The organism is Streptomyces sp. NPDC002446, assembly GCF_053595675.1.
Genome location: NZ_JBSFYC010000025.1, coordinates 55,559 through 99,622 on the forward strand (window position 1 = coordinate 55,559; position 44,064 = coordinate 99,622).

36 protein-coding genes and 1 rRNA gene (1 of these 37 running past the window's edge) are annotated in these 44,064 nt (G+C 72.7%); 13 read left to right on the forward strand and 24 right to left on the reverse strand.

Annotated elements, in window-relative coordinates:
• The 9 genes from ACWD6P_RS16675 to ACWD6P_RS16715 all read right to left on the reverse strand — a co-directional run.
• Positions 1-765, reverse strand: the 5' portion of a protein-coding gene (locus ACWD6P_RS16675) for a pseudouridine synthase (RefSeq protein ID WP_451444820.1). Its footprint begins 366 nt before the window's first position; 765 of the gene's 1,131 nt are visible here — the first part of the coding sequence; its start codon is at positions 763-765; the stop codon falls past the left edge of the window.
• On the reverse strand, positions 765-1,466 hold the full coding sequence (gene scpB, locus ACWD6P_RS16680) for an SMC-Scp complex subunit ScpB (protein ID WP_451444821.1): 702 nt from the start codon (positions 1,464-1,466) through the stop codon (positions 765-767). Before scpB ends, ACWD6P_RS16675 begins: the two co-directional genes overlap by 1 nt.
• The gene (locus ACWD6P_RS16685) at positions 1,463-2,545 is read right to left on the reverse strand and encodes a segregation/condensation protein A (RefSeq protein ID WP_451444822.1); all 1,083 of its coding nucleotides are present in this window, start codon (positions 2,543-2,545) and stop codon (positions 1,463-1,465) included. Before ACWD6P_RS16685 ends, scpB begins: the two co-directional genes overlap by 4 nt.
• Before the next feature lie 165 nt (positions 2,546-2,710).
• Positions 2,711-3,358 (reverse strand): hypothetical protein, encoded by a 648-nt coding sequence (locus ACWD6P_RS16690; protein ID WP_451444850.1) that lies wholly within the window; start codon positions 3,356-3,358, stop codon positions 2,711-2,713.
• A complete protein-coding gene (locus ACWD6P_RS16695) occupies positions 3,355-4,371 on the reverse strand; it encodes a ParA family protein (RefSeq protein ID WP_393494890.1) in 1,017 nt (338 codons plus the stop codon). Before ACWD6P_RS16695 ends, ACWD6P_RS16690 begins: the two co-directional genes overlap by 4 nt.
• 489 nt (positions 4,372-4,860) lie before the next feature.
• Positions 4,861-5,976: an alanine dehydrogenase gene (ald, locus tag ACWD6P_RS16700; RefSeq protein ID WP_451444851.1), complete on the reverse strand. Its 1,116-nt coding sequence runs from the start codon at positions 5,974-5,976 to the stop codon at positions 4,861-4,863.
• 168 nt (positions 5,977-6,144) lie between these two features.
• On the reverse strand, positions 6,145-8,289 hold the full coding sequence (locus ACWD6P_RS16705; RefSeq protein WP_451444823.1) for a tetratricopeptide repeat protein: 2,145 nt from the start codon (positions 8,287-8,289) through the stop codon (positions 6,145-6,147).
• Positions 8,290-8,449: 160 nt separating this feature from the next.
• Positions 8,450-9,076 carry an NUDIX domain-containing protein gene (locus ACWD6P_RS16710; RefSeq protein WP_451444824.1) on the reverse strand — a complete coding sequence of 209 codons (627 nt, stop codon included), beginning with the start codon at positions 9,074-9,076 and terminating at the stop codon, positions 8,450-8,452.
• Positions 9,077-9,174: 98 nt separating this feature from the next.
• Positions 9,175-10,830: a CTP synthase gene (locus tag ACWD6P_RS16715; RefSeq protein ID WP_451444825.1), complete on the reverse strand. Its 1,656-nt coding sequence runs from the start codon at positions 10,828-10,830 to the stop codon at positions 9,175-9,177.
• A gap of 410 nt (positions 10,831-11,240) precedes the next feature.
• Between ACWD6P_RS16715 and ACWD6P_RS16720 the strand changes: the two genes are divergently transcribed.
• Positions 11,241-13,043, forward strand: coding sequence for a glycoside hydrolase family 15 protein (locus ACWD6P_RS16720; RefSeq protein WP_451444852.1), 1,803 nt, complete (start codon positions 11,241-11,243; stop codon positions 13,041-13,043).
• A gap of 63 nt (positions 13,044-13,106) precedes the next feature.
• On the opposite strand, the gene ACWD6P_RS16725 is transcribed toward ACWD6P_RS16720, so the two are convergent.
• Positions 13,107-14,294 (reverse strand): beta-1,3-glucanase family protein, encoded by a 1,188-nt coding sequence (locus ACWD6P_RS16725; protein WP_451444826.1) that lies wholly within the window; start codon positions 14,292-14,294, stop codon positions 13,107-13,109.
• The gene (locus ACWD6P_RS16730; protein ID WP_451444827.1) at positions 14,291-15,355 is read right to left on the reverse strand and encodes a glycoside hydrolase family 16 protein; all 1,065 of its coding nucleotides are present in this window, start codon (positions 15,353-15,355) and stop codon (positions 14,291-14,293) included. Before ACWD6P_RS16730 ends, ACWD6P_RS16725 begins: the two co-directional genes overlap by 4 nt.
• A gap of 163 nt (positions 15,356-15,518) precedes the next feature.
• On the opposite strand from ACWD6P_RS16730, the gene ACWD6P_RS16735 reads away from it, so the two are divergent.
• Together ACWD6P_RS16735 and ACWD6P_RS16740 are read left to right on the forward strand one after the other, a co-directional pair.
• Entirely contained in the window at positions 15,519-16,616 is a 1,098-nt protein-coding gene (locus tag ACWD6P_RS16735; protein ID WP_451444828.1) for a LacI family DNA-binding transcriptional regulator, read from the forward strand.
• A 75-nt stretch (positions 16,617-16,691) separates the two neighbouring features.
• Entirely contained in the window at positions 16,692-18,332 is a 1,641-nt protein-coding gene (locus ACWD6P_RS16740; protein WP_451444829.1) for a PucR family transcriptional regulator, read from the forward strand.
• 115 nt (positions 18,333-18,447) lie between these two features.
• Here ACWD6P_RS16740 and ACWD6P_RS16745 read toward each other — a convergent pair whose 3' ends face one another.
• The 3 genes from ACWD6P_RS16745 to recN form a co-directional block, all read right to left on the reverse strand.
• The gene (locus ACWD6P_RS16745; RefSeq protein ID WP_451444830.1) at positions 18,448-19,611 is read right to left on the reverse strand and encodes a glycosyltransferase family 4 protein; all 1,164 of its coding nucleotides are present in this window, start codon (positions 19,609-19,611) and stop codon (positions 18,448-18,450) included.
• Positions 19,612-20,115: 504 nt separating this feature from the next.
• Positions 20,116-20,904 (reverse strand): hypothetical protein, encoded by a 789-nt coding sequence (locus ACWD6P_RS16750; RefSeq protein WP_451444831.1) that lies wholly within the window; start codon positions 20,902-20,904, stop codon positions 20,116-20,118.
• Positions 20,905-21,011: 107 nt separating this feature from the next.
• Complete coding sequence (gene recN, locus ACWD6P_RS16755; RefSeq protein WP_451444853.1) at positions 21,012-22,739, reverse strand: DNA repair protein RecN; 1,728 nt, start codon at positions 22,737-22,739, stop codon at positions 21,012-21,014.
• Positions 22,740-22,914: 175 nt separating this feature from the next.
• Here recN and ACWD6P_RS16760 point away from each other — a divergent pair, with 175 nt between their 5' ends.
• The gene (locus ACWD6P_RS16760) at positions 22,915-24,264 is read left to right on the forward strand and encodes an FtsX-like permease family protein (RefSeq protein WP_451444832.1); all 1,350 of its coding nucleotides are present in this window, start codon (positions 22,915-22,917) and stop codon (positions 24,262-24,264) included.
• A gap of 39 nt (positions 24,265-24,303) precedes the next feature.
• The gene (locus ACWD6P_RS16765) at positions 24,304-25,917 is read left to right on the forward strand and encodes a S41 family peptidase (RefSeq protein WP_451444833.1); all 1,614 of its coding nucleotides are present in this window, start codon (positions 24,304-24,306) and stop codon (positions 25,915-25,917) included.
• Here ACWD6P_RS16765 and ACWD6P_RS16770 read toward each other — a convergent pair.
• The 3 genes from ACWD6P_RS16770 to ACWD6P_RS16780 are packed head-to-tail and all read right to left on the reverse strand — an operon-like array spanning position 25,914 to position 27,908.
• Positions 25,914-26,855 carry an NAD kinase gene (locus ACWD6P_RS16770; protein WP_451444834.1) on the reverse strand — a complete coding sequence of 314 codons (942 nt, stop codon included), beginning with the start codon at positions 26,853-26,855 and terminating at the stop codon, positions 25,914-25,916. The genes ACWD6P_RS16765 and ACWD6P_RS16770 overlap by 4 nt on opposite strands.
• Positions 26,852-27,667: a TlyA family RNA methyltransferase gene (locus ACWD6P_RS16775; RefSeq protein ID WP_451444835.1), complete on the reverse strand. Its 816-nt coding sequence runs from the start codon at positions 27,665-27,667 to the stop codon at positions 26,852-26,854. Before ACWD6P_RS16775 ends, ACWD6P_RS16770 begins: the two co-directional genes overlap by 4 nt.
• 7 nt (positions 27,668-27,674) lie before the next feature.
• Positions 27,675-27,908: a hypothetical protein gene (locus ACWD6P_RS16780; RefSeq protein WP_451444836.1), complete on the reverse strand. Its 234-nt coding sequence runs from the start codon at positions 27,906-27,908 to the stop codon at positions 27,675-27,677.
• A gap of 275 nt (positions 27,909-28,183) precedes the next feature.
• Between ACWD6P_RS16780 and ACWD6P_RS16785 the strand changes: the two genes are divergently transcribed.
• On the forward strand, positions 28,184-28,531 hold the full coding sequence (locus ACWD6P_RS16785) for a sterol-binding protein (protein ID WP_451444837.1): 348 nt from the start codon (positions 28,184-28,186) through the stop codon (positions 28,529-28,531).
• Positions 28,532-28,556: 25 nt separating this feature from the next.
• On the opposite strand, the gene ACWD6P_RS16790 is transcribed toward ACWD6P_RS16785, so the two are convergent.
• The 3 genes from ACWD6P_RS16790 to ACWD6P_RS16800 form a co-directional block, all read right to left on the reverse strand.
• The gene (locus ACWD6P_RS16790; RefSeq protein ID WP_451444838.1) at positions 28,557-29,423 is read right to left on the reverse strand and encodes an ABC transporter ATP-binding protein; all 867 of its coding nucleotides are present in this window, start codon (positions 29,421-29,423) and stop codon (positions 28,557-28,559) included.
• Between the two features lie 117 nt (positions 29,424-29,540).
• A complete protein-coding gene (locus ACWD6P_RS16795; protein WP_451444839.1) occupies positions 29,541-30,650 on the reverse strand; it encodes a FecCD family ABC transporter permease in 1,110 nt (369 codons plus the stop codon).
• A complete protein-coding gene (locus ACWD6P_RS16800; RefSeq protein ID WP_451444840.1) occupies positions 30,647-31,696 on the reverse strand; it encodes a FecCD family ABC transporter permease in 1,050 nt (349 codons plus the stop codon). Before ACWD6P_RS16800 ends, ACWD6P_RS16795 begins: the two co-directional genes overlap by 4 nt.
• Before the next feature lie 86 nt (positions 31,697-31,782).
• Here ACWD6P_RS16800 and ACWD6P_RS16805 point away from each other — a divergent pair, with 86 nt between their 5' ends.
• Both ACWD6P_RS16805 and ACWD6P_RS16810 read left to right on the forward strand, forming a co-directional pair.
• A complete protein-coding gene (locus ACWD6P_RS16805) occupies positions 31,783-32,811 on the forward strand; it encodes an ABC transporter substrate-binding protein (RefSeq protein ID WP_451444841.1) in 1,029 nt (342 codons plus the stop codon).
• 88 nt (positions 32,812-32,899) lie between these two features.
• Positions 32,900-33,790 carry a siderophore-interacting protein gene (locus ACWD6P_RS16810; RefSeq protein ID WP_451444842.1) on the forward strand — a complete coding sequence of 297 codons (891 nt, stop codon included), beginning with the start codon at positions 32,900-32,902 and terminating at the stop codon, positions 33,788-33,790.
• Positions 33,791-33,956: 166 nt separating this feature from the next.
• On the opposite strand, the gene ACWD6P_RS16815 is transcribed toward ACWD6P_RS16810, so the two are convergent.
• Positions 33,957-35,006, reverse strand: a complete 1,050-nt coding sequence (locus tag ACWD6P_RS16815) for an HAD-IIA family hydrolase (protein ID WP_451444843.1) — start codon at positions 35,004-35,006, stop codon at positions 33,957-33,959.
• A gap of 174 nt (positions 35,007-35,180) precedes the next feature.
• Here ACWD6P_RS16815 and ACWD6P_RS16820 point away from each other — a divergent pair, with 174 nt between their 5' ends.
• The 5 genes from ACWD6P_RS16820 to ACWD6P_RS16840 all read left to right on the forward strand — a co-directional run bounded on the left by ACWD6P_RS16820 (position 35,181) and on the right by ACWD6P_RS16840 (position 41,845).
• Positions 35,181-36,446: a DUF1015 family protein gene (locus ACWD6P_RS16820; protein WP_451444844.1), complete on the forward strand. Its 1,266-nt coding sequence runs from the start codon at positions 35,181-35,183 to the stop codon at positions 36,444-36,446.
• 158 nt (positions 36,447-36,604) lie between these two features.
• Entirely contained in the window at positions 36,605-38,137 is a 1,533-nt protein-coding gene (locus ACWD6P_RS16825; RefSeq protein ID WP_451444845.1) for a pyridoxal phosphate-dependent decarboxylase family protein, read from the forward strand.
• 32 nt (positions 38,138-38,169) lie between these two features.
• Entirely contained in the window at positions 38,170-39,483 is a 1,314-nt protein-coding gene (locus tag ACWD6P_RS16830) for a lysine N(6)-hydroxylase/L-ornithine N(5)-oxygenase family protein (protein ID WP_451444846.1), read from the forward strand.
• Positions 39,480-40,049 (forward strand): GNAT family N-acetyltransferase, encoded by a 570-nt coding sequence (locus ACWD6P_RS16835; protein ID WP_451444847.1) that lies wholly within the window; start codon positions 39,480-39,482, stop codon positions 40,047-40,049. Before ACWD6P_RS16830 ends, ACWD6P_RS16835 begins: the two co-directional genes overlap by 4 nt.
• On the forward strand, positions 40,046-41,845 hold the full coding sequence (locus ACWD6P_RS16840) for an IucA/IucC family protein (RefSeq protein WP_451444848.1): 1,800 nt from the start codon (positions 40,046-40,048) through the stop codon (positions 41,843-41,845). The genes ACWD6P_RS16835 and ACWD6P_RS16840 overlap by 4 nt, the downstream gene beginning before the upstream one ends.
• A 73-nt stretch (positions 41,846-41,918) precedes the next feature.
• Here the strand turns inward: ACWD6P_RS16840 and ACWD6P_RS16845 are convergent, their stop codons facing one another.
• From ACWD6P_RS16845 to rrf, 3 genes are all read right to left on the reverse strand, one after another.
• Complete coding sequence (locus tag ACWD6P_RS16845; RefSeq protein ID WP_451444854.1) at positions 41,919-42,665, reverse strand: hypothetical protein; 747 nt, start codon at positions 42,663-42,665, stop codon at positions 41,919-41,921.
• Complete coding sequence (locus ACWD6P_RS16850; RefSeq protein ID WP_451444855.1) at positions 42,602-43,699, reverse strand: hypothetical protein; 1,098 nt, start codon at positions 43,697-43,699, stop codon at positions 42,602-42,604. The genes ACWD6P_RS16845 and ACWD6P_RS16850 overlap by 64 nt, the downstream gene beginning before the upstream one ends.
• A 272-nt stretch (positions 43,700-43,971) precedes the next feature.
• Positions 43,972-44,064, reverse strand: a 5S ribosomal RNA gene (rrf, locus tag ACWD6P_RS16855); the annotation flags it as partial.

Genomic DNA, 44,064 nt, shown 5'->3' on the forward strand with positions numbered 1-44,064 from the left:
CTCGCCGTGGTTGGTGAGCAGAATGATGCCCTCGGTCTCGGTGTCCAGCCGGCCCACGTGGAACAGCCGCGTCTCGCGGTTGGTGACGTAGTCGCCCAGGCACTGGCGGCCGTCCGGGTCCTCCATCGTGGAGACGACCCCGGCCGGCTTGTTCAGCGCGAAGAAGAGGTACGACTGGGTGGCGACCGTCAGGCCGTCGACCTTGATCTCGTCCTTCTCGGGGTCGACCCGGACGCCCTGCTCCATGACGATCCGGCCGTTGACCTCGACACGCGCCTGGTCGATCAGCTCCTCGCAGGCCCGCCGCGAGCCCATACCGGCCCTGGCCAGCACCTTCTGCAGCCGCTCGCCCTCTTGATCCCCGAACGTCTTGGGGGTCTTGACCTGCGGCTTGCTGTGCCGGGCGCGGTTGCGCTCCTCGACCTGGGCGTCGTACTCACGCGGACGCGCGGGTGCCTGGCCGCGGCCGCGCTGCGGACCGCCGCCCTTGCCACCGGTCCGGGGCGCCTTGGAGCCGGCACCCGTACGGGGACCGCCCTTGGCACCGCCGCGGGCCGCCGCGCCCCGGCTGCCGCCGCTCTTGGCGCCGCCGCCGCGCTCGTCCTTGCGGTCCTGGGAACCGCCGCCGCCGGATCCGCCCACGTCGTAGCGGCGCTCCTCAGGACGGGGGCGGCCGGCGCGCTGCTGCTTGTCGTCCCTCTTGTTGCCAGCCCCGCGGAAGTTGCCCCGCCCGCTGTCCCTGTTGTTCCTGCCGCTGCTTCGCATCAATGATCCGTCTGAGAGTCGCCGCTGTCGTCTACGTCGAACGACGGGATACCTTCCGCGGAGTCGCCCTCGACCGCTTCCGCCTCCGGGAGGAACGGTGCGAGCTCAGGGAGCTCGTCCAGGCCGCGCAGGCCCATCCGCTCCAGAAAGTAATTCGTCGTCCTGTACAGGATCGCACCTGTTTCAGGTTCCGTTCCCGCCTCCTCCACCAGACCGCGCTGGAGGAGCGTGCGCATCACGCCGTCACAGTTCACACCGCGAACGGCCGAGACACGGGAACGGCTGACCGGCTGACGGTACGCGACCACGGCCAGAGTCTCCAATGCGGCCTGGGTGAGCCGGGCCTGCTGGCCGTCCAGGACGAAGCCCTCCACCGCGTCCGCGTACTCGGCGCGGGAGGAGAAACGCCAGCCGCCGGCCACCAGACGGAGATCGAAACCACGGCCCTGGCGGGTGTAGTCGTCGGACAGCTCGCGCAGCGCGAGCGCGACCGCCCGCCGGGGCCGCTGCAGCACCCTGGCCAGGTGTTCCTCGGTCGCCGGCTCGTCGACGACCATCAGGACGGCCTCCAGCGCGGGCTTCAGCTCCAGCTCGGCGACGCCCAGCGCGCCTGCGGGCGCCTCGGGGCCCGCTCCGGGGCCACCGCCGTCCGCGCCGGCCTCCGTGATGTCGTACGCCTCACCGCCGGCCGCGCCGTTCATGCCCGCTCCTCTTCCGCTCGCTCGCTCTGCTCCGCCTCGGCGGCACGCCGCCCCGGTTCCTGGTCGAACTCGTCCGTGACCACCGGCACGGCCCCCTCCGCGGCCGTCCAGCGGACCGTCAGCGCCCCCAGAGCCTCCTCCTGGTCCAGCATCACCACACGCTCCCGGTAGAGCTCCAGCAGGGCCAGGAAGCGCGCCACGACGGTGAGGGTGTCCGGTGCGTCGGCGACCAGCTCCTGGAAGCAGATCTCGCCCGCCTCCCGCAGCCGCGCCATCACCACCTCGGCCTGCTCCCGGACGCTCACCAGCGGGGCGTGGATGTGATCGACGTAGACCTGCGGCTTGGCCTTGGGCTGCATCGCCTTGACCGCGAGCCGGGCGAAGCCCTCGGCCCCGATGCTGATGACGACCTCGGGCAGCAGCTCGGCGTGGTGCGGCTCCAGCCCGACGGTACGGGGGTGGCGCCGTGCCTCGTCCGCCAGCCGGCCGCTGAAGATGTCCGCGATGCGCTTGTACGCGCGGTACTGCAGCAGCCGGGCGAAGAGCAGATCGCGGGCCTCCAGGAGCGCGAGGTCCGCCTCGTCCTCCACCTCTGCCGCGGGCAGCAGCCGGGCGGCCTTCAGGTCCAGCAGCGTCGCCGCGACGACCAGGAACTCGGTGGTCTGGTCCAGGTCCCAGTCCGGCCCCATGGCCCGGATGTGCGCCATGAACTCGTCGGTCACCTTGGACAGCGCGACCTCGGTGACGTCCAGCTTGTGCTTGGAGATCAGCTGGAGGAGGAGGTCGAAGGGGCCCTCGAAGTTGTCCAGACGCAGGGTGAACGTTCCGTCGCCGCCCTCAGGGGAAGCGGGGCGAGCCTCGCCGGAATCGGCCGCCACCGGGGGCTCGCCGTCCGCCTCGGGCACCACCGGCGTCTCGTCCGCCACGGGCGCCTCGTCCGGTGCCGGTGCCTCCACAGGGCCCGCCGCTACCGGATCCGCCGCCTCCACCGGATCCGCCGCCACCGGATCCGCACCCGGCCCGCGCCCGAGTCGTCTACGGGCGCGGGGCGCGGGGGCATCGTCGTTGGTCGTCGGCATCGCGGTCCATGGTGCTGCGGGGCTGGTCACGGGCGGGAGAACCCGCGGAGAAGGCAGGCTATCCCGCCTCACCCGCGAGAGGGCCGCCGACCGGTCCCGACGCGGCCGGACTCCGCCCGGCGAGACGTTTCAGCACCGGGGGCGGCCGCCGCCGGGCACCGGGCCTCAGCGCCCGCGCAGCCGCCGTACGAGGATGCTGGCGTCGCCCCGCGACTCCAGGTCGGCGAGGACGACGGCGACCGCCTCGCGGACGATCCGGCCGCGGTCGACGGCCAGGCCGTGTTCGCCGCGCAGCACCAGGCGCGCGTGCTCCAGGTCCATGAGCTCCTCGGCGGAGACATAGACGGTGATCTTCTCGTCGTGCCGTTCCCGGCCGCTGGGGCGGCGGTTGGCGCCGCGGCCGCCTCCGCGACGGCGGCCCTGGCCACCGGCCTGTACGGCGGCCGCCGCGGCGTCCGGACCGGACTGGCCCGCCTGGGCGCGGTGGCCCTTGGCGCCGTCGCCGTCCGTCTCGCGGCCGCCGTGCTCGGCCGGCGGCGCGACCGCGGGCACCCGGGGCGGGTTGGCCGGTCCGCCGTCCTCGGCCGTCGCCGGGGTGTCCGAGCCGCCCTTTCCGGACCGCCGCCGGCGGGCGGCGGTGGCCGCCTCCGGCGTATCCGCTGCCGGCTCGGGCTCGCCACCCGGCGCGGGCACCCGGGGCCCCTCGCCGTTGGCCGCGGCCGACGAGCCGTTCGCCGTGCGACGGGGGCTGGAGGGCTGCAGCCCCACTCCCCCGGTGGTGCGGAAGAGTTCGTCGGCTCCCGGCAGACTCACTCGGCGTGACACCGGGCGAGCACCTCCCTGGCGAGCTGACGATAGGCGGCGGCACCGACGGAGTTGGAGGCGTACGTGGTGATCGGCTCGCCCGCGACGGTGGTCTCGGGGAAGCGGACCGTACGGCCGATGACGGTGTGGTAGACGTGGTCGTCGAAGGCCTCGACGACGCGCGCCAGCACCTCACGGCTGTGCACCGTACGGGAGTCGTACATCGTCGCCAGGATGCCGTCCAGCTCCAGCTCGGGGTTGAGCCGCTCCTGGACCTTCTCGATCGTCTCGGTGAGCAGCGCGACACCGCGCAGCGCGAAGAACTCGCACTCCAGCGGCACGATGACCTTGTGAGCCGCCGTCAGGGCGTTCACGGTGAGCAGACCGAGGGAGGGCTGGCAGTCGATGACGATGTAGTCGTAGTCGGCCAGCAGCGGCTTCAGGGCGCGCTGCAGGGTCGACTCGCGCGCGACCTCGCTGACCAACTGCACCTCTGCCGCTGACAAATCGATATTGCTGGGCAGCAGGTCCATGTTGGGGACCGCGGTCTTCAGGAGTACCTCGTCGGCCGACATGCCCCGCTCCATGAGCAGGTTGTAGACCGTCAGGTCGAGCTCCATCGGGTTGACGCCGAGTCCGACCGACAGGGCGCCCTGCGGGTCGAAGTCGACGAGCAGGACCCGTCGTCCGTATTCGGCGAGTGCGGCACCCAGGTTGATGGTCGAGGTGGTCTTGCCGACCCCGCCCTTCTGGTTGCACATCGCGATGATCTTCGCCGGGCCGTGCTCCGAGAGCGGGCCGGGAATGGGGAAGTAAGGGAGCGGGCGTCCGGTCGGGCCGACGCGTTCGCGGCGCTGGCGCGCGGCGTCCGGCGCGAGCGTCGCGGCGTATTCGGGGTCCGGCTCGTACTCCGCGTCCGGATCGTAGAAGTGCCCCTCGGGCAGGTCGTCGTAGTCGGCGAGACGGGCGGGTTCTCCACTGCCCCGGTCGCCGGCCATGGCGTTCACGTGATGGCCGTCCATACTCTGGTGGGCTGTCGTGGAAATGCTCTGGTGGGCTGCGAAGGTGTGGACCGCTACGGAGCCGACAGCCTCGAGCCCCGAGGGACCCTGGCCCCGTGCAACCGCTCCTGGGTGACCGCCTCCGGGAGTAAATGTCGACTCATTCACAAGTCGTCTTACCTCCTTGGACGTGACCAGGAAACTTTATCGATAGGTCAGCGTGGCACCATGCCGACGGTTGGCGACTCTATGGCGTGTCGGGCGTCCGCAGCAACACAATCCGCCGGACCCGGCACGATGTGTCGGTAACCGGACCCCCGGATGTCAAGGGCGCAAGCGGTATCGGACCGATGTTTCGGGCGTACGCGAATCGGTTAAAGGGTTACGTTCACGGCGAGTTGAGAGACGACGTTCCGGAACGGCGCACGCCGCGGGCCGCATATGCGGCCGGCCGGGCCCTGTTGCCAAGGCCCGGCCGGATGTGCAGCGTTGACACGCTTCGTTGACGCGTCAGCCGAGGAGGGTGCGCAGTTCGACGTGCTCGAGGCCGTGGGCCTCGGCGACGGACTGGTAGACGACCTTGCCGTCGTGGGTGTTGAGACCCTTGGCCAGCGCCGGGTCACGGCGCAGCGCCTCGACCCAGCCGCGGTTCGCCAGCTCCACGATGTAGGGCAGCGTGGCGTTGGTGAGGGCGTAGGTGGAGGTGTTCGGCACCGCGCCGGGCATGTTGGCGACGCAGTAGAAGACCGAGTTGTGGACGTCGAAGGTCGGCTCGGCGTGCGTGGTGGGACGGGAGTCCTCGAAGCAGCCGCCCTGGTCGATGGCGATGTCGACAAGGACACTTCCGGGCTTCATCTTGGCGACGAGCTCGTTGGTGACCAGCTTGGGGGCCTTGGCGCCCGGGATCAGGACGGCACCGACGACGAGGTCGGCCTCGACGACGGCCTTCTCCAGCTCGTAGGCGTTGGAGACGATCGTCTGCACCTTGGTGCCGAAGATCTTGTCGGCCTCGCGGAGCTTGTTGATGTCCTTGTCGAGCAGGGTGACGTGGAAGCCGAGGCCCACGGCGATCTGCACGGCGTTCCAGCCGGAGACGCCACCGCCGATGACGACGGCCTTGCCCGCGGCGACACCGGGGACACCACCGGGCAGCACACCGCGGCCGCCGGCCTGGCGCATCAGGTGGTACGCGCCGACCTGCGGGGCGATCCGGCCCGCGACCTCGGACATCGGGGCGAGCAGCGGCAGCGCCCGGCCGGCCGTCTCGACGGTCTCGTAGGCGATGGCGGTGGTGCCGGACTCCAGCAGGGCGTCCGTGCACTCCTTGGAGGCGGCCAGGTGCAGGTAGGTGAAGAGCGTCTGGTCCTTGCGGAGGCGGTGGTACTCCTCCGCGATCGGCTCCTTGACCTTCAGCAGCAGGTCAGCGGTGCCCCAGACCTCGTCGGCGGTGTCCAGGATGGCGGCGCCGGCGGAGACGTACTCCTCGTTCGTGATGGACGAGCCGAGACCGGCGTCCTTCTCGACGAAGACCTGGTGGCCGTGGCGGACGAGTTCGTTGACTCCGGCGGGCGTGATGGCCACGCGGAACTCGTTGTTCTTGACCTCGCGGGGGATGCCGACCTTCACGTCGATCACGGTCCTTGAATGAGAGGGTGCAGGAGGAATTATCCCCTCATGCGATGCATGACGGAACTGACCGCGCCGTACGCGGCCCAGCCAGTCTATTGAAGGAGCTCTTCTTGTCTAGCCTTGCAAAGCATTAATTTCTGCCAGACGCACTACCGATTTCGCAGGTCACTCGGGATGATCTTCGAGGATGCGCTCCCCCACGGCCCGGTGGAGCCGTGCCGCGGCCGGGTCGCCGAGCCGTTCGAGGGTGTCCGCAATCCGCAGCTGGAGCGCCGCCTCCAGCCGTCCGTCGCCCGCTTTCCGGGCCGTTTCGAGGGCCTCCAGGCAGGTCCGCAGCGCCTCCTCGGGCCGCCCCGCGGACTCCTGGACCCGCGCCATCTCCCCCATCGCCCGCGCCTGGCCTGACGCCTCGCCGAGCCGGCGATACGTCCTGGCGGCCGCCCGCCACTCCTTGAGCGCCTCGCCCCACCGCCCCGCGCAGCCGTGCGCGCCGCCGATCCGGCCGTGCAGCCGCGCCGCGTCGGCCGCCTCGCCCCGGGCCAGCCGCAGCTCCAGCGCCCGCCCGTACCAGTCGGCGGCCCGCTGCCAGTCGCCCAGCTCGGTGTACGTGGCGCCCAGCGACTCCAGTGCCCGCACGGTGGCCACCGGGTCCTTCACCGAACGGGCCGCCTCCAGCGCGCCCCGATAGCGGGTGGCCGCCTGAGCGGTCCGCCCCGCCTGGCCGTCCAGGTCCGCGAGGTTCAGCAGAGCGGCGGCCTGCTCGCGCGCCAGGCCGCGCCGCTCGGCGACCTGGAGCAGGAGGCCGTAGAGCGTATAGAGGTCGGGCGCCGCGGCCTCGGCGCCCCGGTGGGTGAGCAGCGCCCGGGTCAGCGCGGCCATCAACCGCCGGTCCAGGGTGTCGAGTTCACCGTCCGCGACGGCGATCCGGGCGGCGTCGAACAGCGCGCCGCGACGGCTGCGCAGCCAGTGCGCGGCGGCGGCCCGGGAGCTGAAGCGCAGCGAGCGGGGCAGCCCGGCGACCTTCTGGCGGGCGGGCGAGTCGGCCGGCTCGCCCATGGCCCGGCACGACTGCAGCAGCCGTACCGTCCGCTCCAGCATCCGGGCGCGGGCCAGCTGGACGTCGGCCGGCCGCTCGTGCTCCCCGAGCAGCGCGCGCACCAGCGGGTCGAGGCAGCCGGGGAGGCGGTACTGCGGATGCGGCGCGGCGTCCGGCGTACGGGCGCCGGGGACCGCGTCGTCCCCGGCGGCGAGGGCCCGCAGCAGGCCGAGCGCGGTGAGGTCGCCCAGCGCGGTGGCGGCCGCGGACATCGAGCAGCCGGCCAGCGCGGAGGCGATCTGCGCGTCCACGAGGCCGGCCGGTGCGAGGGTGATCAGCCGCAGTATCCGGGCGGCGGGCGGCGGCAGCGCCGCGTAGGCGAGGTGGAAGGCGCGGTACAGCGGGCGGGCGCCGCTGGGCAGGTCCTCGGGCAGCGGGACGCCCCGCAGCGCCTGCAGCAGATCGGCGACCGAGGACTTGGGGCGGGCGGCGAGCCAGGCGCCGGCCAGCACCAGCGCGGCGGGCTGGCCGCCGCACGCCTCGGCGACGCTGTCGGCGGTCCGCGGATCGACGGTGATCCGGGTCGGCCCGGCGTAGCGGCCGAGGATCTCGACGCAGGCCGCACCGTCCAGACCGCCCAGGGCGCACGGCCGGACGTCCGGGATGCCGGTCAGCGGCCCCTGGGAGACCACCACGACCAGGCAGTCCGGGGCGTCCGGCAGCAGCGGCTCGACCTCGTCGGCGCCAGGGGCGTCGTCCAGGAAGAGCAGCGCGCGGCGCCCGGTGAGCGCGCCGCGCACACGCTCGGTCAGCTCGTCCTCGGCGGCCCCCGGAGGTGCGTCCTCGCCCAGGGCGGCCAGCAGGTCGCGGGCGGTGCGGGCGGTGTCGGCCGGCTCACCGCCCGGCCGGGCCAGGGTGGCCCGCAGCACCCCGTCGGGGTAGTCGCCGGCCAGCTCGCGCAGCAGCTCCTCGGCCAGCGCCGTACGGCCGGATCCGGGGCGTCCGGCGATCAGCAGCACCCGGCTGCGGGCGCCCTTGCGGCCGGAGAGGGTGTCCAGGCCGGCGCGGGCGATGTCGGCGCGCAGCGCGGCGAGCTCGCGTCGGCGGCCGGCGAACGTGGCGGCGGACGGCGCGGAGGGGGGTGCCGGGACGGCGGGGCGGGCGGCGGCGCCGTCCTCGCGGGGGCCCGGCTGCCGCCCGCCGGGGGCCGCCGCGGGCGGCGCCTGCACCGTCTCCGGCGGGAGGTGCCCCCCGCCCACCGCCTGATCCGTCACCGGTCACGCTCCGTCCACCTGCGCGTACGAGCCCGCCGCGAGTGCGGACGGGGTCGCTGCCGAGCGTAGTTCACGGCCCGTCACGGGCGGTGCGGAGCACGGCGGTTGGGTCACTCGATCGGATCGGCCGATCATCCGACCGGGACGCGCGGCGTGGCGCTCAGACCTCGAAGGGGCGGGCCGGCCACGGCGCATCGGCCGGCCGCAGCGCGTCCAGGCCCGCGCCGCCCTGGGCGGCGGTGAGCGCCAGCACGCCCACCACGAGGCAGTTGTTGTGCAGCTCGCCGGCGAGCGCCCCGCGCACCAGCTCGTCCTGCGGCACCCGCGCCAGCTCCATGTCGGCCTCCTCCTCGGAGACCTCGAACCGCTCGCCCTCGGCCTCGGACAGATCGCGGGCCAGGAAGATCCGCACCGCCTCGTCGCAGCCGCCGGGCGTGGTGTAGACATCGGTCAGCACCCGCCAGTCCTCGGCCTTGACGTGCGCCTCCTCGTACAGCTCGCGCTGCGCGGCGTGCAGCGGGTTCTCACCGGGCACGTCCAGCAGCCCGGCGGGGATCTCCCACAGCCGCTGGCGTACGGGGTGACGGTACTGGCGCAGCACCAGCACCCGGCCCTCGTCGTCGAGGGCGAGGACGGCCACGGAACCGGGGTGGACCTGGTAGTCGCGGGTGACCTTGGAGCCGTCCGGCATCACGACCTCGTCGGTGCGCACACTGGTCTTGTTCCCGGTGAACGGCGTCGTGGTCGCGGTGACCGTCCACTCCTCCGGGGTGTCCTTGATCGCCATGGCGGGTCCTCCTGTGTGCATCGGCCAACGCGGAAACCGGGGCACGACCTCCGGTTAAGGAGGCCGTACCCCGGCAACCGTATCCGTCGCGGCACCGCCTACTTCGCGGCGCCCTTCTTGCGCGCGACCGCGGCCTTCACCAGCCCGGCGAAGAGCGGGTGCGGGCGGGTCGGGCGGGAGCGCAGCTCCGGGTGCGCCTGGGTGGCGACCAGGTAGGGGTGCGTCTCGCGCGGGTACTCGACGTACTCGACCAGCTTGTTGTCCGGCGACGTGCCGGAGAACTGCAGCCCGGCCTTCTTCTCCAGCTCACCGCGGTAGGCGTTGTTGACCTCGTAGCGGTGGCGGTGGCGCTCCTCGACGTACGCCTGGCCGTCGTAGACCTCGCGCACGATCGAGCCCTCGGCGAGCTTGGCCGGGTACATTCCGAGCCGCATCGTGCCGCCCATATCGCCCTCACCTGCGACGATGTCCATCTGCTCGGCCATCGTGGAGATGACCGGGTGGGCGGCCGCCGGGTCGAACTCGGTGGAGTTGGCGCCCTCGATACCGGCCAGGTTGCGGGCCGCCTCGATGACCACGCACTGCAGGCCCAGGCACAGGCCCAGCAGCGGGACCTTGTTCTCACGGGCGTAGGTGATCGCGCCGACCTTGCCGTCCACACCGCGGTCGCCGAAGCCGCCGGGGATGCAGACCGCGTCGCAGTCGGACAGCTGGGCTGCGGCGCCGGCGGGGGTCTTGCAGTCGTCGGAGGCGACCCACTTGACCTTGACCCGGGCCTTGTTCGCGAAGCCGCCGGCGCGCAGCGCCTCGGTGACCGAGAGGTAGGCGTCGGGCAGGTCGATGTACTTGCCGACCAGCGCGACCTTGACCTCGTGGTCGGGGTTGTGGACGCGGTCGAGCAGGTCCGCCCACTGGGTCCAGTCCACATCGCGGAACGGCAGGTCCAGCTTGCGCACGACGTAGGCGTCCAGGCCCTCGGCGTGCAGCACCTTGGGGATGTCGTAGATCGAGGGGGCGTCGATGGCGGCGACCACCGCGGCCTCGTCCACGTCGCACATCAGCGAGATCTTGCGCTTGATGGCGGTGGGCACCTCGCGGTCGGCGCGCAGCACGATCGCGTCGGGCTGGATGCCGATGTTGCGCAGCGCCGCGACCGAGTGCTGGGTCGGCTTGGTCTTCAGCTCACCGGACGGGCCGATGTAGGGGAGCAGCGAGATGTGCACGACGAAGACGTTGTCCCGGCCGACCTCGTGGCGGACCTGGCGGACGGTCTCCAGGAACGGCAGCGACTCGATGTCGCCGACCGTGCCGCCGACCTCGGTGATCACGACGTCGACGTCGTCGGTCGCCATCCGCCGGATGCGGTGCTTGATCTCGTTGGTGATGTGCGGGATGACCTGCACGGTGTCGCCGAGGTACTCACCGCGGCGCTCCTTGGCGATCACGGTGTTGTAGACCTGGCCGGTGGTGACGTTCGCACTGCCGTCGAGGTCGACGTCGAGGAACCGCTCGTAGTGGCCGATGTCCAGGTCGGTCTCGGCACCGTCGTTGGTGACGAAGACCTCGCCGTGCTGGAACGGGTTCATCGTGCCGGGGTCGACGTTCAGGTACGGGTCGAGCTTCTGCATCGTGACCCGCAGGCCCCGCGCCTTCAGGAGAGCACCCAGGCTGGAGGCGGTGAGCCCCTTGCCGAGGGAGGACGCGACGCCCCCGGTGACGAAGAGGTGCTTGGTCGTCGAAGATTTGGGCGGCATGGCCAAGAGGGAGCTCCCGTGGTCGCGAGGTGGAGAGGTGCGAGTCGGCGCGTCCCGGTTTTCAGGGGTGCCGTCGCTGCGGTTCGGGGGTTCTCGTGCCCACCGGTCCACGGGGTACCAGGCTATCAGCGACCAGCCATGGTCGCGCCCGGCCACGCACCGGGAATCCCGTACGGGTCTCATGTGACCGTGTCACGTGACGGAGGCCACCCGTTCGGAGCACCTCACTCCTCGCGAGCGTCGCGCGCAGAACCCGCGTGCGTCGTATCCTGCTCGGACACTCGCAACGAGCCGTCCGGGAAGGCACCACCCCCGCCCGATTTCCGGTCCCGCTGCTCGGCGACGTTTCATGGGCAGGACGGACCGATTCACAACGTCCCATGGGGGGCGTGACTCCAGTTCGACGGGAGATGCACGTGGCCGGGCGCATCGAGGACTACGCACTTATCGGCGATATGCAAACCGCCGCTCTAGTGTGCAGGGACGGGACGGTCGACTGGCTGTGCCTGCCCCGCTTCGACTCGCCGGCGGTCTTCGCAGGGCTGCTGGGCACAGAGGAGCACGGTTTCTGGCGGATCGGCCCGGTCAACGGCGCCGAACCGCGGCCGGCGGACCGCCGGCGCTATCGGGGCGATTCACTCGTACTGGAATCCGAGTGGGACACTCCGCGCGGTACCGTCCGGGTGATCGACTTCATGCCGCCGCGCGACGGCGCACCGCAGGTGATCCGCATCGTGGAGGGCGTCAGCGGGCGCGTCCCGATGCGCTCGGAGCTGCGGATGCGGTTCGCGTACGGCTGGGTCGTGCCGTGGGTGCACAAGGTCGACGGCCGTACGGTCGCGGTCGCGGGCCCGGACTCCGTGTGGCTGGACACCGAGGCCGAGACGTACGGCAAGGATCTGACCACCTTCTCCGACTTCACCGTCTCGCCGGGCGAGCGGATCGCCTTCACGATCAGCTGGCAGCCCTCGCACCACCAGCCGCCGGCCGTGGCCGACCCGGAGGGGGCGTTGGAGGCCACCGAGGAGTTCTGGCGCGAGTGGGTCGAGCACTGTACGTACCACGGCCCCTACCGCGATGCGGTGGTGCGCTCGCTGATCACGCTCAAGGCGCTGACGTACGCGCCGACCGGCGGGATCGTGGCGGCGCCGACGACCTCGCTGCCGGAGTGCATCGGCGGCGTCCGCAACTGGGACTACCGCTTCACCTGGCTGCGGGACGCGGCGATCACCCTGTCCTCCCTCCTGCGCACCGGCTACCGGGAAGAGGCGCGGGCCTGGCGGGAGTGGCTGCTGCGGGCGGTGGCCGGCGATCCGGAGAACCTGCAGATCATGTACGGCATCGCCGGTGAGCGGGAGTTGGGCGAGAACGAGCTCAACTGGCTTCCGGGGTACGAGAATTCACGCCCGGTGCGGGTCGGCAACGGTGCCGCCGGCCAGCTCCAGCTCGATGTCTACGGCGAGGTCACCGAGGCGCTGCACCTGGCGCACATGACGGGGCTGGCCCGTAACGACTACGCCTCGCTGCTGCAGCTGAAGCTGATCCAGTGGGTGGAGAAGCACTGGGACGAGCCGGACGAGGGCATCTGGGAGGTCCGCGGCCCGCGGCGGCACTTCGTGCACTCCAAGGTCATGACCTGGGTCGCGGTCGACCGCACGGTCAAGCTGATCGAGTCCGGGGACGTCGACGGCCCGCTGGAGCGCTGGAGGGACCTGCGCGAGACGATCCACCGGGACGTCTGCGAGAAGGGTTACGACAAGGAGCGCAACACCTTCACCCAGTCCTACGGCTCGCAGGAGCTGGACGCCTCGCTGCTGCTGATCCCGCAGATGGGCTTCCTGCCCCCGGACGACAAGCGGGTGATCGGCACGATCGAGGCGATCCAGCGGGAGCTGGGTACCGAGGACGGCTTCGTACTGCGCTATCCGACGGCCGGCGAGGGCGTCGGCGTGGACGGTCTGGAGGGCGACGAGGGCGCGTTCCTGGCCTGCTCGTTCTGGCTCGCCGACGACCTGGCGATGATCGGCCGGGTGGACGAGGCCCGCAAGCTCTTCGAGAAGCTGCTCTCGCTCCGCAACGACCTGGGCCTGCTGGCCGAGGAGTGGGACCCCAAGGCGAAGCGCCAGGTGGGCAACTTCCCGCAGGCGTTCAGCCACGTTCCGCTGATCGACACTGCGCTGCGGCTGACGGCGAGCGGCGCCTACGGCGGTTAGCCCGGCGATGTGACGTGTCGCGGCCGCCCCCGGCAGGTTCCGGGGGCGGCCGCGGTGTGTGAGTCAGAAGGGGGTCAGGGTGAGGGTGATCTCCTTCGGGGCGCTGTCCTCGATGTAGGAGGCGAAGCCGGCGACGTCGTCGAAGGCGAAGCCGTAGGCCTTGCCGTCGCGGGTCGCGGCGTGCATGGCCCTGGCGTAGTGATTGGTCAGCCGCTGCTGGTAGAAGTCCGCCGGGTCGGTGGTGGGCTGGTGGGCCTGGGTGGTGAGGGTGGAGCGGTTGAGGGCGGCGCCCAGGACGGCGGCCACCGGTCCGAGGGTGCCGTCGTTGGGGGCGGCGAGGGTGCCGTCGCAGAAGAGGACGTCGCGGGTGGACGGCTTGTCGAAGGAGACCGTGCCGGGCCCCTTGAAGGTGAGCTTGCCGCCGCTGACCCGGCCGGTGAAGGTGCCCGCGTCGGTCGTGACGGTCAGGTCCTGGGCCTCGTAGGCGGACCAGGCCTCGTCGATGGCCGGGGCGAGGTAGTCCTTGGCGAACAGTCCGCCGTCCAGGCCGTGGCCGGGGGCGATCACCCGCTTGTCGCCGATGACCAGACGGTCGAAGCCCTCGGCGGCCTTGACGTCGGAGAAGATCGTGGCGCGGGCGCCGTCCTTGAGTGTGCCGGTGGTCTGCTCCTTGGCTCCGGAGAGCTTGATCGCGAGCGGGACGCTGAACATGTCGACCATGGTGGTGTTGCAGAACATTCCGCCGGAGTTGTGGGTGAACTCGGCGCAGTCGTGCAGCACGTCGTAGTTGGGGTCGCCGGCGACCCAGCCCGCCGGATAGGCGAGGGCGGCCTTGCCGTTGCCGTCCTCGACGGCCTTGAACCTGAGCTTGCCGCCGAGCGCGGTGTAGATCCGGCCGGACATCCGGGGCAGCCGGAGGGTCGTGGTGCCGCTCGCGGCGAGCGGTATGGCGTAGTCGGTGAAGCCGTCCGGACCGTTGTCGGCCAGTGCGACGGGCTTGAGCTCGCCGTCCGGGGTGACATGCACCTGCTGGGTGCCGTCGTTGCCGACGATGTAGACCCAGACCGAGGAATTGGCGTAGTCCCCCGAGTTGTTGAGGATATTCAGGGGGACCGTAGCCGCCGTCCGTGTGTGCCGTGAGGCGTTGCGGGCCGCTCCGGGGGCGCCGATCGCGCGACCGGTCAGGAGGGCTCCGGAGGCGGTGGCGGCGCCGGCGGCGAGGCCGCCGAGCAGGCTGCGGCGAGTGATCATGAGAGGGCTCCTTGCGGGGTGGTGCGCGAGGCGGCGGGGGCCGGACCGGTGGCGGTCCCGTTGCCGGTACGGGCCGTCGCGGGCCGCTGCACGGAGACGGCGACATGGTCGACGAGCAGCGAGCCGCCGGGCCGGGTGGCGTCGGTGGGGGTGGCGAAGCCCGCGGCGCCGTCCGGGAACGCCCCGCCCATCGCGAGGTTGAGCAGCAGGAAGTGGCCGTGGTGGGTGGCCTTCGCCCAGGTGTCGGCGTCCGTCTCGGAGGCGCTCACGGTGTGGAACCGCTGGCCGTCGACGTACCAGTTCAGCGACTCGGCGGCGCTGTCGGTGCGGTCGAGCTCCAGCGCATAGGTGTGGAATCCGGCCTGGCAGGTGCTTCCCGGGCAGTCGCGGGAATTTCCCTTGCCCTGGGTCTCGTTGCACGGCCCGCCGGGGTTGACGCCGCAGTGCAGCACGCCCCAGACCTTGTTGACGCCGTTGACGTTCTCCATGATGTCGAACTCGCCGATGCCCGGCCAGTTCCCGTAGTTGCCGCGGTACTCGGCGCCCAGGGTCCAGAAGGCCGGCCAGTAGCCGAGCGCGCCGTCGCCGGAGACGTCCGGCATCCGGATGCCCGCCTCGATCCGGAGCTTGCCGCCGGCCGGGGCGGCGAAGTCGGTGCGCCGGGACTCGATGCGGCCCGAGGTCCAGGTGGCGCCGTCCTTCAGCGCGGTGATCCTGAGGTGGCCGGCGCCGTCGAGCTGAAGGTTCTCGGGGCGGTCGGTGTAGGTCTGGCGCTCACCGGTGCCCCAGTTGGCCGGGCCGCCCGGGTAGCCGGTACCGGTGTCGGTGATCCAGTCGTCGGCGGACGGGCGTGATCCGGCGGCGCCGTCGAAGTCCGTACGCCAGACTTCCTCGAAGGGAGCGGGGGTGGCTTGGGCCTTCGCTCCGGTGGGCGCGTCCGCTGCCGCGGAGGCCGGTGGGAGGGAGAGGGCACAGGTGCTGACGAGTGCGGCGCTCGCGGCGAAGAGCACCGCTCTCGTCCGGAATCCGGCCCTTTTGCGGGACGGTTTTCTCATGCTCATGACATTCTCTCCTCGGCGCAGTGGGGGTAGTGAGGAGTTCCATGGGGGGCAGGGAGGAGTTCCGTGGGGGGAATCCAGCCTGAGAGCGCTCTCATATCGTCCGCAGTGAACCCTGCCGACTCGACGGCACACCGTCAAGTCACCGTGTGGAAAAAGGAGTTCGATGGTGTCTGAGCCGAACGGCCCACGGCCGACGCTGGAGGCGGTCGCGGCGCGCGCCGGGGTCTCCCGCGCGACGGTGTCCCGCGTGGTCAACGGCGGGGCGGGCGTACGGGCGGTGGTCCGGGAGCGGGTCCGGCAGGCGGTGCGCGAGCTCGGTTACGTACCGAACAGCGCGGCCCGCACGCTGGTCACCCGCCGCACCGGAGCGGTCGCCGTGGTCATCGCGGAACCGGAGACCCGGGTCTTCAGCGACCCCTTCTTCGGCCGCCAGCTGCGCGGCATCAGCCGCGAACTGGCCGCCGCCGACACCCAGCTCCTGCTGATGTTCGTCGAGCACCGCGCCGACTACGACCGCATCGGCCGCTACCTGTCGGCCGGCCATGTCGACGGCGCGCTGATGTTCTCGCTGCACCGGGACGACCCGCTGCCCGCCATGGCCGAGCGTGCCGGGCTGCCCACCGTCTACGGCGGCCGCCCCGGCTGGGCGGGCGCCGACCGGGCGCCCCGGCCGCTGTACGTCGACACCGACAACCGCGACGGCGCCCGCCAGGCCGTACGCCATCTGCTCGGCCGCGGCCGGCGCCGGATAGCGGTGATCACCGGGCCGCTCGACCAGACCTCGGCGCTGGACCGCCTCGACGGCTACCGCGAGGCGCTGGGCGCGGCGGAGCCGGACGCCCGGCTGATCGCCAACGGCGGGTTCACGGCGCGCGGCGGCGAGCTCGCCATGGCCCAACTCCTCGACGCCGCACCGGACTTGGACGCCGTCTTCGCCTGCTCGGACCTGATGGCGAACGGCGCCCTGCGCACGCTGCGGGCGCGCGGGCGCCGGGTCCCCGACGATGTGGCGGTGGTCGGCTACGACGACCTGGAGCCGGCGGCCTGGGCGGATCCCCCGCTGACCACGGTCCGCCAGGACGTGGAGGAGATGGGGCGGCTGATGGCCCGGTTGCTGCTGCGGCTGCTGGATCCGCGGCGGGCGGGGAGCGCGGGGGCCGCGGGAGGAGCAGCGGGCGAGCGGACGGGAGCGGGGGCCGGGACGGCGGAGCTGGCGCCGGTGATCACGGGGGCGCGGCTGGTGGTGCGGGAGTCGGCATGAGGGCGGAGCGGTGCCCCGGGCCGCCGGCTCCGGAGGGCGGACCGCGAGTGCCGGACTACGGGTAACGTCCTGGTCATGGGGCCGGAAGCACAGATCGAAGCCGAGATCACGGTACGCAGGGCGCTGGAGCTGCCCGCGCTGCGGCGCGGGCTGCCGGAGGTGCTGGCCGGCGGGGACCGGCTGGACCGCGCGGTGCGCTGGGTGCACGCGGGCGAGGTCCCGCATATCGCCTCGCTGCTCAAGGGCGGCGAACTGCTGCTGACCACCGGCCTCGGGCTGGGTGCCCGGCCCTCCGAGCAGCGGGCCTTCATCCGTAAGCTCGCGGACCGCGAGATCGCCGCTCTCGTCGTGGAGCTGGGCTCTCGCTTCGAATCACTGCCCTCGGCGCTGGTGGACGCCGCAAGGGACTGCGATCTGCCGCTGATCCAGCTGCACCGCGAGGTCCCGTACGTCACGGTCACCGAAGCGATCCACACCGAGATCATCAACAGCCACTACGCGCTGCTGCGGCGCGCCGACGAGATCCTGCGGCGCTGCACGGACGTGCTGCTGCGCGGGGGCGGCGCCCCGGAGGTGCTGCGGCTGCTGGCCGTCTTCACCGGCAACCCGCTGTGTCTGGAGGCCCCCGACGGCAGCCCGCTGTACGCGGCGGGCCCGGAGAGCGACGCCGAGGGCGGCGGGCCCGCGGACGCCGACCCGCTGCTGGCCTGGGAGGGCCTGCGGGACACCGGCGTACGCATCGACGTCCCCGGGTGGGGAGGCCACGGCCCCGACGCGGTCCGCGCCCGCCTCGTGCTGCTGCCCGTCAACGCCCCCGTGGCGCCCGTGCACCGGATCGCCGCCGAGCGCGCCGCCGATCTGCTCGCCGTCGTCATGCTCCAGTCCCGTCAGGAGGAGGTGCTCGCCGCCCGGGGCCGCGGCGATTTCCTCGCCGATCTGGCCGAGGGCCGGATCTCCGCGGCCGAGGCGCCCGCGCAGGCCCGGCTGCTGGGTTTCCGCCCCGGCTCGGATCCGGTGCTCCCGGTCGTCATGCGGCTGCCCGCCGGTCTCCCCACCCCCGCCGGCTGGGCCCTGCTCGCCCAGGCCCTGCGCGAGGAACTCGCCGCCCCCGGGGTGCCCGTGCTCCTCGGCGTACGTCCGGTGGAGGGCAGGGTCCCGATGCTCGTGGCGCTGCGGGCCGGCCAGGACCGCGAGAGGCTCGCCGACCGGATCGCCGAGGCGCTGCGGGCCGGCGTCGTGCGCGCGGGCCTGGACCGGCCGACGGCGCACCGCCCGGTGGTCGTCGTCGGTTCGGCGGGCGACTGGGCGGCGGCGGGTCCCGGTCTGCGGCATGCGGCGGAGGCGGCGGCAGCGGCCCAGGGCCTGCCGGAACAGCCCTGGTACGACGCGCGCCGGCTGGACATCGAGCTGCTGCTGTGGCGGATGCGCGAGCACGGTGAACAGGGTGTGCTCACCGACTTCGTGGAGCGCGCCATCGGCCCCCTGCTCGCCCACGACCGCGGTGCCCGTCAGCCGTTGCTGCCCACGCTGGAGGCCTATCTGGCCAGTGCCGGCCGCAAGGCGGAGACCGCCCGCGACCTGAACGTCAACCGCCAGACCCTGTACGACCGGCTGGCCCGCATCGCCCAGCTGCTGGGCACGGACCTGGACGACCCGCAGACGGTCCTGGGCCTGCGCCTGGCCCTGCGCGCCCGGCGCCATACGGACCGGCCGTAGCGGGCGCGCGGCGGCCGCCGGGGACGGGATCAGCGCCGGTCAGGCGGCAGGCTGCGGGCTCGGCCCGGGTCAGAGGGGCATGCTCGGCTGGGTCAGAGGGCTGGCTCGTCCCGGGTCAGAGGGGCTGGCTCGGCTGGGTCAGCTCGTCGTAGACGCTGAGTACCTGGGTGACGGTGTCGTTCTCGCTCGGCCAGCCGGCCGCCTGCAGACGGCCCGCCGCCGCCAGCGCGTCCCGGCGCGCGGGATCGCCGAGCAGCCCGAGAACGGAGCGGGCCAGCGCGCTGGCGTCCCCGTAGCGGACCAGCTCCGCGGCGCGGCCGACCAGTTCGGGGGTGCCTCCGGTGTCGGTGGCAACCAGTGGCACCCCGGCGCGCAGCGCCTCCTGGGCGATCAGCGAGCGCGCTTCCCACCTGCTGGGCAGCACCACCAGGTCGGCGGCGGCGAGTAGTTCGGGCACGTCGTCGCGGCGGCCCAGCAGCTGGACGGGCAGCTGCTCGGTGTCGATCCGCCGCTGCAGCGCGGCCCGTTGGCCGCCCTCCCCCGCGATGGCCACCAGCGGCTGCGGATCGAGCGCGCACCAGGCATGGGCCGCGTCGAGCAGCAGATCATGGCCCTGGGCCGGATCGAGGCGGCCGACCGCGAGCAGCAGCGGGCGGTCCACCGCTCCCAGTTCGGCGCGCTCCTTGTGGCGCGTCCGGTCGTGGTTCTCGTACTCGGGCGGCGCGCCACCGGGCCGGGGGCGCGGAATCGCGACCGGCGCGAGCCGTGCGTCGCGGGCGCCCCGTTCGCGTGCCCGGTCCACAAGATCGGAGCAGGCGCCCAGGACGACGGCGGCGGCCCGCGCCACCCGCCGCTCCATCAGATGCACCAGTCCGGCCCGCGCGCCCTCAGTGGGCGACTTGGTGTGCCAGGTGATGACCAGGGGAACCCTCCGCCCTCCCCGGGGAGCCCGCAGGCCGCGCAGCGCCATCGAGGCGCGCAGACCGGCCCGCAGTCCGTGGGCGTGGACCAGGTCGGCATCCCAGCACGCGCTGCGCAGCAACGCCACGCTCGCCGGGTCCGTGCGCGGCGGAACGTGCACGAACCGCGCCCCGGCGCCGGTGAAGTCGTAGGCCTGCTCGGATTCCGGCGTGGCGCAGACGGTCACCCGTACGCCGCGCGCGACCAGCCCTTCGGCCAGCGAGCGGACGTGTGCCGCGCTGCCGGCGCTGCCGTGCCCCAGCACCTGGACCGTGCGCAGCGGCGACAGCCCGTGCGTCGAGGTCGGGGTGCTGGTCACGTGGTCGGGGCTCCTGGGTCGGGGCGGGACGGACCGTACCGGCGGGCCGGTCCGCTGCTGCGGGCGTCACGGCACGCGGCCGGGCCGCCGCCACCGGCCCGTCCGGCGGACGGGCGGCGGCACGGCGAACGCACCCGGAACTGCGCACCGCGCCCCAGGATGCCAGCCCGGCGACGTCAATTCGGCACCGTCCGCCCGCCGTTCCGGTGGGAAGTCTCACCCCAGCGCCCGCCGGATCACCCACATGGGCGACAAACCGCCCGCGCGAGTCAACGGCCCCTTCGGGTGAGCCGCCCCTCCGGAGCACGCCCGCCCCGGCGATACGGGGCGCGCACGGCGCTACCCGGGGCGCGCTCGGCGGCGGGTGTCCTGGGCGACGGGCTACGGGCGGGACGCGGCGGGGGCCAGGGGGACGCGGGACGCAGGGGGAGGGCGCGGGGACGCGGGGTAGGACGCCAGGGGGGCGCGCCGCACGGAGCCCGGGCGGCGGGGCTGCGGCAGGCGTCAGAGCGCCGCGGCCGCCCGGCTGACGCGGTCCCCGGCGGCTGCGGCGGCGAGCAGTCCGGCGGCGTGGGCGGCCAGTCCGCGGCGGCCGTTCGCCGCCACGATGGCGAGCCCGAGTGCCGCGCCGAGCGCATGCGCCCCGGCGTCCCCGAGCATCGTGCGCTCCCCCAGGTCGTCGCCGACGACGGCGGCCGCCGCGCCCATGGGGGCGGCGGACAGCGGTCCGGCCGGTCCGCGTCGCAGCAGCCCGGGCGCCCCGACGGCCAGTACGGCGCCGGCCGCCCGGCCCGGCCGGACGTCGAGGAGGTTGACCAGATGCGCCGAGCCCGCGATCACCACGCCTGCCAGCAGCTTGTCGGCCGGGCGCTCCTTCAGGAGGGCCCCCGCCGCGAGCCCGGCGGCGCCGATCCCGAACAGCTTCACCGCCCCACTGGTGACCTCACGCTGCCGCAGCGCCGAGAGGTGCGCCCGGAAACCGCGCCGGGGGTCAGCGGCGCCGAAGACGTCGTCGTATGCCCCACAGCCCCCGGCGGCCAGTATGGCCAGCGCCGTCGCGGTGCGGGTCCGGGCGGGCAGCCCGGGTGCGGTGGCGGCGGCGAGCGCGGTACCGGCGGCCGTCGCGAGCCCTGCGTGCAGGTCCACGGTCCGGCCGGCGTAGTTCTTGCGCTCCCACAGGACGGCACCGCCCGGCGGCCGGCTCTTCAGCGCCCCGTAGGCGGCGCGCGTCGCACCCGCCGCCCCGAGCAGTGCGGAGATCCGCCCCAGCACCCTGCTGCCTGCCATCGCCATGTCTCTCCCCTCGCGCCCGGCACCGTGCCGCGCTCGACCGGCGCAAGCCTTCGGCTCCCGCCCCCGCCCGCCCCAGGTCCTGTCCGGCCCGACCCATCGGACAGGCCCTAGCCGTCCTTGCGCGCCGTCTCCAGCAGTTCCTCCGCATGCGCCCGGGCGGTCTCGGAGTCCTCCTGGCCGGCGAGCATCCGGGAGAGTTCCCGGACCCGTTCCTCGCCCTCCAGGACGGTGACGCCGCTCCTGGTGACCGACCCGTCGTTCGTCTTCGCCACCAGCAGCTGCCGGTCCGCGAACGCCGCGACCTGCGGGAGGTGCGTCACGACGACGACCTGCGCGGACTTCGCGAGCCTGGCCAGGCGTCGGCCGACCTCGACGGCCGCCCTGCCGCCGACGCCCGCGTCGACCTCGTCGAACAGGTACGTCGGTACGGGGTCGGAGCCGGCGAAGACCACCTCGACGGCGAGCATCACCCGGGAGAGCTCACCGCCGGACGCCCCCTTGGCGATCGGCCGGGGCGGTGCACCCGGGTGCGGGGCGAGGAGCAGCTCGACCTCATCGGCGCCGGCCGGTCCGTAGGCCACGGTGCGGCCACCGACCTCGATGCCGTCCGCGTCCTCAGGGACCTCGGTCTGGCGGATCTCGACGGTCACACGGGCGTGCGGCATGGCGAGTTCGGCGAGTTCGGCGGTGACCGCGTCGGCGAAACGCTGCGCCGAGGCCCTTCTGGCGTCGGTCAACGCCTGTGCCAGCTCGCCCAGTTCGGCCCGGAGCGCATCCCGCTCCGCGGTCAGCTCGCCGATCCGGTCGTCGTCGCCGTCCAGTTCGGCGAGCCGGGCGGCGCTCTGCTCGGACCACGCCAGCACCGCCGCGATGTCCTGGCCGTATTTGCGGGTCAGATGGTTCAAAACGGCGCGCCGCTCCTCGACCGCGGCGAGCCGCAGCGGGTCGGCGTCCAGGCCGTCGGCGTAACTGGCCAGCTCACCGGCCACGTCCGCCAGCAGGATCCCGATCTCGCCGAGCCGCTCGGCGAGACCGGCGAGTTCCCGGTCGTGGCTGCGTACGGCCTCCAGAGCGCGGTGCGCACCGGCGGCCAGGGTGGTGGCGTCGACGCCCTCGGGGTCTTCCGGGTTGCCGGCGAGCGCGGCGTGCGCGGCGGTCGCGGCGGAGGCGAGTGCCTCGGCGTGCCCGAGCCGCTCGGCCTCGGCGGCGAGTTCGGTGTCCTCACCGGGCTGCGGCTCGGCCGCCGCGATCTCGTCGAGGCCGAAGCGCAGCAGATCGGCTTCCTGGGAGCGTTCGCGGGCCCTGGTGGTCAGCTCGTCCAGCTCGGTGGTGACGGCGCGCAGCCGGCGGTGGGCGGCGGTGTACTTGGCGAGCGGGACGGCGACGGCGTCCCCCGCGTAGCGGTCCAGTGCCTGGCGCTGGCGGGCCGGCCGTAGCAGGCCCTGCTGGTCGGTCTGGCCGTGTACGGCGACCAGGTCGTCGGCCAACTCCCCGAGGAGACCGACCGGTACGGAGCGGCCGCCCACGTGGGCCCGCGAGCGGCCCTCGGCGGAGAGCGTACGGCTGATCAGCAGCGCGCCGTCGTCCAGCTCGGCACCGGCCTCCTCGGCCCGTACCGCGGCGGGCGCCTGCGGGCCGACGCTGATCCTGCCCTCCACCACCGCCGATTTGGCGCCGATCCGCACGAGGGCGGGGTCGGCGCGCCCGCCGAGCAGCAGGCCGAGGCTGGTGACGACCATGGTCTTGCCCGCGCCCGTCTCGCCGGTCACCGCCGTGAAACCCGGGGACAGCTCGACAACGGCGTCGTCAATGACACCCAGGGACCGGATCCGCATCTCCTCCAACACGGATAAGACCTTACGAGGTCCAAGGGCCGCCCCGCGACGGCCTCCCCCTTCCTCCCGCGCCCCGCACTGCGGAAAACCCCACCAAAAGACGGGTGTTTTCCGCATGGTGCGTGATCACGCTCAGCCGTCACGCTGATCACAGTGCGAAACGAGAGGGGGGCTCATGGCCAGCGGATTGGCGCGTGCGGCGCTGCGGGGGCACCGGCCCGCGTTCACGGGGACGGCGGTGGCGGCGCTGTTCGCCGCGACCGTGGTCAGCGCGTCGATGACGGTGCTCACCGCGACGGGTGAGGAGGGCATCCCGCCCGCCGCGCGGCGGGCGATGGCGGTCCACGGCGTCGGGGACCTCGCCCTCGTCCTCCTCCTCGGCTCGATCTATATGTCGATCTTCGTGGTCGCCTCGACGATGGGCACGGCCGTCGCCCAGCAACACCGCGAATTCGCGATGCTCCGTGCGATCGGTGCCCGCCCCTGGCAGATCCGGCGGGCGACCGCCGCACAGGCGGTGGCGGCCGCCGTCCCCTCGGCGCTGGCTGGCTGCGCACTGGGGGCCGTGCTGGCGCGCTGGTGGTTCGACGGCATGGTCGACCACGGTCTCGTCCCCCGCGAGGTTCCCTTCCGGTTCGGCTGGGCCGCGCTGCCGGTGTGCCTGGCGGTGGCGGTGGTCACCTCCGCGGTCGCCGGGCTGCTCGCGGCGAGCCGGTTCGCGGCGCTGCGTCCCGCGCGGGCGCTGGAGGAGGCGGCGGCGGGCCGCCGGAAGCTGGGGTGGCTGCGGCTGCCGCTGGGGCTCGCCGCGACGGCGGGTGGCGTGCTCGTCTCCCGGCTGCTCGCCGACCAGTCCGCTGAGGAGGCGGGCCAGGGCGCCTTCCTGGTGCTGCTCCTGTTCTGCGTCGGTGTGGGGCTGCTGGGGCCTCGCATCATCGCTCCGGCCGCGTGGCTGGTGTCCCGGCTGATCGGCCGGTTCGGCAGCGCGGCCGAGCTGGCGATGCAGAACGTCACGACGCAGTCCCGCCGCTTCTCCGCCGCCGTCGTGCCCCTGGTCCTGGTGGTGGCGTTCGGCACGACGAAGATCGCGGTGCACACGACGGCCCAGCACCGGACCGGGTCCGCCGGCCCGGCCGGCGAAGTGTGGCTGGACTACATGGGTACGGGGCTGTACGCGGGCTTCGCCGCCATCGCCGCCGCCAACACCCTGGCCATGATCACCGCCGAGCGCCGCCGCGATATGGCGCTGCTGCGCCTGGTCGGCTCGCATCCGCGCCAGGTGCGGGCGATGGCTGCCTGGGAGGCAGTCGTCGTCGCGGGCACCGCCCTCGTCCTCGGCACGGCCATCGCGCTGTTCACCCTCGCCCCGATGCTCCAGCGGGCGTTCGGCGACGCACTGCCGTATGTGCCCTGGACGACGGCCGGCGCGATAGCGGGCGGCACCCTGCTGCTCGCGCTGCTCGCGACCGGCCTGCCCGTCCACTCCGCCCTGCGCCGCCGCGCCACGGAAACCCTGGCCTCGGCCTGATCCCGCCGGCCCCACCGACACCGTCACGAGAGACGCACCATGAACGACCGATCCACCGCCTTCGAGCGCCCCGGCCCGCACACCCCTGCGCGCCCCGGCCGTGCGCACCGTTCCCGTCCTTCCCGCCGGACCGGCCGCCTTCGCCGTCCCCGCGGCGCCGCCCTGCTGCTCGCCGCGGTAGCTGCCGTCACCGCCCTGACCGCCACCACGGCATGTGCCGGGCCCGCCCGCGCGGGCCGCTCCGGCCCGGACGCCCATGCCGCCTCCGAAGACCCCGCCGCGGTCCGGTCGGGCCGCACTCCGGCCGCCTCCCTGGAGGGCGTCTGGCGGATGGACGGCTACGGCACCCTGGTCACCATCAAGGGCCGGAGCCTGCGTACGTACGAGACCACCGCCGTGAGCTGTCTGCCGGGAGCCGTCACCGGCACCCGCGTCGGCACACCGGACCCGGACGGCCGCAGCCGCTTCGCGGTGCCGGACTCGGCCCCGGTCACCGTGGCCCCGCAGGGCACCGGCCGCGCCCGGCTCGCCATGGAGGACAGCGTCGGCGGGCGCCTTCTGCACCGTATCGGCGCGCTGCCCGGCCGCTGCGCTCAGCGCCCGTCGCGCGACCCCCGAGCGGCCTTCGACGTCTTCTGGCGGACGTACGCCGAGAACTACCCCTTCTTCCGCGCGAAGAAGATCGACTGGGTGGCGGTCCGCGACCGCTACCGCCCCCGCATCACGGCCCGCACCACCGACGGCCAACTCTTCGCGGTGTTCCGCAAGATGATCGAGCCGCTGCACGACGCGCACACCCGGGTCGTGGCCGGACCCGGCCAGTGGTTCGCGGGCAAGCGCCCCGGGACCGTCCTTCCCACCCCGGGATTCACCGCCCGCACCGACAAGGCGATCGCCGCCCACCTCGGCGCCGGCACCGTCCAGCGGCACTGGGCCCAGGGCAAGCTGACCTACGCCGACCTCCCCGGCCGCATCGGCTACTTCCGCATCACCCAGTTCGCCGGCTACACCGAGAAGGGCGACTACGCCGGCGATGCCGCCGAGCTCGACCGCGCCCTGAACTCGGTGTTCACCAAGGCCCGCACACAGGGCCCGGCGGCCCTGCGCGGCCTGATCATCGACGTACGGCTCAACGGCGGCGGAGCCGACCCCCTCGGTCTACGCATCGCCTCCCGGCTCACCGACCGCCCCTATCTCGCCTACCGCAAGCAGGCGCGGAACGACCCCCGCGACCCTGGCGGGTTCACCACTCCCCAGCCGGTCCGGATCCGCCCGCACCAGGGCCCCGTCTACACCGGCCCGATAGCGGTCCTCACCGGTCGGCTGACCATCAGCGCGGGCGAGACCTTCACCCAGTCCCTGATGGGCCGCTCTCCCGCCCCCACCCGTATCGGCGAGAACACCCAGGGGGTCTTCTCCGACATCCTGGACCGCAGGCTTCCGAACGGCTGGACGTTCGGCCTGCCCAACGAGATGTTCCTGACCCCCGACGGCCGCACCTTCGACGGACCGGGCATACCCCCGGCCGTTCCCACCCCCGTCTTCACCGACGAGGAGCTCTCCGCCCGGCGCGACTCCGCCCTCACCCGCGCCCGGGCGCTCCTCTCCCCAGAGACCGCGCGGGGCGGCCACCGGGGCGGCGGCAGGCCCTAGTGCGGCGCCCCCCGCCACCCCGCGACCGGGAGGGCGAACTTGGCGACCAGACGATCCGTGAAGGAGGCGTGATGCAGACGCGCCAGGCGTACGGGTACGGCGCCACGGCGGACCTCGACGCGGGCACCGGCGGGCAGTTCGACGCTGCGGCGGCCGTCGCACCACAGCACGCCGTGCGGGGTCTTGGGCTGCACCTCGACCGCGAGGACGGAGTGCGGCGAGGTGACCAGCGGCTTGGCGAAGAGGGCGTGGGCGCTGATCGGGACCATCAGCAGGGCCTCGACCTCGGGCCAGACCACGGGGCCGCCGGCCGAGAAGGCGTACGCGGTGGAGCCGGTCGGGGTCGCGCAGACCACGCCGTCACCGCCGAAGCGCGACACGGGCCGCCCGTCGACCTCCGTGACCACCTCCAGCATCCGCTCCCGTGCGGCCTTCTCCACCGACGCCTCGTTGAGGGCCCAGTCGGTGTGCACGACATTGCCGTTGTTGCGGACGAGGACGTCGAGCGTCATCCGCTCCTCGACCTCGTAGGCGCGGGTGACGACCCGGTCGACCACCTTGTCGAGGTCATCGCGTTCGGCCTCCGCGAGGAAGCCGACCCGGCCGAGGTTGACGCCGAGCATCGGCACCCCGGAGGTCCTGGCGAAGTCGGCGCCGCGCAGCAGCGTGCCGTCCCCGCCGAGGACCACCAGCAGTTCGCAGCCCTCGGCGGCGCACTGCTCCGACTCGACGCGCTGCACGGACGACGGCAGCGGCAGGTCCGCGGCCTCCTCGGCCAGTACCCGCACGCCGATGCCGCTGCGCAGCAGCCCCTGGACGACGAGTTCGGCGCTGCGGATGGCCGCGGGCCGGCCCGTGTGGGCGAGCAGGAACACCGTCCGCCCGGCTCCGGTGTTCTCGTGTGCTGCGCTGCCTTCAACTGCCTGGGTAGTGGTCAACGAGGCCCCTCCGCCACTGCACGGTCGACATCCGCCGGGTCGAGTGCAGGCGCCCCGGCGCGCAGCCACAGAAAGTACTCGACATTCCCGGAAGGTCCAGGCAGCGGGCTGGCAACTACGCCAAGTACGCCAAGTCCCAGTTCGGCCGCCCGGCCCGCCACGGCGCGCACCGCCTCGGCCCGCAGCTCCGCGCTGCGTACGACCCCGCCGCTGCCCAGCCGCTCCTTGCCGACCTCGAACTGCGGCTTGACCATCAGCACGAGGTCCGCGTCCGGTGCCGCGCAGCCGGCCAGCGCGGGCAGGACGAGCCCCAGCGGGATGAAGGAGAGATCGCCGACGATGAGGTCGACGGGCTGCGAGTCGATCTGTTCGAGCGTCAACTCGCGTACGTTGGTCCGGTCCTTCACGGTGACCCGCTCATCGCTCTGCAGCGACCAGGCGAGCTGTCCGTATCCGACGTCGACGGCGACGACATGACCGGCGCCGGCCCGCAGCAGGACATCAGTGAAGCCGCCGGTCGAGGCGCCCGCGTCCAGGGCCCGCCGCCCCTCGATCTTCAGGCCGAGCGGGACGAAGGCGGCGAACGCTCCGGCGAGTTTGTGACCGCCGCGCGAGACATAGTCGGGGTCGCTCTCGTCCGCGCGTACGACCACGGCCGCGCTGGTCTCCACCTGAGTGGCCGGTTTGGTCGCGGTCGCGCCGCCGACGGTCACCCGGCCCGCGGCAATCAGCTGGCTCGCGTGCTCGCGCGAACGGGCCAGCTTGCGGCGCACCAGCTCCGCGTCGAGACGGCGTCGTGCCACTCCTGCCACCTGTGGTTCAGCTCCTGTTGTCGTACGTCGTCGAGGAAGGCGCGGGCGGCCCCGGGTGCTGGTCGAGACCGGCCAGCACATCGCGCAGCCCACGGTGCACATCCTCGTACACCTGGAGGTGCCCGCTCGACGGGAGGTGGTCGGCATCGGCGAGGCGGCGCAGCCCGGCGTCGACCGCGGCCTGACCGGTGGGCACCACGCCCACCCCGAGCGGCTGCGGCCCGCCGGAAGCGACCGGCACCTCGGGCTTCCCCGGCGCCCCAGGCTCCTCAGCCACTCCGGACCCCGCAGGCACCCCGGACCCCGCAGGCGCAACGGACTCCCCGGGCACAACGAGCACCTCTGACTCGGTCCCGTCGATCCCAGCGGTCCCCTCGGTCCCGGCAGTCTCCTCGGCCCCCGCGGGGGCCTCCGGCTCCGGTCCGGGCGTCGGCTCTTCCATGCCCCCGACGCTACCTCGGCGAGCGGTGTCACGTACGAACGAGCCGCCCGCGACCTGGCGTATCGTCGATCACGATGGCAACCCACGACCAGTGCCGTGCCGCGCTCGACCGGCTGGCCCAGAATCTGACCGCGGCTGACGGCAGTGTCCGCAGCGCCGCCGCGCTCGACCGTTCGCTCAGCTGCCGCATCACCGACCTGGATGTGACGTTCCTCGGGCGGCTGGCCAACGGCACCATCCAGGACGTGACCAGCGTCCCCGGCCCGCCCCCGGGCAAGGCCGAGATCCGCCTGACGATGGCCGGCGACGATCTGATCGCGCTGGTCGACGGGGAGCTGAACTTCGCGAGGGCCTGGGGCAGCGGCCGCGTCAAGCTGGAGGCCGGCCTGCGCGACCTGCTGCGCCTCAGGACCCTGCTGTAGTCCCCTAAGGACCTGCTGTAGTCCCTCAGGACCCTGCGGTGGTCGCCGCGCCCGTGGCCGCCAGGCTCTTCTTCCCGGTCGCCGCCGCGGCGCCGGCCCGCGGCGTGCGCGGCGTGCGTGCCGCCGGCACCACCAGCGGCGTCCCGGTCTCCGGGTCGTCGATGACCTGGCAGCTCAGGCCGAAGACCCGCGCCACGAGGTCCGCGGTGACGATGTCGGACGGCGCTCCCTCGGCGATGACCGCGCCGTCCTTCATGGCGATGAGGTGGGTGGCGTAGCGGGCGGCGTGGTTGAGGTCGTGCAGCACCGCGACCAGCGTGCGGCCCTGCTCCTCGTGCAGCTCCGCGCACAGGTCCAGCACCTCGATCTGGTGCTGGATGTCCAGGTATGTCGTCGGCTCGTCCAGGAGGAACAGCGGCGTCTGCTGGGCGAGCGCCATCGCGATCCACACCCGCTGCCGCTGCCCGCCGGACAGCTCGTCGACATAGCGTTCGGCCAGCTCGCCGACGCCGGTCGCCGCCATGGACTCCTGGACGATCCGCTCGTCGTCGGCGGACCACTGCCGCAGCAGCCCCTGGTGCGGGTACCGGCCGCGCGCCACCAGGTCCGCGACCGTGATCCCGTCCGGGGCGATGGAGGACTGCGGCAGCAGCCCCAGCGTCCGTGCGACCTTCTTGGCCGGGAGCGAGGAGATCGCGGAGCCGTCCAGGAGCACCGATCCCGCGGCCGGCTTGAGCATCCGCGAGAGCGCGCGCAGCAGCGTGGACTTGCCGCAGGCGTTGGGGCCGACGATGACCGTGAAGGAGTGGTCGGGGATGGCGACCGAGAGGTTCTCGGCGATGACCCGCTGGTCGTAGGCGAGGGTGACATTCTCGGCCGTGAGACGGCTCACTTCAGAACTCCTGGGTTGTCGTGTCGCTGCTGCTGTCCGGCAGGGGCCCGGTCGGCGCCGGCGGACGTCGTGCCCCCGGTGTCGGCCGGGCCGGTGTGCCGCCCGCCCCGCTGCCCGTCATATCCGCCCCGCCCGGCGCTCCGTGGCCAGCAGCCAGAGCAGATAGCCGCCGCCCAGGACGCCGGTCAGCACGCCCACCGGCAGTTGGTCGGCGCCGAAGAGCCGCTGTGAGGACCAGTCCGCCGCGAGCAGCAGGACGGCGCCCATCACGGCGGCGGACAGCAGGTTGGGGCCGGGCGAGCGGGTGAGCCGCCGGGCCAGCGGGGGTGCGGTGAGCGCCACGAAGGAGATCGGCCCGGCCGCCGCCGTGGCGGAGGCGACCAGCACCACGGCGGCCAGCAGCACCACGACGCGGACCCGTCCGACCCGTACGCCCAGCGCGGAGGCGGCGTCATCGCCCATCTCCAGCATCCGCAGCGGTCGCCCGTAGAGCAGCACCAGCGGGAGGCAGACGGCGCAGACCGCGGCCAGCGGCCAGACCTGGTCCCAGTCGCGGCCGTTGAGGGAACCGGTCATCCAGGTGGTGGCCTGGGTCGCCTCGACGATGTTCGCCTTGGTCATGAGGTAGAGCACCATCGCGTAGAGCATGGCGCTGGCGCCGATGCCGACGAGCACGAAGCGGTAGCCGTGGATGCCGCCCTTCCAGGCGAGCAGGAAGATGGCCAGTCCGGTGACCAGCCCGCCGGCGACCGCTCCGGCGGCGACCGCGAAGGTCCCGGCCTGGAAGTAGACGATGGCGGTCAGCGCGCCGACGGACGAGCCCTGGGCGAAGCCGAGGACGTCCGGGCTGCCCAGCGGGTTGCGCGTGACGGTCTGGAAGACCGCGCCGGCGACCCCGAACGCGGCGCCGACCAGCAGCCCCACCAGCACCCGGGGCAGCCGCAGGTCCTGCACGATGAACTGCTGCCCGGCGTCGCCGCCGCCGGTCAGCGTGGTGAGCACCTCGGCCGGCGTCATCGGGTAGTCGCCGGAGCCGATCAGTGCGATGGCGGCGGCCAGCGCGACGGCCAGCAGCACGAGCCCGGCGACGACGGCGCGCACGTCCAGGCGCAGCGAGAGCCCGCCCGGAGTCCGCACGGCCCGCACCGTCCGCCGCCGGGCCGCCGCTTCGGCCCCGGTTGCGGTGTCCGTGCCGGGGCCCTTCCCCGGCTTCACGGTCGTAGTCACAGCTGAGCCATCCTCCGGCGCCGTACGAGATAGATGAAGACCGGTCCGCCGACGACGGCCGTGACGATGCCGACCTGCAGCTCTCCGGGCCGGGCCACGACCCGGCCGAGGATGTCGGCGCCGAGCAGCAGGACCGGTGAGAGCACCGCGGAGTACGGCAGGATCCAGCGCAGGTCGGGCCCGGTGACGGCCCGTACGACGTGCGGAACCATCAGGCCGACGTAGACGATCGGGCCGCAGACGGCGGTCGCCCCGCCGCACAGCAGGGTGACGGTCAGCATCGCCAGCACCCGGGTGCGGGTCAGCCGGGTGCCGAGCGCCCGCGCCTGGTCGTCGCCGAGCGCGATGGCGTTCAGCGGCCGGCCGATGAGCAGCGCGAGGACGCCGCCGACGAGCAGGAACGGCGCGATCTGGGTGACGGCGGGCATGGTGGCGGCGGCCAGCGAACCCACCGTCCAGAAGCGCATCTTGTCCAGCGCCGCGTTGTCCATCAGGTTGACCGCGTTGAGGTAGCCGGTGAGGACGGCGGTCAGGGCGGTGCCGGCCAGGGCGAGGCGTACGGGTGTGGCGCTGCGGGTGCCGCCGATGACGTACACCGCGACGGAGACCACCGCGGCGCCGGCGAACGCGAACCACACATAGCCGCTCAGTGAGGTGACGCCGAAGAAGCTGATGGCGGAGACGACGGCGGCCGACGCGCCGGCGTTGATGCCCAGAATTCCGGGGTCCGCCAGGGGGTTTCGGGTCAGCGCCTGCATGACGGTGCCGGCCAGGCCGAGGGCGGCGCCGACGATCAGACCGAGCAGGGTGCGCGGCAGGCGCACATCGCGGATGACCACGTCGGTGTCGGAGCCGGAGTAGTGCCACACCCCGTGCCACACCTGGTCGAGGGGTATCTGCTTGGCGCCCACGGCGATCCCGAGGACGGTGATGACGGCCAGGACGGCGACGGAGGCGAGCAGCCCCGCGGAGCGCACGGCGTTCCGCCGTCGGGGTGTCACGGGGGCCGGAGCCGTTGTTGCTTCGGGGGGACTGTCAACCAACACGGCAGTTAGGTTAGCCTACCCTCACATCCAACTCGCAGGCCCTTCCCCCACCTCGCAGGCCCCGTCCAGAGAGAAGCACTCCCACCATGAGCACCTCCCGAAGCGTAACCCTCTCCCGCCGCGGCATCCTCGCCGCGGGCGGTGCCGTCGGCATCGGCGCCCTGCTCGCCGCGTGCGGCGGGGGCAAAGGCTCGGACGGCGCCAACGGCGGTGGCAAGGGCGGCCCCTGGTCCTTCACCGACGACCGCAAGCAGAAGGTCTCCCTCAAGAGCACCCCGCAGCGCATCGTCGCCTTCACCGGCACCGCGGCCGCGCTGCACGACTTCGGGATCGACGACCAGATCGTCGGCGTCTTCGGACCCACCAAGCTCAAGAACGGCAAGCCCGACCCGCAGGCCGGCGACATCGACGTCGACAAGGTCACCATCATCGGCAACGCCTACAACCAGTTCAGCGTGGAGAAGTACGCGGCCCTGCGCCCCGAACTGCTGGTCACCAACATGTACGAGCCCAACGCGCTGTGGTTCGTGCCGGACACCAGCAAGGACAAGATCGCCAAGCTGGCCAAGTCCGTCGCCATCACCTCCGCCCGCGTCCCGCTCGTCAAGATCATCGAGCGCTACGCCGAGCTGGCGGAGTCGCTCGGCGCCGACCTCAAGGCCAAGAAGGTCACCGACGCCAAGGCGCGCTTCGAGAAGGCCTCCGAGGAGCTGCGGCAGGCCGCCAAGTCCCACCCGGTCAAGGTGCTCGCCTGCTCCGGCAGCCCCGATCTCTTCTACGCCTCCAACCCCGGCATCAACGCCGACCTCATGTACTACAAGTCCCTCGGCGTCGACCTGATCGTCCCCGACCACCTGGACAAGGGCGGCTACTTCGAGAGCCTGAGCTGGGAGAACGCCGACAAGTACAAGGCCGATGTGCTCCTGCTGGACAACCGGACCGCCACCCTCCAGCCCAAGGACCTGGCCGCCAAGCCCTCCTGGGCCAAGCTGCCCGCCGTCAAGGCGGACCAGATCACGCCCTGGTCGAGCGAGCCGCGCTTCTCCTACGCGGGCGCCGCACCGCTGCTCGAATCGCTGACCAAGGCGATCAAGAGCGCCAAGAAGGTCAACTGACGTACTGCCGCGGTGGACCGGCGCCCACCCGCCCCGCGCTCCACCGCGGCCGCTTCCCCACCCCACCACCGCACCGGGAGGTTCCCGAATGACCGCGACCGCCGCCCCCGCCACCGCACCGTTCCGCTTCTTCGATGTGCATGTCGTCCGCTCCCGGCGGATCGGCCCCTCCATGGTGCGGGTCACCTTCGGCGGCGAACGGCTGACGGAGCTGGCCTCCGGCGGTCGCGACCAGCGCTTCAAGCTCTTCCTGCCGCAACCCCACCAGGACCGGCCGCTCTTCGACGACATGAGCGAGGGCTGGTACACCACCTGGCGGGCGCAGGACCCCACCGAGCGCCCGGTGATGCGCTCGTACACGATCCGCGAACAGCGCCATGAAGCGGGCGAGTTCGACGTCGACTTCGCGCTGCACGGGGCCGGAGCCCAGGCCCCCGTCACGGCCGGCGGCCCCGCCTCCCGCTGGGCCGCGGGAGCCCGCCCCGGCGACCGGCTGACCGTCCTCGCCCCGGTCGTCGCGGACAACGGCGGCGTCGACTTCCGCCCGCCGGCCGGCACCGACTGGATCCTGCTCACCGGCGACGAGACGGCGCTGCCCGCGATCGCCGGCATCCTCGCGTCGCTCTCCCCCGGCACCCGGGCCCGGGTCTGGATCGAGATCGGGCACGAAGACGACCGGCAGCAGCTGCCGACCTTCGCGGACGCCGAGATCACCTGGCTGGTCCGGGACGCGGCGGCCGCCGGGCACGACGGGCCGGTGCCGGCCGCCCTGCGCGCCGCCGAGCTGCCCGAGGGCACGCCGTACGCCTGGGTCGCCGGCGAGGCGGGGACCGTCAAGGCGGTGCGGCGGCACCTGGTCCGCGAGCGCGGAATGGACCGCAGGGCGGTCAAGTTCACCGGCTACTGGCGGCGCGGCGCCACCGAGGAGGACCTGATCGCGGAGCTGACGGCCGGGACGGCGCCGGCCGACGAGGACTGATCCCGCACACCCCACACGCCCCGGGCTCCGCGGGTCCCACAGGTCCCGCGGCGCCCGGGCGCTCGCGCTCCGGCAGGATTCCCGCTCCCCCATCGGGCGTCCCGCCCTCACCTCAAGGGCGCCGCCCTCACCTCAAGAGTGCTGCCCTCACCTCAAGAGTGCCGCCTCACATCCCTATCCGCCCCAGCGCCTTGCCCGCGTCCGCGCCGCAACTGCCGTCCCCGGCCGCCGTCCAGGCCGCCGCGCACAGCGCCCGCAGCCCGTCCAGCGGGGTGCCCGCGCCCGTCACGGCGAGCGTGTCGCCGGCCGCCTCGGCCCGCCAGCCACCGCACCGGAAGCCGCCGTCGTCCTCGGTCACCTCCGGCTGCGGCGCCAGCAGCCCGCGCAGATCGGCGTCCACATAGGACGGACGGTGCTGCGGCGGAGCGGCCAGCAGTTCGGCGGCCGTGGTGACGCCGGTAAGCACCAGCAGCGAGTCGACCTCGCCGTTGTAGGCACCCTCGATGTCCGTGTCGAGCCGGTCCCCGATCACCAGCGGCCGCTCGGCACCGGTCCGCAGCACCGTCTCCCGGTGCATCGGCGGCTGCGGCTTGCCCGCCACCTGCGGCGACCCGCCCGCGGCGATCCGCACCACCTCCACCAACGCACCGTTGCCGGGCGCGATCCCGCGCTCCTTGGGGATGGTCAGATCGGTGTTGGACGCGAACCACGGCACCCCGCGCTGCACCGCGTACGCGGCCTCCGCCAGCCGCTCCCAGTCCAGCGTGGGGTCATAGCCCTGCACCACGGCCGCCGGATCGTCGTCCGCGGAGAAGACCGGTTCCAGGCCGCGCTCGCGCAGCGCCACCCGCAGCCCCTCGCCGCCGACGGCCAGCACCCGCGCGCCCGGCGGCACCTGGTCGGCGATCAGCCGGGCCACCGCCTGCGCCGAGGTGATCACGTCTTCCGCGCCGGTCGGCAGCCCGTATCCGGTCAGCTGGTCGGCGACGGTCTGCGGGGTGCGGGCCGCGTTGTTCGTCACATACGCCAGGTGCATCCCGCCCTCCCGTGCGCTCGTCAGCGACTCCACGGCGTACGCGATGGCCGCTCCCCCGGCGTAGACGACCCCGTCCAGATCCAGCAGCGCGGTGTCGTACGCCTCGCTCAGCGGGCGCCGGCACCCGTCGGGCCGACGCCGCCCGCTCCCGTCCGCCCGCCCGCGAATCTGCTCGTTCATGCCGTCTCGCTCCTCATTGCCATGGTGGTACGAAGGGTGTGCCGCGCACCCTAGGACGCGCGCCCCGCGCCGCCCGGCCCCGCCCGCGCTCCACGGCGCGCAGACCGGTAATTCCAGCCACCGCGGGCTGTCCCCCGATCTTCCCTCATCGGGCCGGCGGCATAGCATTCTTCAATGACCAGTACCGACGGCCTCCGCCTCCTCCCGTTCCGCGGACTGCGCTACGCCCCGGACCGGATCAGCAGCCTCACCGCCGTGACCTCGCCGCCGTACGACGTGGTGGTCCGACCGGACGGCGTGCGCCATCTGGAGACCGCCGACCCGTACAACATCGTCCGGCTGATCCTCCCGCATGCCGCGGACCCCACCACCCGCCACCGCCAGGCCGCCGACACCCTGCGCCGCTGGCGGGCCGAGGGCGTACTGACCCAGGACGCCGAGCCCGCGCTGTACGTCTACGAGCAGCGCGCCGGCGAGGTGCTGCAGCGCGGGCTGATCGGCGCGCTGCGCCTGGACGGTCCGGTGCTGCCGCACGAGGACGTCATCCCCGAGGTCGTCGAGGACCGGGCCGCCCTGATGCGCGCGGCGGCCGCAAACTTCGAGCCGTTGCTGCTCTCCTACCGTGGCCAAAACGCCGCGAACGGCGCCACCGCGGTCATCGAGCGCGTGGTGGAGGACGCCCCGCTGCTCGCCACCACCACGGAGGACGGTTTCACCCACCGCCTGTGGGCGGTCACCGACCCCGCCGACCTCGCCGCCATCGACGGGGATCTGGCCCGCCGGCAGGCCCTGATCGCCGACGGCCACCACCGCTGGGCGACCTACCAGCGGCTGTACGAACAGCAGCCCGGCGCCGGCGCCGCCTCACCCTGGGCGTCCGGCCTGGTGCTGCTGGTCGACACCGCCCGCTATCCGCTCCAGGTCCGCGCGATCCACCGCGTACTGCCCCATCTGCCGCCCGCCAAGGCGCTGGCCGACCTGGACGGCGCCTTCCGCACCCGTACGCTCCCGGGCGAGCTGTCCGCCGCCATGGCGGTCCTGGACGAGACGCCCGGCACCGCCTTCGTCCTGGCCGGCGGGCGGGACTCCTTCCACCTGCTGGACCGCCCCGACCCCGACCTGCTCGACCGTACGATCCGCCGGGACCGGCCCGAGGCCTGGCGGCGGCTGGACGCGACCGTGCTGCACTCCGTGCTGCTGGACGAGGTCTGGCACGTTCCCGACCATCCGTCCGACATCAGCTATCTGCACCACACCGAGGCCGCCGTCGAGCAGGCCGCCCGGCACGGCGGCACGGCCGTGCTGATGCGCGCCACCTCCGAGGAGACGGTCCGTCAACTCGCCGAGTGCGGTGTGACGATGCCGCGCAAGTCCACCTCCTTCGGGCCCAAGCCCGCCACCGGTCTCGTCCTGCGCACCCTGGACGACAACGACAACTGAACACCGGCGTCCGCACCTGTCCGCGGCACCCGCAACCCGACCCGAGATCTAGTTAGGTTAGGCTTACCTCACTACGTCTCGGGCGGGTCTCCCTGCCCCTGCGCACACTCCACCCTGCGCAGCACGTGGCCCCCGTCCGCACCAGGGAGGACAGCTCCATGACTCCCCTCGCGCACTCCGCCGAGGACCCGGCCGACAGCCGGACATATCTGCTCAACAACGGCACGGCCCACCGTTACCACCGCGCGGTCACCGAGAGCGTCACACGCATCAGCGCCAAAATCGCTGGCACCGCCCGCCCGTTCACCGGCATCTCCGTCGACGGCCTCACGCCCACGGTCGCCGGCGTCGACCTCGACGCACCGCTGCACGACCCGGCCGCCGCGCTCGACGAACTCGAAGAGGTCTACCTCCGCGACGCCGTCTACTTCCACCACCCGCGCTACCTCGCGCACCTCAACTGCCCCGTGGTGATCCCCGCCCTCGTCGGCGAGGCCGTGCTCTCCGCCGTCAACTCCTCCCTGGACACCTGGGACCAGAGCGCCGGCGGCACGCTCATCGAGCGCCGGCTGATCGACTGGACGGCCGAGCGGATCGGCCTCGGCGAGCAGGCCGACGGCATCTTCACCAGCGGCGGCAGCCAGTCCAACCTCCAGGCCATGCTGCTCGCCCGCGACGAGGCCTGCCGCCGGGAGCTGACCTGCGAAGGCTCGCCGTCCGGCACCCGGCTCACCGACGTACTGCCCCGGCTGCGCATCCTCACCTCCGAGTGCAGCCACTTCAGCATCCGCAAGGCCGCCACCCTGCTCGGCATGGGCGCGGAGGCCGTCATCGCCGTCCCCGCCGACGAGCACAAGCGGATGCGCACCGCCGACCTCGCCGACGAGCTGGCACGCTGCCACCGCGACGGCCTGATACCCATGGCCGTCGTCGCCACCGCCGGCACCACCGACTTCGGCTCCATCGACCCGCTCCCCGAGATGGCCGACCTGTGCGACCGCTACGGCGCCTGGCTGCACGTCGACGCCGCCTACGGCTGCGGCCTGCTGGTCTCCCGCCGCCGCGGGCTGCTCACCGGCATCGAGCGCGCCGACTCGGTCACCGTCGACTACCACAAGTCCTTCTTCCAGCCGGTCAGTTCGAGCGCCATCCTGGTCCGCGACCGCGCGACCCTGCGCCATGTCACCTACCACGCGGACTACCTCAACCCGCGCCGGATGGCCGAGCGGCGCATCCCCAACCAGGTCGACAAGTCGATCCAGACCACCCGCCGCTTCGACGCCCTCAAGCTCTGGCTCACCCTGCGCATCATGGGCGCCCAGGCCGTCGGCGAACTCTTCGACGAGGTCATCGACCGCGCCGCGGACGCCTGGAAACTCCTCCATGACGACCCGCGCTTCGAGGTCGTCGTCGAACCCCAGCTGAGCACGCTGGTCTTCCGCTACGTCCCCGGCACCGACCAGGACCCCGAACTCGCCGACCGGGTCAATCTGCACGCCCGGGACGCCCTGTTCGCCTCCGGTGACGCGATCGTCGCGGGCACCACGGTCGACGGCCGCCACTACCTCAAGTTCACCCTGCTCAACCCGGAGACCACGCTGGAGGACATCGCCACCGTCCTCGACCTGATCGCCGAGCACGCCGGCAGCTACCTCGCCGAACAGCCCCAGCCGGCGCTCAGCGCGCGCTGACCTCCCCCAGCCCGACCCCCCTCGGAGAACCCGTGCCCGCCCCTTACGACTTCATCGCCATCGGCCTCGGCCCCTTCAACCTGGGCCTGGCCTGCCTGACCGAGCCGATCGACGGCCTCGACGGCCTGTTCCTCGACAACAAGGCGGCCTTCGACTGGCACCCCGGCATGATGCTCGACAGCAGCCACCTCCAGGTGCCGTTCATGGCCGACCTGGTCACCCTCGCCGACCCCACCTCCCCCTTCTCGTTCCTCAACTACCTCAAGGAATCCGGGCGGATCTACCCGTTCTACATCCGCGAGAGCTTCTATCCCCTGCGCGCCGAGTTCAACGACTACTGCCGCTGGGCGGCCGGCAGACTCGACTCCGTCCGCTTCGCCCACCAGGTCACCACCGTCGAGTACGACACGCGCGACGAGCTCTACGTCGTCCACGCCGAGCACGCCGGCGAGCAGCGCACCTACCGCGCCCGCAAACTCGTCCTGGGCACCGGCACCCCGCCCTACATCCCCGAGGCCTGCCGGGGCCTGGGCGGCGACCTGCTGCACAACGCCGACTACCTGGACGCCAAGGCCGCCCTGCAGGCCAAGGACTCCATCACCCTCATCGGCAGCGGCCAGAGCGCCGCGGAGATCTACTTCGACCTCCTCCAGGACATCGACAGCCACGGCTACCACCTGACCTGGGCCACCCGCTCCCCGCGCTTCTTCCCGCTCGAATACACCAAACTCACGCTGGAGATGACCTCACCGGAGTACGTGGACTACTTCCACGCCCTCCCCCAGGCCACCCGCGACCGCCTCAACGCGACCCAGAAGCACCTCTACAAGGGCATCGACTCCGCGCTGATCAACGACATCTTCGACCTGCTCTACCAGAAGAACCTCGCCGGCCCCGTCCCCACCCGCCTGCTGACCAACACCGCGCTGAACAAGGCGAGTTACGACGAGACCTCCGGCACCTACACCCTGGGCCTGCGCCAGGACGAGCAGGGCACCGACTTCACCCTCGACACCCAGGGGCTGATCCTCGCCACCGGCTACCGCTACCGCGTACCGGACTTCCTCACCCCGGTCCGCGACCGGATCGCCTGGGACGACGCCGGCCGCTACGACGTGGCCCGCAACTACAGCATCGACACCACCGGCCACGACATCTTCGTGCAGAACGCCGAGCTGCACACCCACGGCTTCGTCACCCCGGACCTCGGCATGGCCGCGTACCGCAACTCGTGCATCATCCGCGAGCTGCTCGGCCGCGAGTACTACCCGGTCGAAAAGGCCATCGCCTTCCAGGAGTTCGCCGCCCCGGCCGGCGGGCAGCACCCCATGGAGATACCCGCATGACCGCCCCGCTCTTCACCCGCACCGACGCGGCCCTCGGCGAGTTCTCCGTACGGCCCGTCGACCCCTCCGCCGACGCCGCACTCCTGCACTCCTGGGTCACCCACCCCAAAGCCGTCTTCTGGCTGATGCAGGACTGCGACCTGGCAGCCGTCGAGAAGGAGTTCACGCGGATCGCCGCCGACCCCTTCCACGACGCCTTCCTCGGCCTGCACAACGGCACCCCGGCCTTCCTGATGGAGCGCTACGACCCCGCCCACCGCGAACTGGTCGGCATCCACGCCGCACAGCCCGGTGACATCGGCATGCACTTCCTCACCGCGCCCACCGCCACCCCCCTGCACGGCTTCACCCGCGCCGTGATCACCACCGTCATGGAGACGCTCTTCGCCGACCCCGCCGTCCGCCGCGTCGTCGTCGAGCCGGACGCCCGCAACACCGCCGTCCACGCCCTCAACAAGGCCGTCGGCTTCGAGGTCCAGCGCACCGTGTCGCTCCCCTCCAAAGACGCCTTCCTCAGCACCTGCACCCGCGACCAGTTCCTGGCCACCCAAGGAGACCACCGATGACCCCCGGCACCCGGCCGACCGCCCAGGACGCCGTCGCCCACCTCACCCCCGGACTGTGGGCCCGCGCCAACCGCCTGCTGATCCGCAAGGGCCTCGCCGAGTTCGCCCACGAACGGCTGCTCACCCCCAAGCGCCTGCCCCAGGACGGCCACTACTGCGTACGCAGCGACGACGACGCCACCGAATACCGCTTCGCCGCCCGCAGACAGGCCCTCGACCACTGGCAGATCGACCCCGACAGCATCACCCGCCACCGCGACCACGGTGAACTCCCCCTGGACGCCCTGGAGTTCTTCATCGAACTCCGCGACACCCTGGGACTCGGCGCGGAGATCCTCCCGGTCTACCTGGAAGAGATCAGCTCCACCCTCTCCGGCACCGCCTACAAACTCGCCGCCGACCAGCCCACCGCCGCCGAACTCGCCGCGTCGGACTTCCAGGCCATCGAGACCGGCATGACCGAGGGCCACCCCTGCTTCGTCGCCAACAACGGCCGCCTCGGCTTCGGCATCCACGAGTACCACGCCTACGCCCCCGAGACCGCGAGCCCCGTCCGGCTGATCTGGCTCGCCGCCCACCGCGACCACGCCACCTTCACTGCCGGCGCCGGCCTCGACTACGACACCCTCGTCCGCGACGAACTCGGCGAAGCCACCCGCAGCCGCTTCACCACCACCCTCACCGCCCTCGGCCTCGACCCCGACGACTACTACCTCTTCCCCGCCCACCCCTGGCAGTGGTGGAACAAGCTGTCCGTCACCTTCGCGGCGGAGATCGCCCACCAGCGCCTGGTCTGCCTGGGCCCCGGCGACGACGACTACCTCGCCCAGCAGTCCATCCGCACCTTCTTCAACACCACCAGCCCCGCCAAGCACTACGTCAAGACGGCGCTCTCGGTCCTCAACATGGGCTTCATGCGCGGCCTGTCCGCCTCGTACATGGAGGCCACCCCGGCCATCAACGACTGGCTGGCCCGCCTGATCGACGCCGACGACACCTTCCGGGCGGCCCGCTTCTCGATCATCCGCGAGCGCGCCGCCATCGGCTACCACCACCGCCAGTACGAGGCGGCCACCCCCAAGGGCTCCCCCTATCTGAAGATGCTGGCGGCCCTGTGGCGGGAGAGCCCCGTCCCCACCCTGGAACCCGGGCAGCGCCTGGCCACCATGGCCTCCCTCCTGCACACCGACCGCGACGGCGGCTCCTTCGCCGCCGCCCTGATCGAGCGGTCCGGCCTGGAGCCCGCCGTCTGGCTCCGCCGCTACCTCGACGCGTACCTGACCCCCGTGCTGCACTCCTTCTACGCCTACGACCTGGTCTTCATGCCGCACGGCGAGAACGCCATCCTGGTCATCGAGGACGGCGCCGTGGCCCGCGTGATCTTCAAGGACATCGCCGAGGAGATCGCCGTCATGGACCCCGACGCGGTCCTGCCCCCCACCGTCGAACGCATCCGCGCCGACGTCCCCGAGGACAAGAAGCTCCTCTCCGTCTTCACCGACGTCTTCGACTGCTTCTTCCGCTTCCTGAGCGGCACCCTCGCCGATCTCGGCGTCCTCGACGAGGAGACCTTCTGGCGCACGGTCGCCGCCTGCGTCACCGACTACCAGAAGGCGAACCCCCACCTGGCCGACAAGTTCGCCCAGTACGACATGTTCACCGAGGAGTTCGCCCTCTCCTGCCTCAACCGCCTCCAGCTGCGCAACAACCAGCAGATGGTCGACCTCCAGGACCCGGCCGGCGCCCTCCAGCTGATCGGCACCCTCCGCAACCCCATCGCCCCCTACGCCCCCTGACCTCCCCCAAAACGCCGAAGGGCGGGACCCCGGTGGGTCCCGCCCTTCGTCATGCCTGGTGCATCATCCCCGGTCAGCCCTTGTCGGGGCGCTCACCGGAGTCCGCGTCGGCCTCGTCGCTCTCGTCCGCCCCGCCGGACTCCTCCAGCACATCGGTGAACTCCACACCGTCCAGCTCGGCGAGCCGGTCCGACGCGTCCGTCGTGCCACCCTGGTCGGCCTCCAGCGCCTTGGCGAACCAGTCACGCGCCTCGCCCTCGCGCCCGACCTCCAGCAGCGCATCGGCGTACGCGTACCGCAGCCGCGCGGTCCACGGGTGTACGGCGTTCGACGCCAGCTCCGGGCTCTGCAGCGTCACCACCGCGGCGTCCGCCTGCCCCATGTCCCTGCGGGCACCCGCCGCGACCAGCCGCATCTCGACCTGCCCGGCCCGGTCCAGCTTCTGCACCTCGGGCTCACCGGCCATCGCCAGCGCCTTCTCCGGCCGGCCCATACCGCGCTCGCAGTCCGCCATGACGGGCCACAGCTCGACGCCACCGGTCATCCGCCGCGCCGCCCGGAACTCCGCCAGCGCCTCGTTGTACTTGCCGACCGCGTACGCCGCGAAGCCCGCGGCCTCCCGCACCGCGGCGACCCGGGACGCCAGCCGCAGCGCCACCCGCGAGTACCCGTACGCCTTCTCCGGGTCCTCGTCCAGCAGCTTCGCCACCATGACCAGGTTCTTCGCGACATCCTCGGCGAGCGTCTTCGGCAGGCTCAGCAGCTCCTGACGCACATCCTTGTCGATCTCGTCACCGGTGACGTCCTCCGGAATCGGCAGCCGCTTGATCGGCTCCCGGTCCCGGTCCCGCCGCTCGTCCCGACGGTCGTCGCGCCGGTCGTCCCGCCCACGGCCACCGCCGTACGGGCGACGCCCACCACGCTCGTCGTCCCGACGGAACCCACCACGGTCGTCACGCCGCGGCCCGCGGTCATCCCGACGGAACCCACCGCGGTCGCCACCCCGGTCGTCCCTACGGAACCCACCACGGTCGCCACCCCGGTCATCGCGCCGGTCGTCCCGCCGGTCGTCCCGTCGGTCGTCCCGACGGTCATCGCGCCGGAACGAGGAACGCTGCCCGCCCCGGTCATCACGCCGCTCGTCACGGCGGTCATCACGGCGGTCGTCACGGCGATCGTCCCTACGGAACCCGCCGCGGTCACCACCCCGGTCATCCCGGCGCTCGTCGCGCCGGTCATCGCGCCGGAACCCACCGCGGTCGCCCCCGTACGAGCGGTCATCCCGCCGGAAGCCGCCCCGCTCACCACCACGGTCATCACGGCGGTCATCCCGTCGGTCATCACGGCGGAACGAGGAACGCTCACCACCACGGTCGTCCCGTCGGTCATCCCGACGGTCGTCGCGCCGGAACCCGCCACGGTCGCCCCCGAACGACCGGTCATCACGCCGGAACCCAGGACGGTCCCCGCCCCGCTCGCCACCGCGGAAACCCCCACGGTCGCCACCGGAGGAACGGTCATCCCGACGGAACCCACCCCGGTCGTCACGCCGCTCATCACGCCGGTCGTCACGGCGATCATCCCTACGGAACCCACCGCGGTCACCACCGCGATCATCCCGTCGGTCGTCCCGGCGGTCATCGCGCCGGAACCCACCGCGGTCGCCGCCGTACGAGCGGTCATCCCGCCGGAAGCCGCCGCCACGCTCATCGTCGCGACGCGGCCCACGCGGCCGGTCGTCCCGCCGGTCGCCACCACGGAATCCGCCACGGTCGCCGCCGGAGGGGCGGTCCCGGTCGTCGCGGCGGAACGCGGGACGCTGCCCGCCCCGCTCATCACGTCGGAAACCGCCACGATCACCACGGTCACCGTCACGGCTGTCGCGACGCGGCCCGCGGTCATCACGCCGGAAACCACCGCGGTCACCGCCGTCGCGCCGCTGCGGCCGGCGCTCCGAACGATCGTCGGAAGAGTTGGTGGACATCGACGTGACTCCTGTCTTCGGTACTGCATTCATTCTCGCGCACCGACCACTTCGGCGCGCTTCGGGCTGTACTTGTTTCAAAACAGCAAAAAGGACCCTTGGTCCCAGCATGCACGCTGGGACCAAGGGTCCTTGAAAGATTGTTCGGCGGCGTCCTACTCTCCCACAGGGTCCCCCCTGCAGTACCATCGGCGCTGAAAGGCTTAGCTTCCGGGTTCGGAATGTAACCGGGCGT

What these genes read in the sequence shown, in the direction of transcription:
- scpB (WP_451444821.1), bottom strand. Translation starts at nt 1,466, where the DNA reads ATGAACGGCGCGGCCGGCGGTGAGGCGTACGACATCACGGAGGCCGGC.
- ACWD6P_RS16685 (WP_451444822.1), bottom strand. Translation starts at nt 2,545, where the DNA reads ATGCCGACGACCAACGACGATGCCCCCGCGCCCCGCGCCCGTAGACGA.
- ACWD6P_RS16695 (WP_393494890.1), bottom strand. Translation starts at nt 4,371, where the DNA reads ATGGACGGCCATCACGTGAACGCCATGGCCGGCGACCGGGGCAGTGGA.
- ACWD6P_RS16710 (WP_451444824.1), bottom strand. Translation starts at nt 9,076, where the DNA reads ATGGCGATCAAGGACACCCCGGAGGAGTGGACGGTCACCGCGACCACG.
- ACWD6P_RS16715 (WP_451444825.1), bottom strand. Translation starts at nt 10,830, where the DNA reads ATGCCGCCCAAATCTTCGACGACCAAGCACCTCTTCGTCACCGGGGGC.
- ACWD6P_RS16720 (WP_451444852.1), top strand. Translation starts at nt 11,241, where the DNA reads ATGCACGTGGCCGGGCGCATCGAGGACTACGCACTTATCGGCGATATG.
- ACWD6P_RS16725 (WP_451444826.1), bottom strand. Translation starts at nt 14,294, where the DNA reads ATGATCACTCGCCGCAGCCTGCTCGGCGGCCTCGCCGCCGGCGCCGCC.
- ACWD6P_RS16730 (WP_451444827.1), bottom strand. Translation starts at nt 15,355, where the DNA reads ATGAGCATGAGAAAACCGTCCCGCAAAAGGGCCGGATTCCGGACGAGA.
- ACWD6P_RS16735 (WP_451444828.1), top strand. Translation starts at nt 15,519, where the DNA reads ATGGTGTCTGAGCCGAACGGCCCACGGCCGACGCTGGAGGCGGTCGCG.
- ACWD6P_RS16740 (WP_451444829.1), top strand. Translation starts at nt 16,692, where the DNA reads ATGGGGCCGGAAGCACAGATCGAAGCCGAGATCACGGTACGCAGGGCG.
- ACWD6P_RS16750 (WP_451444831.1), bottom strand. Translation starts at nt 20,904, where the DNA reads ATGGCGATGGCAGGCAGCAGGGTGCTGGGGCGGATCTCCGCACTGCTC.
- recN (WP_451444853.1), bottom strand. Translation starts at nt 22,739, where the DNA reads ATGCGGATCCGGTCCCTGGGTGTCATTGACGACGCCGTTGTCGAGCTG.
- ACWD6P_RS16760 (WP_451444832.1), top strand. Translation starts at nt 22,915, where the DNA reads ATGGCCAGCGGATTGGCGCGTGCGGCGCTGCGGGGGCACCGGCCCGCG.
- ACWD6P_RS16765 (WP_451444833.1), top strand. Translation starts at nt 24,304, where the DNA reads ATGAACGACCGATCCACCGCCTTCGAGCGCCCCGGCCCGCACACCCCT.
- ACWD6P_RS16785 (WP_451444837.1), top strand. Translation starts at nt 28,184, where the DNA reads ATGGCAACCCACGACCAGTGCCGTGCCGCGCTCGACCGGCTGGCCCAG.
- ACWD6P_RS16805 (WP_451444841.1), top strand. Translation starts at nt 31,783, where the DNA reads ATGAGCACCTCCCGAAGCGTAACCCTCTCCCGCCGCGGCATCCTCGCC.
- ACWD6P_RS16810 (WP_451444842.1), top strand. Translation starts at nt 32,900, where the DNA reads ATGACCGCGACCGCCGCCCCCGCCACCGCACCGTTCCGCTTCTTCGAT.
- ACWD6P_RS16815 (WP_451444843.1), bottom strand. Translation starts at nt 35,006, where the DNA reads ATGAACGAGCAGATTCGCGGGCGGGCGGACGGGAGCGGGCGGCGTCGG.
- ACWD6P_RS16820 (WP_451444844.1), top strand. Translation starts at nt 35,181, where the DNA reads ATGACCAGTACCGACGGCCTCCGCCTCCTCCCGTTCCGCGGACTGCGC.
- ACWD6P_RS16825 (WP_451444845.1), top strand. Translation starts at nt 36,605, where the DNA reads ATGACTCCCCTCGCGCACTCCGCCGAGGACCCGGCCGACAGCCGGACA.
- ACWD6P_RS16835 (WP_451444847.1), top strand. Translation starts at nt 39,480, where the DNA reads ATGACCGCCCCGCTCTTCACCCGCACCGACGCGGCCCTCGGCGAGTTC.
- ACWD6P_RS16840 (WP_451444848.1), top strand. Translation starts at nt 40,046, where the DNA reads ATGACCCCCGGCACCCGGCCGACCGCCCAGGACGCCGTCGCCCACCTC.